General features: G+C 69.4%; 53 protein-coding genes (2 of these 53 running past the window's edge). 30 read left to right on the top strand and 23 right to left on the bottom strand.

Annotated features, from left to right (window positions below; all coding sequences use genetic code 11):
• A protein-coding gene (locus ACRWNM_RS21755; RefSeq protein WP_431969893.1) for an HAD-IIIC family phosphatase crosses the window boundary here: on the bottom strand, positions 1-687 show its 5' end (the start). The gene continues 9,444 nt to the left of window position 1, outside the view; only the first 687 of its 10,131 coding nucleotides appear in the window; its start codon is at positions 685-687; the stop codon falls past the left edge of the window.
• Positions 688-945: 258 nt separating this feature from the next.
• On the opposite strand from ACRWNM_RS21755, the gene ACRWNM_RS21760 reads away from it, so the two are divergent.
• Both ACRWNM_RS21760 and ACRWNM_RS21765 read left to right on the top strand, forming a co-directional pair.
• Entirely contained in the window at positions 946-2,274 is a 1,329-nt protein-coding gene (locus ACRWNM_RS21760; RefSeq protein WP_431969894.1) for a cytochrome P450, read from the top strand.
• A gap of 57 nt (positions 2,275-2,331) precedes the next feature.
• On the top strand, positions 2,332-3,000 hold the full coding sequence (locus ACRWNM_RS21765; RefSeq protein WP_431969895.1) for a hypothetical protein: 669 nt from the start codon (positions 2,332-2,334) through the stop codon (positions 2,998-3,000).
• Here the strand turns inward: ACRWNM_RS21765 and ACRWNM_RS21770 are convergent.
• Entirely contained in the window at positions 2,916-3,965 is a 1,050-nt protein-coding gene (locus tag ACRWNM_RS21770) for an SMP-30/gluconolactonase/LRE family protein (RefSeq protein WP_431969896.1), read from the bottom strand. The two genes, ACRWNM_RS21765 and ACRWNM_RS21770, sit on opposite strands and share 85 nt — an antisense overlap.
• Positions 3,966-4,147: 182 nt before the next feature.
• On the opposite strand from ACRWNM_RS21770, the gene ACRWNM_RS21775 reads away from it, so the two are divergent.
• Positions 4,148-5,062: a LysR family transcriptional regulator gene (locus ACRWNM_RS21775; RefSeq protein WP_431969897.1), complete on the top strand. Its 915-nt coding sequence runs from the start codon at positions 4,148-4,150 to the stop codon at positions 5,060-5,062.
• Here ACRWNM_RS21775 and ACRWNM_RS21780 read toward each other — a convergent pair.
• On the bottom strand, positions 5,056-7,308 hold the full coding sequence (locus tag ACRWNM_RS21780) for a serine/threonine-protein kinase (protein ID WP_431969898.1): 2,253 nt from the start codon (positions 7,306-7,308) through the stop codon (positions 5,056-5,058). The genes ACRWNM_RS21775 and ACRWNM_RS21780 overlap by 7 nt on opposite strands.
• A 178-nt stretch (positions 7,309-7,486) precedes the next feature.
• A complete protein-coding gene (locus tag ACRWNM_RS21785) occupies positions 7,487-8,404 on the bottom strand; it encodes an NAD-dependent epimerase/dehydratase family protein (protein WP_431969899.1) in 918 nt (305 codons plus the stop codon).
• A gap of 131 nt (positions 8,405-8,535) precedes the next feature.
• On the opposite strand from ACRWNM_RS21785, the gene ACRWNM_RS21790 reads away from it, so the two are divergent.
• A complete protein-coding gene (locus tag ACRWNM_RS21790; protein ID WP_431969900.1) occupies positions 8,536-9,510 on the top strand; it encodes a GlxA family transcriptional regulator in 975 nt (324 codons plus the stop codon).
• A 96-nt stretch (positions 9,511-9,606) separates the two neighbouring features.
• Here ACRWNM_RS21790 and ACRWNM_RS21795 read toward each other — a convergent pair whose 3' ends face one another.
• The 6 genes from ACRWNM_RS21795 to ACRWNM_RS21820 all read right to left on the bottom strand — a co-directional run bounded on the left by ACRWNM_RS21795 (position 9,607) and on the right by ACRWNM_RS21820 (position 17,816).
• Complete coding sequence (locus ACRWNM_RS21795; protein WP_431969901.1) at positions 9,607-11,817, bottom strand: MMPL family transporter; 2,211 nt, start codon at positions 11,815-11,817, stop codon at positions 9,607-9,609.
• 117 nt (positions 11,818-11,934) lie between these two features.
• Positions 11,935-13,473 (bottom strand): bifunctional 3-(3-hydroxy-phenyl)propionate/3-hydroxycinnamic acid hydroxylase, encoded by a 1,539-nt coding sequence (locus tag ACRWNM_RS21800; RefSeq protein WP_431969902.1) that lies wholly within the window; start codon positions 13,471-13,473, stop codon positions 11,935-11,937.
• Positions 13,470-13,826, bottom strand: coding sequence for a DoxX family protein (locus tag ACRWNM_RS21805; protein WP_431969903.1), 357 nt, complete (start codon positions 13,824-13,826; stop codon positions 13,470-13,472). The genes ACRWNM_RS21800 and ACRWNM_RS21805 overlap by 4 nt, the downstream gene beginning before the upstream one ends.
• Positions 13,823-15,733 (bottom strand): acyl-CoA synthetase, encoded by a 1,911-nt coding sequence (locus tag ACRWNM_RS21810; protein ID WP_431969904.1) that lies wholly within the window; start codon positions 15,731-15,733, stop codon positions 13,823-13,825. Before ACRWNM_RS21810 ends, ACRWNM_RS21805 begins: the two co-directional genes overlap by 4 nt.
• The gene (locus tag ACRWNM_RS21815) at positions 15,730-16,686 is read right to left on the bottom strand and encodes a fumarylacetoacetate hydrolase family protein (protein WP_431969905.1); all 957 of its coding nucleotides are present in this window, start codon (positions 16,684-16,686) and stop codon (positions 15,730-15,732) included. The genes ACRWNM_RS21810 and ACRWNM_RS21815 overlap by 4 nt, the downstream gene beginning before the upstream one ends.
• Positions 16,683-17,816, bottom strand: a complete 1,134-nt coding sequence (locus ACRWNM_RS21820; protein ID WP_431969906.1) for a VOC family protein — start codon at positions 17,814-17,816, stop codon at positions 16,683-16,685. The genes ACRWNM_RS21815 and ACRWNM_RS21820 overlap by 4 nt, the downstream gene beginning before the upstream one ends.
• 131 nt (positions 17,817-17,947) lie before the next feature.
• Here ACRWNM_RS21820 and ACRWNM_RS21825 point away from each other — a divergent pair, with 131 nt between their 5' ends.
• The gene (locus ACRWNM_RS21825) at positions 17,948-18,610 is read left to right on the top strand and encodes a TetR/AcrR family transcriptional regulator (protein WP_431969907.1); all 663 of its coding nucleotides are present in this window, start codon (positions 17,948-17,950) and stop codon (positions 18,608-18,610) included.
• 89 nt (positions 18,611-18,699) lie between these two features.
• A complete protein-coding gene (locus tag ACRWNM_RS21830) occupies positions 18,700-19,434 on the top strand; it encodes a GTP pyrophosphokinase (RefSeq protein ID WP_431969908.1) in 735 nt (244 codons plus the stop codon).
• Between the two features lie 51 nt (positions 19,435-19,485).
• On the opposite strand, the gene ACRWNM_RS21835 is transcribed toward ACRWNM_RS21830, so the two are convergent.
• Positions 19,486-19,869, bottom strand: a complete 384-nt coding sequence (locus ACRWNM_RS21835; protein WP_431970017.1) for a winged helix-turn-helix transcriptional regulator — start codon at positions 19,867-19,869, stop codon at positions 19,486-19,488.
• Positions 19,870-19,947: 78 nt separating this feature from the next.
• Here ACRWNM_RS21835 and ACRWNM_RS21840 point away from each other — a divergent pair, with 78 nt between their 5' ends.
• Positions 19,948-20,595 (top strand): nitroreductase family protein, encoded by a 648-nt coding sequence (locus ACRWNM_RS21840; RefSeq protein WP_431969909.1) that lies wholly within the window; start codon positions 19,948-19,950, stop codon positions 20,593-20,595.
• 24 nt (positions 20,596-20,619) lie between these two features.
• Here the strand turns inward: ACRWNM_RS21840 and ilvD are convergent, their stop codons facing one another.
• The gene (gene ilvD, locus ACRWNM_RS21845) at positions 20,620-22,326 is read right to left on the bottom strand and encodes a dihydroxy-acid dehydratase (RefSeq protein WP_431969910.1); all 1,707 of its coding nucleotides are present in this window, start codon (positions 22,324-22,326) and stop codon (positions 20,620-20,622) included.
• 105 nt (positions 22,327-22,431) lie between these two features.
• Positions 22,432-24,303, bottom strand: coding sequence for a hypothetical protein (locus ACRWNM_RS21850; protein ID WP_431969911.1), 1,872 nt, complete (start codon positions 24,301-24,303; stop codon positions 22,432-22,434).
• A 373-nt stretch (positions 24,304-24,676) separates the two neighbouring features.
• Between ACRWNM_RS21850 and ACRWNM_RS21855 the strand changes: the two genes are divergently transcribed.
• Positions 24,677-25,588: a cutinase family protein gene (locus ACRWNM_RS21855; protein ID WP_431969912.1), complete on the top strand. Its 912-nt coding sequence runs from the start codon at positions 24,677-24,679 to the stop codon at positions 25,586-25,588.
• Between the two features lie 209 nt (positions 25,589-25,797).
• Positions 25,798-26,652 (top strand): class II glutamine amidotransferase, encoded by an 855-nt coding sequence (locus tag ACRWNM_RS21860; protein ID WP_431969913.1) that lies wholly within the window; start codon positions 25,798-25,800, stop codon positions 26,650-26,652.
• 117 nt (positions 26,653-26,769) lie between these two features.
• On the opposite strand, the gene ACRWNM_RS21865 is transcribed toward ACRWNM_RS21860, so the two are convergent.
• From ACRWNM_RS21865 to ACRWNM_RS21880, 4 genes are all read right to left on the bottom strand, one after another.
• Positions 26,770-27,660 (bottom strand): PASTA domain-containing protein, encoded by an 891-nt coding sequence (locus ACRWNM_RS21865; RefSeq protein ID WP_431969914.1) that lies wholly within the window; start codon positions 27,658-27,660, stop codon positions 26,770-26,772.
• 201 nt (positions 27,661-27,861) lie between these two features.
• Positions 27,862-28,815 (bottom strand): pyridoxal-phosphate dependent enzyme, encoded by a 954-nt coding sequence (locus ACRWNM_RS21870; protein WP_431969915.1) that lies wholly within the window; start codon positions 28,813-28,815, stop codon positions 27,862-27,864.
• Positions 28,816-28,912: 97 nt separating this feature from the next.
• The gene (locus ACRWNM_RS21875) at positions 28,913-30,223 is read right to left on the bottom strand and encodes an FAD-binding oxidoreductase (protein WP_431969916.1); all 1,311 of its coding nucleotides are present in this window, start codon (positions 30,221-30,223) and stop codon (positions 28,913-28,915) included.
• Between the two features lie 71 nt (positions 30,224-30,294).
• Positions 30,295-30,798 (bottom strand): DoxX family protein, encoded by a 504-nt coding sequence (locus ACRWNM_RS21880; protein WP_431969917.1) that lies wholly within the window; start codon positions 30,796-30,798, stop codon positions 30,295-30,297.
• Positions 30,799-31,231: 433 nt separating this feature from the next.
• Between ACRWNM_RS21880 and ACRWNM_RS21885 the strand changes: the two genes are divergently transcribed.
• The 7 genes from ACRWNM_RS21885 (at position 31,232) to ACRWNM_RS21915 (ending at position 36,345) form a co-directional block, all read left to right on the top strand.
• Complete coding sequence (locus tag ACRWNM_RS21885; protein ID WP_431970018.1) at positions 31,232-31,954, top strand: tetratricopeptide repeat protein; 723 nt, start codon at positions 31,232-31,234, stop codon at positions 31,952-31,954.
• Between the two features lie 17 nt (positions 31,955-31,971).
• Positions 31,972-32,523: a hypothetical protein gene (locus ACRWNM_RS21890; protein ID WP_431969918.1), complete on the top strand. Its 552-nt coding sequence runs from the start codon at positions 31,972-31,974 to the stop codon at positions 32,521-32,523.
• Positions 32,524-32,899: 376 nt separating this feature from the next.
• Positions 32,900-33,643 (top strand): peptide ABC transporter substrate-binding protein, encoded by a 744-nt coding sequence (locus ACRWNM_RS21895; RefSeq protein ID WP_431969919.1) that lies wholly within the window; start codon positions 32,900-32,902, stop codon positions 33,641-33,643.
• Positions 33,644-33,738: 95 nt separating this feature from the next.
• On the top strand, positions 33,739-34,245 hold the full coding sequence (locus ACRWNM_RS21900) for a VOC family protein (protein ID WP_431969920.1): 507 nt from the start codon (positions 33,739-33,741) through the stop codon (positions 34,243-34,245).
• A 52-nt stretch (positions 34,246-34,297) separates the two neighbouring features.
• Positions 34,298-35,116 (top strand): MerR family transcriptional regulator, encoded by an 819-nt coding sequence (locus tag ACRWNM_RS21905; protein WP_431969921.1) that lies wholly within the window; start codon positions 34,298-34,300, stop codon positions 35,114-35,116.
• A gap of 57 nt (positions 35,117-35,173) precedes the next feature.
• On the top strand, positions 35,174-35,875 hold the full coding sequence (locus ACRWNM_RS21910) for a helix-turn-helix transcriptional regulator (protein WP_431969922.1): 702 nt from the start codon (positions 35,174-35,176) through the stop codon (positions 35,873-35,875).
• Positions 35,876-35,964: 89 nt separating this feature from the next.
• The gene (locus tag ACRWNM_RS21915) at positions 35,965-36,345 is read left to right on the top strand and encodes a VOC family protein (RefSeq protein ID WP_431969923.1); all 381 of its coding nucleotides are present in this window, start codon (positions 35,965-35,967) and stop codon (positions 36,343-36,345) included.
• Between the two features lie 116 nt (positions 36,346-36,461).
• Here ACRWNM_RS21915 and ACRWNM_RS21920 read toward each other — a convergent pair whose 3' ends face one another.
• Entirely contained in the window at positions 36,462-37,334 is an 873-nt protein-coding gene (locus ACRWNM_RS21920; RefSeq protein ID WP_431969924.1) for an LLM class F420-dependent oxidoreductase, read from the bottom strand.
• 51 nt (positions 37,335-37,385) lie between these two features.
• Entirely contained in the window at positions 37,386-38,708 is a 1,323-nt protein-coding gene (locus tag ACRWNM_RS21925; protein WP_431969925.1) for a flavin monoamine oxidase family protein, read from the bottom strand.
• A gap of 64 nt (positions 38,709-38,772) precedes the next feature.
• On the opposite strand from ACRWNM_RS21925, the gene ACRWNM_RS21930 reads away from it, so the two are divergent.
• A complete protein-coding gene (locus ACRWNM_RS21930; RefSeq protein ID WP_431969926.1) occupies positions 38,773-39,342 on the top strand; it encodes a TetR/AcrR family transcriptional regulator in 570 nt (189 codons plus the stop codon).
• On the opposite strand, the gene ACRWNM_RS21935 is transcribed toward ACRWNM_RS21930, so the two are convergent.
• From ACRWNM_RS21935 to ACRWNM_RS21945, 3 genes are all read right to left on the bottom strand, one after another.
• A complete protein-coding gene (locus tag ACRWNM_RS21935) occupies positions 39,332-39,895 on the bottom strand; it encodes a hypothetical protein (RefSeq protein WP_431969927.1) in 564 nt (187 codons plus the stop codon). The two genes, ACRWNM_RS21930 and ACRWNM_RS21935, sit on opposite strands and share 11 nt — an antisense overlap.
• A gap of 158 nt (positions 39,896-40,053) precedes the next feature.
• Positions 40,054-40,260 (bottom strand): EF-hand domain-containing protein, encoded by a 207-nt coding sequence (locus tag ACRWNM_RS21940; RefSeq protein WP_431969928.1) that lies wholly within the window; start codon positions 40,258-40,260, stop codon positions 40,054-40,056.
• Positions 40,261-40,398: 138 nt separating this feature from the next.
• Positions 40,399-40,734, bottom strand: a complete 336-nt coding sequence (locus tag ACRWNM_RS21945; RefSeq protein ID WP_431969929.1) for a hypothetical protein — start codon at positions 40,732-40,734, stop codon at positions 40,399-40,401.
• Between the two features lie 177 nt (positions 40,735-40,911).
• Between ACRWNM_RS21945 and ACRWNM_RS21950 the strand changes: the two genes are divergently transcribed.
• From ACRWNM_RS21950 to fadD8, 8 genes are all read left to right on the top strand, one after another.
• Positions 40,912-41,760, top strand: a complete 849-nt coding sequence (locus ACRWNM_RS21950) for a hypothetical protein (protein WP_431969930.1) — start codon at positions 40,912-40,914, stop codon at positions 41,758-41,760.
• A gap of 182 nt (positions 41,761-41,942) precedes the next feature.
• Positions 41,943-42,869, top strand: coding sequence for an NAD(P)H-dependent flavin oxidoreductase (locus ACRWNM_RS21955; RefSeq protein WP_431969931.1), 927 nt, complete (start codon positions 41,943-41,945; stop codon positions 42,867-42,869).
• A gap of 85 nt (positions 42,870-42,954) precedes the next feature.
• Complete coding sequence (locus tag ACRWNM_RS21960; RefSeq protein ID WP_431969932.1) at positions 42,955-43,413, top strand: Zn-ribbon domain-containing OB-fold protein; 459 nt, start codon at positions 42,955-42,957, stop codon at positions 43,411-43,413.
• Positions 43,406-43,891: a Zn-ribbon domain-containing OB-fold protein gene (locus ACRWNM_RS21965; protein WP_431969933.1), complete on the top strand. Its 486-nt coding sequence runs from the start codon at positions 43,406-43,408 to the stop codon at positions 43,889-43,891. Before ACRWNM_RS21960 ends, ACRWNM_RS21965 begins: the two co-directional genes overlap by 8 nt.
• Positions 43,884-44,960 carry a lipid-transfer protein gene (locus tag ACRWNM_RS21970; protein WP_431969934.1) on the top strand — a complete coding sequence of 359 codons (1,077 nt, stop codon included), beginning with the start codon at positions 43,884-43,886 and terminating at the stop codon, positions 44,958-44,960. The genes ACRWNM_RS21965 and ACRWNM_RS21970 overlap by 8 nt, the downstream gene beginning before the upstream one ends.
• Positions 44,957-46,117, top strand: coding sequence for a thiolase domain-containing protein (locus ACRWNM_RS21975; protein WP_431969935.1), 1,161 nt, complete (start codon positions 44,957-44,959; stop codon positions 46,115-46,117). Before ACRWNM_RS21970 ends, ACRWNM_RS21975 begins: the two co-directional genes overlap by 4 nt.
• Before the next feature lie 106 nt (positions 46,118-46,223).
• Positions 46,224-47,414, top strand: coding sequence for a thiolase C-terminal domain-containing protein (locus ACRWNM_RS21980; RefSeq protein WP_431969936.1), 1,191 nt, complete (start codon positions 46,224-46,226; stop codon positions 47,412-47,414).
• Positions 47,415-47,462: 48 nt separating this feature from the next.
• On the top strand, positions 47,463-49,067 hold the full coding sequence (fadD8, locus tag ACRWNM_RS21985) for a fatty-acid--CoA ligase FadD8 (RefSeq protein ID WP_431969937.1): 1,605 nt from the start codon (positions 47,463-47,465) through the stop codon (positions 49,065-49,067).
• Between the two features lie 78 nt (positions 49,068-49,145).
• Here the strand turns inward: fadD8 and ACRWNM_RS21990 are convergent, their stop codons facing one another.
• Positions 49,146-50,696: a succinic semialdehyde dehydrogenase gene (locus ACRWNM_RS21990; RefSeq protein WP_431969938.1), complete on the bottom strand. Its 1,551-nt coding sequence runs from the start codon at positions 50,694-50,696 to the stop codon at positions 49,146-49,148.
• Between the two features lie 80 nt (positions 50,697-50,776).
• Here ACRWNM_RS21990 and ACRWNM_RS21995 point away from each other — a divergent pair, with 80 nt between their 5' ends.
• From ACRWNM_RS21995 to ACRWNM_RS22015, 5 genes are all read left to right on the top strand, one after another.
• A complete protein-coding gene (locus ACRWNM_RS21995; RefSeq protein ID WP_431969939.1) occupies positions 50,777-51,439 on the top strand; it encodes a TetR/AcrR family transcriptional regulator in 663 nt (220 codons plus the stop codon).
• Positions 51,440-51,534: 95 nt separating this feature from the next.
• Entirely contained in the window at positions 51,535-52,761 is a 1,227-nt protein-coding gene (locus tag ACRWNM_RS22000) for a cytochrome P450 (protein WP_431969940.1), read from the top strand.
• On the top strand, positions 52,758-53,492 hold the full coding sequence (locus ACRWNM_RS22005) for a TetR/AcrR family transcriptional regulator (RefSeq protein ID WP_431969941.1): 735 nt from the start codon (positions 52,758-52,760) through the stop codon (positions 53,490-53,492). Before ACRWNM_RS22000 ends, ACRWNM_RS22005 begins: the two co-directional genes overlap by 4 nt.
• 122 nt (positions 53,493-53,614) lie before the next feature.
• Complete coding sequence (locus ACRWNM_RS22010) at positions 53,615-55,405, top strand: S8 family peptidase (RefSeq protein WP_431969942.1); 1,791 nt, start codon at positions 53,615-53,617, stop codon at positions 55,403-55,405.
• Between the two features lie 22 nt (positions 55,406-55,427).
• Positions 55,428-56,502, top strand: partial view of a serine-threonine protein kinase gene (locus tag ACRWNM_RS22015; RefSeq protein ID WP_431969943.1) — the 5' portion only. The gene runs 263 nt beyond the window's last position; only the first 1,075 of its 1,338 coding nucleotides appear in the window; its start codon is at positions 55,428-55,430; its stop codon lies off the right edge, out of view.

The following is a 56,502-nucleotide window of genomic DNA, read 5'->3' on the forward strand; positions in this document are numbered from 1 at the left end:
GTGCAGCAGCGGCGCGATGAGCCCCATGTCGTGGTACATCGGCAGCCAGCTGGCGAACAGCGCCCCGTCCCACGACTCGGCCAACGCCCGGTCGTGTCCGAGTCCCGTGGCGATCGCCGCCTGGTTGTGCAGCAGATTTCCGTGGGTGAGCAGTACGCCGCGCGGCGCGCTGGTCGAGCCGGAGGTGTACTGGATGAACGCGACCGAATCCGGGCCGAGATCCGGCTCCCGCCACCGCGTTGCGAGATCGCCCTCGATCTCGTCGGTTCCCAGCCATCGCACGCCCGCCAGTTCGGGAATCTCCGCGCAGAGCGCGGCCGCGTCGGCGACGACCCGCCGCGGCGCCAGCACCACATCGACCTCGGCGTGCGCCACCATCCGCCGCAGCCTGCGCAGCGACCGGTTCTCCCATTCGGGCAGCGGCGCGGGGACGGCGACAACGCCTGCCGCCAGGCACCCGAAGAACGCCTCGGCGAACTCCGGTCCCGCCGGGTACAGCAACAACGCGCGCCGCGGCGTCGAGTCCTGGAGCGCGGCGCCGATGGCCCGCGCGCGGATACCCAGCTCGGCGTACGACATTGCGCGGACGACACCGTCGACATCACCGCTGTCCAAAAATCGATACACCACATCGCCCGGCCGGTTCTCGGCCTGAGCGACGAGTGTCTCGACGAAAGTGTTTAGCACGAACTAACTTCCTCTAACGGTGATGTGACCCGAGATCCAACCGATCCCGCTACCCCTGGATGGACGAGGAGCGACGGGCGGTGCGTTGTGACCGACAGCGCCCACAATATAGCCGTCGTGGCACCCCGTGCCGGGGCTATCAAGATCGAATCCAGCGCGCCGAGCCCCCAGAAATGGGGGCACCGAATGCTCGACTCTCTTTGCGCCCGCGACTATTTCATGTTTGCATCTCGCCGGGACAGCGATCAGGATGGCTGCGTGTCGCACACTCCGGTATCGCTGCGTGATCTCCCCTTGCTACGTACCCGCCACCTCGGGCAGATCGGTGGACTGATGCGGCCCGGCACCCACCGTTCCCCCTTGCTTCAGCTCGGGGAACGGTTCGTCTTCTCGCCGCCGGGATTCCCGGACATGCTGGTCACCCACGACATGGACGATGTGCGAGAGCTTTTCGCCAACCACGACGACTTCTCGGTCGGCCAAGTGCTGAGCCGGTTCTCCAGCCACGACGCGATGTTCGGCAAGCAGACGTTGATCTTCCTCGACGGCGACGAGCACCGCCGCGAACGACGGCTGTTCGCTCCGCCGTTCCAGAGCAAGGCGCTTCGATCCTACGAAGAGCTCATGGTGGAGGTGGTCCAGCGCGAACTGCCGCGCTGGCCGGTCGGTGAGCCGTTCGAGTTCCTGAAGGCGGGCTACGACCTTGCCATCGGCGTGCTGCTCGCGGTCGTCTTCGGCGATGTGGCGCCCGCCCGCCGGGATCGGCTGAAGCAGGCCGTGAGCCAATGGTTCGGGGAGATCGAAAGTCGCGGTTTCCTCGCCGTCACCTTGCTCACGCCGCTGATCGGCGGCTACACGCTGCCCTACCCGCCGCTGCGTCGCCGCCAAGCCGAGGTCGACGCCGTGATCATCGAGGAGATCGCCGCGCGCCGCGCCGAACCCGGCGATCGGAGCGACCGGAAAGACGTGCTGTCCCGGTACGTCGGCACCGAACTCGATCAGCACGACGACGCCGCGCTGGCCCGCAACATGCGCGGCGTCCTGCTGGGCGCCTACGAGACCACCGCCATCACCCTCGGCTGGATCGCCGCCATGCTGGCGGGCCACCCGCAGGCCATGGCCGAACTGGACGCGGCGGCCGACGCGGGCGACGGGGAGCGGCTCGACGCATACCTCGACGCCGTGGTCGCCGAGACGATGCGGTTGCGCCCGGTCTCCCCGTTCACCGGGCGGCGCGCCCTCCGCGACACCGTGCTCAACGGAATCCGTATTCCCAAGGGCGCCATCGTCATCGTGCCGATCCTGCTCATTCACGAATCACCCAGGCATTACCCGGATCCGATGGTCTTCCGCCCCGAACGCTTTCTCGACGAGCGACCGAACGGCCAGACCTGGCTGACCTTCGGCGCGGGCGCGCATCGGTGCCTTGGCGCGCAGTTCGCCCTCGTGGAAGCCCGCATCCTGTTCCGCACCGTGCTCGAGCAGCGTCGCATCCAGGCCGCGTCCGGGCCCATCGAACCGCCACGCCGTTACCACACCGGTCTCAGCCCGGCCGAGAACGCCCGCATCACCCTGCTGCCGCGCTGAGCCCTCGCGCCGCCTACACTCGCCGTACTGGAACCTGTTCTACAAGGTGGTGGTGCGGTGCCGGAGGATCTGATCTTCGCGCTCTGGGGTGTCGGCGATCTGCGGGACGCGGCGCTGACGCGGCAGTTGGTCGCGGCGGGCGTCGAATCCGTGCGGCTGAACATCGCCGACGCCGACGTGGCCGGGGCGATGCTCCGGTTGACGACCTTCGACGCGCCGATCGACGCGGTCCTCGCCCTCTCGTCCTCGACCGGCTGCGACCGCGCCGCCGTGCTCGCCACGCTCGGAGGCGTCGCCGAACGGTGCGAGGGGTGGCGGGTCGAGGTCAGGACGCCGCTGCCGCCGCCTCCGGTGCCGATCGGCGAGCGCACCCCGGGGCTGGCCAATGTCGCGTTCCTGCGCAGGCCGCCGGAACTGCCGTACGGCGAATGGCTCGATCATTGGCGCAACCGCCACACCGAGGTCGCCATCGCCACCCAGGCCACCTTCGGCTACGTGCAGAATCGCGTCCTCGAGGCGGTCACCGACACCGCCCCGGACATCACCGCGGTGGTCGAGGAACTGTTCCCCCTGGAGGCGCTGCGCGACCCGCACGCCTTCTACGGCAGCGGCGGCGACGATGCCGAACTGAACCGGCGCATTCAGCGCATGATGACCAGCGTGGCCGCGTTCGGCGCCGACCGCGACATCGATGTCGTTCCCACCAGCCGGTACGTATTGCGCTGAGCCGCACGGGATCCGGACACCATCTCAGCGAGGCAGTCTACCGCGACAGCGGTGTAGGGCGTGGTCGGCTCGGGCGGGGTGTCGAAGCGAGCGTTCGGCAGGTACAACCGACCCGCGAACGCGGCGACAGTGGCCGGTACGTCGAAGCGCGGGTCGATGATTCGCCGTACCAGCGTGCCCTTCGTGCCCTCGGGATCGAGGGCGATCACGGCGATCGCATTGCGCCGGTTCTGGACGACATACAGTGTGCTGCCGTCCAGGAGCAGTCCGTCGCCGTCGGGCAGCTCCTCGCCACCGAGGTCGACGTGGCGCGCCTCGCCTGTCGCGGGGTCGACGCGGAACAGACGTCCGGTCACCGACTGCACGACGATCAGGCCGGTGCCATCGGGCGTGCGCGCGATGCCGTTGGCGTTGAACGCGTTCGGCACGTAGGTGAGGTCACCGGTCAGCGGGAGCCGAACCACCTCCTCGGGCGCGGGCAACTTACCGTCCGGCCCGATGGGCAAGTGATACAGCACGGGCGCGCGCGAGTCGGTGAACCACGCGCCCGACGGCGTGAACACCACATCGTTGACGAAAGTGTCCGGCGGGGTTGCCAGTTGGTAGTTCGCCAGCACCGCGCCCGTCCAGGCGTCCACGATTCGGACGTCACCGCCGGTGCCGCCCGCGACGAACAGGCGACTGCGGTGATCGAGCCGCAGGCCCAGCGCCTGCGTCCCCGGGCCGCGGCTCAGCAGGTCACCGTGCCCGGTCACCAAGTCGACGCGATAGATGGAACCATCGGCCATGGAACCGAAATAGGCCACCGGCAGCGCACCGATCGCGATGCCCTCCGGACGGAATCCGGCAGGCAGGGCGATCGTGGCGGGGAACACCGGGCTGTCCGCCACCGCCCGGTGCGCGGGTGCCAGCACGGTCCCTCCGAGGCAGACCAGCGCGGCCGCCGTACCGAGTGCACGCTTCATCTCATCGGCCTCTCGTCCGCGGCTCCGTCGACGGCGATCTTCATCGAGACGTCCTTTCCCGGGTGGGTGGATCGGGAACCCGCTGCGCTGCTGGACTTTTCATACTCACGATCTCAGCCGAGATCGATTGATGAATCCAACACATGTTTGTCACTCCATAGATCGTGATTCACGATTGATCCATGGAGCTTCAGCAGTTGCGCTATGTCGTCGCCGTCGCCGAGACGAACAGCTTCACCCGCGCCGCCGCACGGTGCCTGGTCGTCCAGTCCGCCCTCAGTCACCAAATCGGCCGCCTGGAAAGGGAACTCGGCGCACGACTGTTCGAGCGCACCAGCCGCCGAGTGCGGCTGACTCCGGCAGGCGCGGCTTTCCTCCCGGCCGCCCGCCAGTGCCTGGACGCCGCCGAGCGCGCGGCCGCCGAGGTCGCCGCGGCCGTCGGCGAGGTGCGCGGGCGGCTCGCCGTCGGCCTGATCCCCACCGTCGCCGCCGTCGACGTCCCCGGCGCGCTGCGCGAATTCCGCAAGCTGCACCCGCACGTGCGCATCGGCCTGCGGGTGGGCGCGAGCGAGGATCTCGTCGATCAGGTCGAGCAGGGAGCCATCGACGTGGCCTTCCTCGGGTTGCCGACCACCGCGCGACCCCGCGGTGTCGCCGCCCGCGAACTCGCCCGTGACCGGCTCGTCGCCGTGGTCGCGCCGGACCATCCGCTCGTCGGCGAACCGACGGTCGACCTGCGCAGACTGTCGTCCGAGATCTTCGTCGACCTGCCCGCCGGGACCGCCGGACGCGCCCAATCCGACCAAGCTTTCGCGGCCGCGGGCCTGCACCGTGACGTCGCCTTCGAAGTGACCACCGCCGACTACATCGCCCGGCTCGTCGGGCAGGACCTGTGCGTGGCCATGCTCCCCGCCGCCTACGTGCCGCAGCTCACCGGTGTGGTCACCGTCGAGGTCGACGACGCGCCTGCCCGCGTCGAATACGTCGTCTGGAACCGCTTCAGCCGCACGCCCGCGGCGACCGCCTTCCTCGCCGTCATCGACATCCCGAATCCGCATACTCCCGCCGACGATTCGGCGGGCGACGCGGTTCACTGACGGGCGATCGCTTCCACGGATCGGGGCTGCACGGCGATCACCCGGTCCAGCGCCCGCAGGTCGGCGTCGAGCGTCCTGAAAAGCCAGTACGCGGCGACGAAGGCGAGCCCGCCGCCCGCGCACAACCCCAGCACCGAATCGCGAACGAGCGCGAGCTCGCCCGATTCGAGGGCACCGAATCCCGCCAGCACGCCGACCACCGGCACAGATGCGGTGATCGCGAGATAGACCGTGGTTCTTCGGCGCAGCCAGTGCAGATCGGCCGAGTCGCGCTCCGTTGTGCGGCCATGGCGCAGATGGATGGGATAGACGCAGCGCACGATGTAGAAGGTGGAGAGGAAGAACGTGTAGGCGACGGAGATGGTGCCCGCCACCAGCACGGTCATCGCCGCGTGGATCTGTAGCCGCAGCGAAACGTCGGTGAACGCGCGCAGCAACATCACGCCGGTCACGGTGGCGATAACCGCGGCGAGAAGGGTGTTCAGCGCACACAGGTCGCCCCACAGCAACGTTCGCGACCGCACCCGCGCGAGCGTCGACTCGTCGTAGCGCCTGCCCTCGCGCAAGCCACGCAGAACCGCGAGCAGATCACGCGATATGTACACGTAGATGACGACGGCCAACGGCAAGACGCCGAGGATGCAAGCGATCACGCCCCTGTCCATCTGCGTGTTGACAGCGTCGGGCACTCGCTCTCTGATCAGTTTCTGAACGTGTGTCGCCAGATAGATCGTCGCCAGGCCGATACCGATCAGCGAAGACAACCAGAGGATCGGGGTCGGCCACCGAGAAAGCCGCGCCCGCCAACTGTTCGGTGGCGGATAGACGAGGTCGCGAGCCCTCGCCTCGAGGCACAGGTCGAGCTGCTGGGCCAATTCCGAACCGCACGAGTAGCGATCCGCGGGGTCGGGCGACAGGCACTTCAGCAGCACCTGGCAGAGCGCCGGGGGGCAGTCCGGCGGTAGATCGGACAGGAACTTCGAGTCGATGGGCCTGCGCCGCAGTTCGAGCATGCGGGCCAGCGACGTCTCCGACTCGCCCGCGGATGTTTCGTCCGCGAAAGGCCGCCGTCCGGTCAGCAGTTCCCACAGCATGACGGCCAGCGCGAAGATGTCGCTTCGCGTGTCGAGATCGGCGGCGGACGCGGGCAGCTCGGGATGACAGGCCTCGAGCTGTTCGGGCGACATGTACGCCAGCGATCCGCCGAAGTACGCCAGCGGGCTCGCGCCCTTGACGCGTTTGCTGAAGCTGACGTTGAAATCGGCCAGTTTCGGGATGCCTTCGGCGCTGAGCAGCACGTTCGCGGGTTTGATGTCGCGATGCAACACCCCGCGTTCGGACGCGTGCTGCAACGCGTCCGCGAGGCGGCGGCCCAGCCAGGCGACGGTCTCGGGCCAGGTCAGCGCGGCGGTCCGTTCGCGAACAGCCGAATCGGCGGGCCGCACCTCGCCCTTGTCGGCGAGCACGGCGTCGACCGCGTCGAGCAGCAGCTGCCCGCTGTGCTGCCCCTCGGGCGTCGCGCGCCGCAAGCGCAGCACGTCGAGCAGCGTTCCGCCCGGGAGATACTGCATGTAGAGCAGCTTCAGCTCGCCGTCGCCGATCAGTCGCTGGTCGAAGATGCGCACGATGTATTCGTGGTCGAGCTGGGCGAGGGTCTGCGGCTCGATGCCGTGGTTGTGGGAGATCTTCACCGCGACCAGTCGCTGCATGGATTGCTGCCTGGCCAGATACACCTGGGCGAAGGCGCCCGCGCCGATCCGCATCAGGAGGTCGAAATCGTCGACCCGGTCGCCGACGTCGATGGAGTCGAGCAACACCTGGGCGCCGGGGCGGGCGATCATCGTGCTGTGGTAGTCGTCGGCGATCTGCGCGAGCTCGGAATCGGCCGCGGCGGCTGTGGCAGCGGTGACGGCGGCCGCCGTCTCGGGCGCCTCCCCGCCGCGGCGCCGGGCGTGGAATTCCTCGTAGACGAGCTCGGCCGGGAGCGGCCCCTCGCGCAGCTCGGTGAATTCCGTGCGGTAATCGGCCAGTCGTTTGGGATAGTGATGACGCAGCCAGCGGTATTCGAGATCGATCTTGATCAGTTCGATCAGTACCGTCCGCCGCGCGGCCGGCTCACGCGGTAGATACGCCGACAGGTCGGGCGGTGCCCCTGACGCCCAGGCTTCGGAGAACCGTGCCACGGCGGTGGCGAGCACGGTGCGGGTCCGTTCGGCTGAATCGACCAGGTCGATCGGCTCGTACATCGGTAGCTCGGGATCAGCCCAGGGCGATCACACGGCGGGCTACGTGTGGTGCGGCCGCTCCTCGCGATTGCCCCACATCAGCTCCTTTCCGCCAACCTCCCCGCTCCAGCGTATCGCTCACCCACCGGCGAATGGATGGCAAATGGCGTGCGGCGAGCAGCGGCCGCCCGAGCTCACCTCATCGCTCCGGGACCGCCATCTCGGCCAGGACCACGTCGATCGGGGTCGGTGTGACATTCAATGTCGTCGCTGTCGATGACGCGTCGAGGATGTTGGGCCGGTCGTACAGGTACAGCATCTCCGGGAACTCCGCCATGATCGAGTCCGTCCTGCCGATTTCCTCGAGCTCGGCCCTCGTCATGCGATTCAGGCGCGGCTCGGGCGCGCCTGCCGCCGCGGCCAGGTGTGTCGCCAGTTCGCGCACCGACTCCTCAGCGCTGGACGGCACGAGCCAGGCGCGGCCCCAGGATTGTTCGTGGCTCGCTGCGGCGACGAGCGTGCGCGCCGCGTCACCGGTGTAGGTCCAACTGTGCGGGGCATCGAGGTCCCCGGGGTAGAAGGCGGGCGAACCTGCCAGCACGTGCGCACCCACCATGAGAGTGAACGGCGAGTAGGCGCGTGCGCCCAGGAAGTCGCTGGCCCTGATCTCGGTCACCCGCACCCGGCCTGCCTCGTAGGCCGCGCGCGCGTCGTGCCAAATCCGAGCCCGGACACGGCCTTTCGCGCTGGTTGCCGCCAAGGCGAGATCCTCTGTCACGGGGCCGTCCACCGGGCCATAGCCGTAGGTGTTGCCGAGCATGACGTAGTCGGCGCCGGTGCGCTCGGCCGTTGCCAGCAGGGCGGCGGCCAAGGGAGGAAAGTCGGTCGGCCAGCGATCGTAGGGCGGCATGGCGCAGTTGAACAGGGTGGCCGCGCCGCGCGTCAGCTCGGTGAGCCGCGCGGTGTCGGTGGCATCGGCGGCAACTCGCTCGATCCGCTCGTGCACCGGCCCGCTACCGCTGCGGGTGACGAGCCGGACCCGCTCGCCGGTGTCGGCCAGCAAACGGGCAGTGGCCGAGCCGGTGGCTCCGGCTCCGATGACGACGTGCAAGGACATCCCAGCTCTCCTGATTCGCGGTGGTGTGAACGGCCGCAGGCGCAACAGCCGCGCCGACGCGCCATTCAGCTTCCGCCGCAGGAGATCCGTACGATAGTGGCCCACATGCCAAACATCCGGAGGTTCGGGCCATGCACCGGGTAGCTGTTGTCGCCGTCCCGCCAGCCACGACGTTCGACCTGTCCATCCCCGAGTTGGTGCTGGGCGAGACGCTGGTCGACGGCGTCCCCGGCTATCAGGTGCGCGTCTGCGCCGCCCGTCCCGGGCCGGTCGCCACCAACGGCAGCCTGGAGATCACCGTCGCCCACGGCCTGGACGCGGTCGACGACGCCGACACCGTCATCGTCACCGGCACCGGCGCCCGCGACGACATCGACCCGCGCATCCTCGCGGTGTTGCGCCGCTCCGCCGCCGAGGGCAAGCGGATCGCCTCGATCTGCACCGGAGCTTTCGTACTCGCCGAGGCCGGGCTGCTCGACGGACGCCGGGCCACCACCTATTGGGCGAAGTCCGACGAGTTCTCCAGCCGCTTCCCCGCGGTGGACCTGCGCCCCGACGTGCTGTACGTCGAAGACGGCAACATCCTGACCTCCGCCGGACTGTCCGCGGGCATCGATCTGTGCCTGCATCTGGTGCGCAGCGACTACGGCGCCGCGACAGCCAACTCGGCGGCCCGGCTCATGGTGGCGGCGCCGGTGCGGCCGGGCGGACAAGCTCAGTTCATTCGGACACCCCTCCCGCCCGAGACCGGCATCTCCCTGGCGGCAACCCGTAGCTGGGCGCTCGCCCGCCTGCACGAGCCACTCACCCGCGCCGCCCTCGCGAACCATGCCCGCACCAGTGTTCGCACCTTGACCCGCAAGTTCCATGCGGAAACCGGCCTGAGCCCGCTCCAATGGCTGCTCCATCAGCGCGTCATCCGGGCCCAGGAGCTCCTGGAAACGACCGACTTACCGATGGACCAGGTTGCCCGCCTCAGTGGCCTCGCCACGACAGACTCTCTGCGCCAACATCTTTCGCGACGGACTGGGCTGACCCCCAGCGCGTATCGCGCCGCGTTCACCCAGAACCCGGACCGAACGTCGGAGACGAACGCGACGGTGTGAACGTTCGCGCCTTCGAAGAATCACCGTCGGCCCGTCCGCATTTCGTGCTCGAGTGCAGCCCGGCCGATACAGCGAGGAATGGGCGATCGCTCTCCCCTATCGCCGCGCGGGCGACGCCTCGGATTCGGGCCGGGAAGCCATTCGATGTTCGAGTTCGGCGCCTTCGATGTCGAGATCGGGGACGTAGCGGGCGAACCAGCGCGGGTGGTACCACATGCGGTTGCCGACGAGGGCCATGACGGCGGGCACCAGGGTCAGCCGGACGACGAAGGCGTCGAGCAGGACGCCGACGGCGAGGGTGAACGCCAGCGGTTTGACGATGGGGTTGTCGACGGTGGCGAAGGCGACGAACACAGCGAACATGATCAGCGCGGCGGCGGTGACGACGCGGGCGGAGTGCGCGACGCCGTTCTGCACCGAGGTGACCGCGTCGGCGGTGCGGGTGTGTTCCTCCTTGATCCTGGAGACGACGAAGATCTGGTAGTCGCTGGACAGGCCGAAGATGATGGCGAGGGTGATGATCGGGAGGAAGCTCAGCGTCTGCGCCTTGGTGACGCCGAAAAGTTCCGCGCCCCAGCCCCATTGGAATACGGCGACCTGTGCTCCGAGGGCGGCGAAGACCGAGAGGATGAAGCCCGCGATCGAGGACAGCGGGACCAGGATCGTGCGGAACGCGATCGTCAGCAGCACCAGCGCCAGGCCGACCACGACCGCGAGGAAGATCGGCAGCGCTTCGGCGAGCCGGTTCGAGGTGTCGATATTCGCGGCGGTGGTGCCGCCGACCAGATACGTTGCCCCGGTGCCGCTTTCGATCGCGGCGCGGTCGTCGCGCAGCCGGTTCACCAGATCGGCGGTGGCCGGGTCGTCGGGGCCGGTCTTGGGGACGACCTGGATCAGCATCAGACCGTCCCCGGTGCCCGCGGGCTGCACCGCGGCCACGCCGGGTTCCTGTCGCAGCCTGCCCATGAGCGTTTGCGCCGCGTCCGGGCCGGTGGCTCGCGACAGGTCGGTCACCACCAGCAGCGGCCCGTTGAAGCCGGGGCCGAACGACTTCTCGACCAGGTCGTAGGCCTTGTGGGCGGTGCTCGAGTCCGGTTGCGTCGCGCCACTGGGCAACCCGAGTTCCATGCGGGAGACGGGGATCGCCAGGGCGACGAGCAGCGCGACGCCGAGAATCAGCAGCGGGATACGGAATCTCGTGACGAATCGTCCCCACGAGTGCCCGAATGTGCGCTCGGGCTCGTAGGCGGCGATGCGCGCGATCTCCTCCGGCCGTCCCGGGTGCAGCGGCGGCGAGATGAACCGGGCGACGGTGTCCCCGGCGAACATGAGCAGGGCGGGCAGCAGCGTCAGCGCGACGAGCATGGCCACCAGCACCGCGCCCGCCGCGGTCAGACCCATGACGGTGAGGAACGGGATGTTCGCCACCGTCAGCCCGCACAGCGCGATGATCACGGTGACCGCCGCGAACACCACCGAACTGCCCGCGGTCCCGACGGCGAGTGGAACCGATTCCGCCGCGGCCATTCCCAGCACGATATGGTGCCGGTGCCGCGACAGAACGAACAGCGCGTAGTCGATGCCGCAGGAGAGGCCGAGCATCAAAGCCAGCGACGTCGCCGCCGAGGGCACGTCGACGAACGCGGCGACCCCGAGAATTCCGGTGAGTCCGATACCGACGCCGACCAGCGCGGTGACGATGGGCAGGCCCGCCGCGACCGCCGCGCCGAAGGTGATCAGCAGAATGATCAACGCCGCGATGACGCCGAGAAGCTCTGGCGTATGCGGTATTTCGGCGGTTAAGCCCGGATAGACCGCACCGGAGAACTCCACGTCGAGTCCCGCTTCCCGCGCGGGATCGGCGACGCGGTCCACCCCTTCGAGTGTGTCCTCGGCGACCTCCCCCGCCGACACCGAGAACTGCACGCTGCCCAGCGCGACGCGCTGATCCGGCGACACCGCCTTGGCCTGGAACGGGTCGACGACCGCCGCGACCTGCGGCAGCCCGCGCAACCCCGCCATCACCTGCTCGATCTGACCGGCGACCTGCTGGTCGGTCACCTTGGCCAGACCGGGCGTGGCGAAGACCACCTGCATATGCGCGCCACTGAACGCCGGCATCCGCTGGTGCAGCAACGACACGGCATCCTGCGATTCGGTGCCGGGGACGGCGAAGTTGTCGTTCGTCTTGCCGCCGGTCCCGGCGGCGAAGCAGACCGCACCGACCAGCAGCACGATCCAGATCACCAGCACCCACCAGCGGCGATGGACTACGACCCGCCCGAGCGCGAACAGATACCGAGACATGCGGATCCTCTCACCGAGCCAGCGAGCGACGGAGCGACTGACGCACTACTGGCACGATAACACGAGAAGTGATGATTTCCTCAAAAACGTAGTAATAGTCAGCTACCCTTCGCGCGCTCAGGCTCGATCGTCGGGCGCGAATCGCGGCGCCGCCGCGCACAGGGCGGACGCGTTCGCTCCCCAGCTCTGCACGGCTCCGTCCGGCCGGACCAGGGCCGCCGACGCGCGGCCGTGCCGAAGCCGGCGGTGCCGAAGCCAGCGGTGCAGAGCCGTCCCCGGCACCGCGCGAAGCACGACACCGCCGCGGCGCTCGATCCGGTTCTTGTCGGCCTGCGGCAGGTCGGCCGTCGTGAGGATCGCGAAGCGTCCCGCGATGAGGTCGTCGACCCGGCGCCCGTCGGGGAGGCGATCGTTCGGCGGCAGCCGACCGGCGAGGCCGCGCCGCAGCAGCGGCGCGACCACCAGATCGGAACGGCGCAGCGGCGGGGATTCGCCGCTGGTGACCGTGCGGGCGAGGCCGGGCACGCGAGGTAGCCGCGGTGCGATCAGGCCGCGCAGCCGGTTGCCGAGCTCGCCGCCTGCGGTCATGGCCATGCCCGTGAGCTGGGCCAGCCGGATCATCGCGCGCGCGTGCGGTTTTCGCTCGGTCTCGTAGGTGTCGAGCACGCCTTCCGGGAGCTCACCGCGCAGCACCCCGGCCAGTTTCCAGGTGAGATTCGCGGCGTCGCGCAGACCGGCGCCCATGCCTTGGCCGATGAACGGCGGTGTCAGGTGAGCGGCGTCGCCGAGCAGGAACACCCGTCCCGCGCGCCAGTGATCGGCGAGCTGGGCGCGGAAGGTGTATTCGGCGACCCGCACCAGCTCGAGGCGCTCGAACGCGGCGGTGTCGACCCACGGCGCGATGAGCGGTCGCAGCGGGGACAGATCGCGGAAATCGGCGGCGGTCTCGCCGGGGCGAAGGCGAAATTCCCACCGGTAGCGGGTCTTTCCGATGCGCATGTAGGTGGCTGCGCGCGTCGGGTCGCAGACCTGGTGGACGCCTTCCCAGTGGCCGAGGTCCGCCGTCGTGGCGATGTCGACGACGAGCCAACGCTGCGCGAATCGCAGATCCCGCATCCGCGCGCCGATCGCGCCGCGGACGAGACTGTTGGCCCCGTCGCAGCCGAGCAGGTATCCGGCGCGCACCGATTCGGTTCGCCCCGTCGCCCGGTCGGTGAAATCGACTCGGACGCCGCCGCTTTCCTCGGTCACGGCGGCGACTTCGGCGTTGCTCCGCAGGGTCGCCTCCGGGTAGCGGCGCAGGTTGGCGCGCAGGATCGCTTCCAGTTCCGGCTGGTCGAACAGGTTCGCCTCCGGGTGCCCGTTGCGACCACCGGCCGGGTCGCGATCGAATTGCGCCAGCACCCGCCGATCGGGATCGAGCAGCCGCAAACCCAGCGCGGGCCGGGAGATCGCGTCGAATTCCTCGCCGACGCCGAGCCGGCCGACGATCCGGCGGATCTCGCCGTCGAGGTGGACCCCGCGCGGCTGTGGATACACGCCCTCCCACCGTTCCAGGATCAGCGACTCGATCCCGTACTGCGCCAGCAAGGTGGCCGCGGTGAGCCCGGTCGGGCCCGCGCCGACGAGCACGACCGGAATCGTGCGCGCGGTCACGGGGAAACCCCGGCGAGAGTGACCACGTAGCCGACGGCGACGAGCGCGGTCGCGGCCGCGGGCGCGATCTCGGGTACGCCGTCGCCGTTGCGGAGATGGGTGACGACTGCGCCCGCCATCAGCAGCGTCAGCCCCGTGCCCGCCGCGATACCGGTCCACGGCAGAACGAAACCGAGCAGCACGCCACCGGCGGCGGCGATTTCGAGTGCGCCGATTCCCCGGTAGGCGGTCGTCGTGAAGCCGAGATGCTCGGCGCGTTCGCGCATCGGGGCGAGCGCGAGCAGCTTGGCAGCCCCGAAGAACAGGAACTCTGCCGCCAGCAGGCCCGCGAGTACCGTGGAGACGATTGTCATTGCACCACCACTTTCCAGCTGATCGCGTAGCGGCCGAGGACGGTCTCGACGTCCTGCTCGTCCGCGGCGGATTCGAGTTCGACCGTCGCGACGACCGCGCCGTCCGCGACCTCGGCCGTGACGCCGCGCAGTCCGGCGATCCCTGCGAGGGCCTCGAGCAGTTCGCGGCGGGTCGCGTCGGCGCGCAGACCGAGCTTGTAGGGCTTGCCGACGTCGGTGACCGGCAGCGCGTCGAGGACGGTGACCGTCTTGGGTGCGGCGGCCCGCTCGTGTACCCGGTCGGCGGTCCACTCCACCAACTCCGATCCGGTGACGTCCGCACCTGCGGTGATGACGACATACGCGACCGGGACTTCACCGGCGTGTACATCCGGGCGGCCGACCGCACCGGCCGCCGCGACCTGCGGGTGAGCCAGCAGGGCGTCCTCGATGGTCGAGGGGTCGATGTTGTGGCCGCCGCGGATGATCAGGTCCTTGGCGCGACCGTGCAGGTGGATGAAGCCGTCCTGGTCGATGTGGGCCAGATCGCCGGTGTCCAGCCAGCCGTCGACCAGCGTGCCCAGCCCGTCGGTGACGTGGCCGTGCTGGTCCCGGCCGGTCACGTACCCGGCGAAAACCGTTGGGCCGCTGATCACCAGCACACCGGCCGCTCCCGCGGGCAGCCTCACCCACGACCCGTCCCCGGTGATGCGCACGATCTCGACGCGTTGATAAGGCATCCGCTGTCCCACCGCGCCCGGTCGCGGCGCATCCGGGAAGCTGCGCGCCGACGCGCAGGTCGCTTCGGTGAGGCCGTAGCCCTCTACGAGGGTCACGCCGGTGTGTGCCTGGAAGTTCTCGCGCACCGCGGTCGGCAGCGGCGACGCGCCGACCATCGCGTAGCGCAGGCTGGAGATGTCCGCGCCGATCGGGCACTGCGCGAGCACGGCGTACACGGTCGGCACCGCGCTCATGGCGGCGATCTCGTAGTGCGCCACGATGTTCCAGAACTCCGCGTAGAGGGTGAAGTCGCGGTAGCCGAGCGGTCCGGCCCACACCACCGACTGACCGCGGAACATCGGCGCGAGCAGCGTGACGACCAGGGCGTTGACGTGGAACAGCGGCAGCGCGGCGAAGACGACCGCGTCCTCGTCCAGCAGGGAGTTGGCGGCGATCATCCACGCGTTGGCGACCTCACCGGAGTGCCGGTGCGCGGCCAGCTTCGGCACGCCCGTGGTGCCACCGGTGTGGAACAGCGCGGCCAGATCCGAGGGCACGGGCGGGATACCGACGAATCGGGACGAATCTTGTTCTCCGGCAAGGAGATCGAGGTAGCCGACCCGGATACCGGCGATCGCGGGCAGCTCGGGCGCCTCGTGCGCCGCAGCGGTGGGGCGCAGCACCAGCAGCGCGTCCACGAGGCCTCGCGCGGCCAGGTGACGGGCGGATGCCCAACTGTCGGCGGCGAGTTCGGGCCCGGCGACGATCAGGATCCGTGCACCGGAGCGGCCGAGCAACTTGGCGATGTGATCACGCGAGAGGCCACCATTGATCGGCGCGGCGATGCCCGCCAGCTGCGCGGCGAGGGTGGCGGGAATCAGCTCGGCGCAATTGGGCGCGATGAGCGCGACCGCGCCGCCGCGGCGCACGCCGAGTTCGTGCAGCAGGTTCGCGTACCGGTGCACGTCGGCGAGCAGTTCGGCGTAGCTGCGCCGCAACGGTTCCCGCCAGCGCGCGGCCTCGGGCAGCACCGTCAGCGCGTTGCGCTCCGGCCACCGGGTCGCGGCGCGGACGAGCAGAGCGTAGGTCGATTCGGGCAGACCGCGCTGCTCCAAGGGAACGGATTCGATGGCGGCCAAGTCCTCCGGCCCGGCGTAGCGGGGCCAGAGCAGGTCTTCGGCCGCGGCCTCGAGCGTTGTCTCGGTCACCGGGCGTACCTCACGACAGTGCGCTGGCGGCCGAGATCGATGGCGCCGTCGTCGGTGCCGATCGCGGCCTCGACCACATCGCCGTCCTTCAGGTACTTCGGATTCTTGGCCTGGCCTTGGAAGAACAGCTTCCACTTGACCGCGGACGGCAGCAGGTTCGCGACGAACTGCACCGCCTTGGGCGGGGCGCTGATGGCCGTGCCGATCGGCGTTCCGGTCAGCAGCAGATCACCGGAGTCCATCCGCTGGAAGCGCGTCAGTTCGCGCAGCGTCTCGACCGGCCGGTAGATCATGTCGGCGACCGTCATATCTTGACGGACTTCACCGTTGACCCACAGCCGCAGCCGCAGGTCGGTGAACCGCTTCAGTTCGTCGGCGTCGAGCAGCACCAGCGCCGGTCCGACCGGAGTGAACGTCGGATACGACTTCGCCTCGTAGAACTGGGTTTTCGGCAGCTGGACATCACGGGCGGAGATATCGTTGGTGACCACGAGGCCCGCGATATAGTCGGCGAGGCGCTCCGCGTCGATCGGCGAGCCGACCGGCATTTCGCGGCCGAAGACGAGGCCGATCTCCACTTCGTAGTCGAGCAGGCGCACGTGGGCGGGCCGGACGACGTCGTCGTGGGGGCCGCTGATCGATCCGGAGGTCTTGCGGAAGAACGTCAGCGGCACGGTCTCCGGGTCCAGGCCGGAGTCCTTCACGTGCGAGGCGAAGTTCGTCATCTGCGCCACCACCCGGCACGGTGCGGTCACCGGTGAGATCAGCGAAAGGCTCTCCACCGCAACGACATCTGTACTGGCGGCGGCCGCGGCGATGGCGTCACGGTCGGCGAGCAGCTCCCGCGTGGTCGTCGCGGCGGTCTCGATGCGGGCCGCACCCCGCTCCAGCACATCGTCTCGGCGCGTCCGCACCCACCAGGCGTCGGCGGTGCGAAGGACGGAAAGGGTCATGACTTGGCTCCCTTCAACAGGCCGCGCAGGCGGCGGAGATCGAATTCGTTGTCCTCACACAGCGCGTCGGCGATCGCGCGCAGTTCCCGCAGCGATTCGGCTCCGGGCGCGAGGCCGAGGAAGTCCTTGGTGGCGGGCGGACCCCACTGCGCGAGACCGGAGGCGCTCATCGGCGCCCAACCCGGCTCCAGGGTGGAGTCGAACATGTCGCCGTCGCTGAAGTGCTCGACCATGAAGCCGTCCGGATCGCGCCAGTAGTCGAAGATCTGGCTGCCCTGGATGTGGCGGCCGATCCCCCACGACCGGTGGTAGCCGCGTTCGCGCAGGTATTCGCCGCCCGCGGCGAGCGCGTCCAGATCGGCGACCTGGTACGCCGAGTGCACGTACCGGTTGGACGGTCCCAGCGTGAGCGCGAGCGTGTGGTGATCGGCCGGAGTGGCGCCACGGTCGCAGCGGATGAAGCTCATCACCGGCCCACGCTCCCGCTGGCCCGGGTAGTAGAGGAAGTCGCTGACGATCATGCCGAGGTTGCGCAGGTACCAGTCCAGCGTTTCCCGGTACTTGGTCGTCTGCACGACGACGTGCCCGAGCCGCTGCACTCGCGCGGGGATTCGCGGCGGACGCTGCGTGCCGTTGATGCGCACCACCTCGTGGCCGAGATTGAACGCGTGCGGCCGCTGCGGCGACAGCGCGGGCAGCTCGTGCGTCTCGGCGACGACCCGGACGCGCAACCCGCTCGGGTCGACCAGCTCGACCCCGAGCCCGCCCAGCGACTCCGGCAGCGGAGTCACCCGCGCGTCCATGGCCTGCGCAAGCCGCAGCAGGTCAGCGGAGTCGGCGGCCAGAAATGCTGGACCGATGAAGCGCGACCGGGGACCGCGGCGGACGAGCACGCAGGGCGAGCCGGGGTCGGTGCCGCGCAACCGCACCTCGTCGGCCGTCCGGCCCGCGGTCGTGAAACCGAATGCGTGCGCGAAGGTTTCGGCGCGCTCCAGGTCCGGCTTCGCGAATTCCAGCCACGCCAGATCGAGCACCTTCACCACCGGGTTGCCCGCGCGGCCCGGATGCTCGCCCGCCAACGCGCCGCGCGCGCTGTGCAGCCCTCTGTGCACATCGTGATGGCCGCTCATCGACCACTCCCTTCCACTTACTGACGATATCGTCACTCACGAACGAGTAGTCAGTCAAGAGGTTCTGACAAATTCGTCAATACTGACCGGACCGCTACGATGGCGTGCGAAGACGTCAGGGAGGAACAGCGATGACCGCGCAGACCGGCTCGGAACCCAACCGCCTCGAGCGGCGCAAGGCGCGAACCCGCGCGGCGCTCGTGAGCGCGGCGCAGGCATTGCTGGCGGAGGGGAAGCTCAACGTGCCGATCCTCGAGATCACGCAGGCGGCCGACGTCGGCATGGGGTCGTTCTACAACCACTTCCACAGCAGGGAGGAGCTGTACCAGGCTGCCATCGAGGAGGCGCTGGACCAGCACGGCGCACTGCTCGACGTGCTGTGCGAGGACATGGACGACCCGGCCCAGGTGTTCGCGCAGAGCTTCCGGCTCACCGGCCGCCTGCACCGGCTCAACCCCACCCTCAGCAAGGTCCTGCTCAACGACGGACTCAATCTCGCGAGGTCGAGCAGGGGGCTCGCACCGCGAGCCCGTCGCGACATCGAGGCGGCGGTCCGCGCGGGCCGCTTCCACGTCGGCGACCCGGAACTGGCCATGACCATCGTGACCGGCGCCGCCCTGTGCCTCGGCCAGCTGCTTCACGACCGCCCCGAACGCGACGACGCCGAGGCCGCCGACCAGGTGACCGAGGACCTGCTCCGGATGTTCGGCCTGCCCGCCGACGAAGCCCGCGAGATCTGCGCGCGACCGCTGCCGATCTTCGCCGCGGCACCCCGGGACGATTCCGCCGCCTGAGGCGCGGTGGCCGCTCAGCTACGTCTCAGCCCTCGGTGGCAGACTGTCGGAGAGAGACGACAGCTTCGAATCAGCGGGATGCGGATGTGATGGATTCACCGAACATTGTGCGTGACGACGACCTGGCTCATTTTCGCACCGAATTCTCCCGCTTCATGATGTCGTACCAATTCGTCATATCCGAGTTGATGACCAAGATCAATATCTTGAAAGACGAATTCACCTACATCCACAAGTACAGCCCGATCGAGCACGTCCGGTCGCGGCTGAAGTCCCCGGAGAGCATTCTGCACAAGCTGCAGCGCAAGGACATACCGGTCACGCTGCCCGACATCAGGAAGAACATCGTCGACATCGCCGGTGTGCGCATCACCTGCAGCTTCATCCAAGACACCTATCGGATCGCGGACATGCTCACCAGCCAGTCCGACGTCACCGTCACCGAGGTGCGCGACTACATCGCCAACCCGAAGCCCAACGGCTACAAGAGCCTGCACATTCTGCTCGAGCTGCCGGTGTTCATGAGCGACCGCGTCGAGTACGTGCCCGCGGAACTCCAGATCCGGACCATCGCCATGGATTTCTGGGCCAGTCTCGAACACAAGATCTACTACAAATACGGCGGCGACATTCCGGAGGAATTGCTCGCCGAACTCACCGACGCCGCGGACGCCGCGAACCGGCTCGACATGCGGATGGAACACCTCCACGAGCGGGTCGCCGCCTCACGCCTCAGCGCGCCCGGCGAGGAAGGCGTGATCCCGCTACCCACCCCACTCGAACTGATCGAGTCCCTCGCGCGGCAACACCACCTGAGCAGCTAGCGCGCCACCCACGGCCGGAGTTGGGCCGATGCGGCGTGGCCGCGCCTGGCCTCACTGCGCTGCGGACTGCCGCGTGACCATCCGGCGGGCCCGTTCGATGTCGTTGATGTTCCGCTCGGCCCACTGGCGCAGGGCGGTGACCGGCTCGGCCAGGCTGCGGCCGAGGTCGGTGAGCTCGTATTCGACACGCGGGGGAATCGTGGGATGCACTGTGCGGGTGAGGAATCCGTCGCTCTCCAGGCTGCGCAAGGTTTGGGTCAGCATCTTCTGAGAGACGCCGCCGATGCGGCGCGACAGGTCGGTGTAGCGCATGGCGCCCTGCTGGAGGAGGGCGTCGATCACCAGCACCGTCCACTTGCCCGCGATGTGGTCGAGGACCTGGCGGGTGGGGCACTTGGCGGAGTACACATCGGCGGGCAGACCCGATGATTCCACGATCGTCACACCCAGGAGAGTAGCGCACCAATTAGTGCCCTCTTCCCAATGGAGAGTCACTCTTCAATAGTTAGTGTCATGATCAAGACGCTTTCGGTCGCCGACGCGATCCGCACCCGCCGCACCGTCCGCCATTACCTGCCCGATCCAGTGCCCGCCGCCCACCTCGACACCCTTCTCGACTTGGCGATGCAAGCGCCGTCGAGCTGGAACCTGCAGGACCGGTCCATCGTGGTGGTCGCCGATACCGCGGGGCGGGAGGGCCTGACCTGGGCCACCGGCGGTCAGCCGCAGCCGCAGGAAGCGCCGGTCGTGCTCGTGTTCGTCGCCGAGCCGCACGCGTGGCGGGCGGACAGATCCGATGTCTACGAACAGGCGCGCCGCAACGGGGCGTGGAGCGACGAGTTCATCACCGGATTCTCCGCCGCCGCCACCGAGTTCCAGCAGGGCCTGACCGAACGCGGTCTCGACCGCGAATACGCGGTGAAGGACGCCATGATCGCCGCGACGTACGTCATGCTGGCCGCCACCGAACTCGGGCTGGCCACCTCGCCGATGAACGGCTGGGACGAGGACAGGGTGAAGAAGACGATCGGCATCGAGGACCGCGCCGACCTCGCCATCGCCCTGCTCATGTCCATCGGCTACGCCGCCGAGGAACGGATCCACCCGGGACGCAGGTCCCTGGACCGCACCGTCTTCCGCGGCCGCTATCGGGCCGCGTGAGCCGCGGCCCCGCGGGCTGACCCGTCAGTCGCAGACCGCGCCGCCCGAGGCCGAGCCGACCAGCTTCGTGTACTTCGCCAGCACACCGCGGGTATAGCGGGGCGGCAACGGTTTCCAGCCGTCGCGGCGGCGCGCGAGTTCGCTGTCGTCGACCTGGACGTCGAGGGTGCCCGCGGCGACGTCGAGGCGGATGCGGTCACCGTCGCGCACGAACGCGATGGGCCCGCCGTCGACGGCTTCCGGGGCGACGTGCCCGACGCACAGACCCGTGGTGCCGCCCGAGAACCGTCCGTCGGTCAGCAGCAGTACGTCCTTGCCGAGGCCCGCGCCCTTGATGGCGGCGGTGATGGCCAGCATCTCGCGCATTCCCGGACCGCCCTTGGGGCCCTCGTACCGGATGACGACCACGTCCCCCGCCGTGATCGTGCCGTCCTCCAGTGCGTCCATCGCGGACCGTTCGCGGTCGAAAACCCTTGCTGTGCCGGTGAATACATCGGAATCGAAGCCCGCCGACTTGACCACGGCGCCCTCGGGCGCGAGTGTTCCCCTGAGGATGGTGATGCCGCCGGTGGGATGGATCGGCGCGGCCATCGCGCGGATCACCTTGCCGTCGGGATCCGGCGGCGTGATCTCGGCCAGGTTCTCCGCCACCGTCCGCCCCGTCACCGTCAAGCAGTCGCCGTGCAGCAATCCGGCGTCGAGCAGCGCCTTCATCATCACCGGCACGCCGCCGATCCGGTCCACGTCGGTCATCACGTGCCTGCCGAAAGGCTTGACGTCGGCCAAGTGCGGCACCCGGCGGCCGATGCGGGCGAAATCGTCCAGCGTCAGGTCGACGTTCGCCTCGTGCGCGATGGCCAGCAGGTGCAGCACGGCATTGGTGGAGCCGCCGAAGGCCATGACGACCGCGATCGCGTTCTCGAACGCGGGTTTGGTGAGGATGTCGGCGGGAGTGATCCCCTGCCGGATCAACTCCACCACCGCCTCGCCGCTGCGCCGGGCGTAACCGTCACGGCGGCGGTCGGTCGCGGGCGGGGCCGCGCTGCCCGGCAGCGACATACCGAGTGCCTCGGCCGCGCTGGCCATGGTGTTGGCGGTGTACATGCCGCCGCAGGCGCCCTCGCCGGGACAGATCGCGCGCTCGATGGCGTCCACGTCCTCGCGGCTCATCAGCCCGCGGGCACACGCGCCGACCGCTTCGAACGCGTCGATGATCGTCACCTCGCGCTCGCTGCCGTCGGAGAGTTTCGCGATCCCCGGCAGGATCGACCCCGCGTACAGGAACACGCTCGCCAGGTTCAGCCGGGCCGCCGCCATCAGCATCCCGGGCAGCGACTTGTCGCAGCCGGCCAGCAGCACCGAACCGTCGAGCCGCTCGGCCTGCATCACGGTCTCGACACTGTCGGCGATCACCTCCCGCGACACCAGGGAGAAATGCATCCCCTCGTGTCCCATGGAGATGCCGTCGGACACCGAGATGGTGCCGAACTGCATCGGAAAGCCGCCACCGGCGAACACGCCGTCCTTGCACCCCCTGGCGAGCCGTTCCAGCGACAGATTGCACGGGGTGATCTCGTTCCACGAGGACGCCACCCCCACCTGGGGCTTCTCCCAGTCCGCATCACCCATGCCGACCGCTCGCAGCATCCCGCGCGCGGCGGACCTCTCCAAGCCGTCGGTGACGTCACGACTACGCGGCTTGAGATCGGAGACCTTCGGATTCTCGGGCACGATTCCCCATCATTCCCGTTCTCTCCCGATTCCGGCGGCGACCACGCCGAACCGCCGTCGATCCCGTGAGAACGCGGCGGCCGCAATCGACAGCCGTCATCGATTTCAGTAGTCGTACGACGCCACACCGACCGGGCCCACGCCGACGCACAGTGCGAGACCCGTTGTGTAGGAACCTATTCGGAGGCTCGATCCGCCGCCGACGACGCGCACGTACACGGTGTGCACCCCGGCTTCGACCGGGACGACGACCGGTCGGCCGTGCTCGAGGCCGACCGTGATGCGGCCGTCTCGATCGGCGAGATAGTTCAGCTGCGCGGTCCAGTTGTTGTCGAGCATGGGGCCGTCCAGCGGGAGTTCGGCCGGCGTCGAGCCCGCGATGCGGTAGTCGCAGGCGGGGTCGGGACCGGGACGGATGTGCCGGTTCCACCAGACGACCGCGTCCACGATCTCGCCCGTATCGGTGATCATGCGCAGCCGGGGAGTCGAGTCGGCGAACGCGCCGGGCCGCGCGACGGGCGCGAGCACCCGATCGGCGAGATTCCGCGGATAGGCGTAGGGGGCCAGGACTTCCCATGGCACCTCCTGCTCCAGCATCGGTGTGTCCTGCGCGCCGAGCGCGGCGGTGACATTGGTGAGGTAGGTCCGGGTCGGGCTCACGGCCCACGACCGCGCGAACGTCGCCGAGGACCACAGGCTGCTCACCACGAACACCACCGTGAGCCCCACCAGCGCGGGCGCGGCCACCCGCCGCCGTCCCGCCCACGCCGACGAACAACGCGGGTTCGATTCGCGAGGACGCGCACGGAGCACCAGCGCCCCGGCCAGGGCCATCACCACCGCGACGTCGGCCAGATACCGCAGGGATTGCATGATCTCGGTGGCGGTGTGCGGACCGCTGCGGATCAGCGCCAGCGGCAACTGCGCCACCACCACGTAGACCGCGACCGTCACCAGGACCGCCGCCACCCGCCGACGCGCCGACAGCGCGATCACCGCCAGCGCGCCGAGGACGACCCACGCCGCGGCGACCGCCCAGCCCGGCGGCGCCGCCCAGGGAGTGGCGGGCAGCCACCGTTCCCACACCCACGGCCCGCCCGACAACGCGGGCACGACACCCAGCGATGTGGCGCTGCGCAAAAGCTCCCCCACATCGTGCCCGCCGCCGTGGGCCCCGACGTCCACGACGCTGAGGTAGACGCCGAGCCAGGCCGCCAGCACCACACCGGAACCGATCCACAGCGGGGCGCCGCGCCTGGCGACCGCGCCGACGACACCGCGGTGACCGTCCACGTGATGCGTCAAGGCCGCGGCGGCGAACGCCACGAACGGAACCACCACGGACTTCTCGAAGAACAGCAGCGCCACGACCAGGACGACGATCCCGGACACCGCGTACCGGCGACGCCCGGTCCGCACCAGCAGCACCGCGTCGCCTGCCACCCAGGCGAGGGCGAACTGCAACGGCACCGCGTTCAGCGCCGCCGACCACCACGCGAACGCGGGCAGCGTCAGCGGACATGCCAGATAGAGCACGAACGGCGCCAGGATCGCGCGACGCGGGCCCGCCACGGCGATCAGCATCCGCAACACCGCGAGCGAGGCCGCGAGTTGCAGGACGATCAGCGTGATCACCGGACCCGCCCACGCCAGGGGCGCCGCTCTGGTCACGACCCACGCCGTCACGAACGCCAGCGGCATGAAATGACCGTCGTGGTCGTAGAGCAGCAGATCCGCGGACAGCAGCTCGTAACGGCCCGCGCGCCCGACCAGGACGAGATCGTCCCAATAGAAGTAGCCGCGACCCGCGATCCACCCCCGCAGCGCCAGCTGGGCCACGACTAGGCAACAGGCCACCAAGATCACGGCGCGAGGACCGGCGGCGATCGGCACCGAACGCCCCCGCAGCGGGAAACTCCGCTGCGACACAGGCTCGACCGGCCTCGCACGCTCGATCGTGCGGACGCCGTCGGTCATCGCCTGCGCTCCTGTTCACGGTCATGCTTCGGGTCGGTCCGGAAATCGCTCACCGCAGTGATCGATTCCCGCGCCCAGTCTGCCCCAAACCCGGCCGCCCTCGCTCGGCCTCAGCCGTGCGCCACCACGGGACGGAGGGCGAGCTCGCACGGCGTGTCGCGTGGTGGGGCCTGCCGCCGAGCCACGGGCGTTCGCATCGACACGGTCCGGCAATCGTGAAGCATCGCCGTGCACAACCGAAATTTTCCGCCACAATATGTCTGTCCGCCCCGGACGTTTTCCGACGAACTCGTGCCTACCTGAAAGACAACGACACCCGGCGCTCGCACCGAGCGCCATCGTCCTCGCCCGCAGCGAACACACGGAGTACGCCATGTTTCCACGATGGACGAACACTGCAGCCTGCGCGGCGGCGACAGTCGCCGCCGTTCTGTCCTACGGCGCCGCCACCACCGCACAGGCGGAGCCACCGAACTGCCCGGACGTTTACGTCGTAGCGATTCCGGGCACCTGGGAGACCTCGAAATCCGAACCGGGCAAGGGGATGTTGGCCGCCGTCGCCGACGATCTGCCCGGCGATGCCTGGACCGACTACGTCGCCTACACCGCGACCGCTTTCCCCTGGGAAGGCGAGGTGTACGGCCGGTCCAAGCGCGAAGCCGTCGACGGCGCCCGCGCGCTCATCGCGGACACGGCCCAGCGCTGCGCGACGACGCGATTCGCACTGCTCGGCTACAGCCAAGGCGCGGACGCCGCCGGCGATCTCGCCGCCGAGATCGGTACCGGACTCGGCGTGGTGACGCCCGACCGGGTCGATCTCGTCGGGCTGATCGCCGATCCCCGGCGCTCCCCCACCGACACCCTCATCGGCCCCCCGGTGCCGGGCGCGGGAGCGGGCGGGCCGCGCCTGGGCGGGTTCGGCTGGCTCACCCCGCATACCTACACCTTCTGCGCCCCCGGCGACCTGTACTGCGCGACGCCGGACGGTGACTTCGCCGCCCGGATCGCCGGATTCTTCGCCCAGGTCTCCAATCCGGACCCCGCCCTGTTCGGCAACTACCAGCAGCAGGCAGGCCAGCTCATCGATGACGCCCTCGCCGCGGGCGGCTTCGGACTCCTGCACGACCAGCTCAACAACTCGGCCTACGAGGAACGCAAGCGACAGATCGACGACTTCCTCGCCTCCGGCGCCCACCAGAGCTATCCGTCCTACCGGATCGCCCCCGGAGGCGCCACTCCGCTGACCTGGTTGCGCCAGCGTCTGGTCGGACTGGCCCAGCGCTAGGCCCTTCGGTCCTGGGACGCCGGGCGGAGCATCGGCTCTGCCCGGCGTTCGTCGTTCCTGCGGCAGTCACTCGATATAGCGGCCGAGGAACAGTGACCGATCTGACCGGCCAACGCTGCCTTCTCGAATTCCAGCTCGCGTCCGCGCGCTAGGCTCGACTCGTCACGGGCACGATCATTCGATGCGACCGGCGCAGGGATGAGGCCAGCATGTGTCGACTTTTCGGGATGACAGCAGCACCACGGCGGGTCATGGCGACGTTCTGGCTGCTCGACGCGTCGGACAGCCTCGATCACCAGAGCGAGACGAATCCGGACGGCACCGGGCTCGGCACCTTCGACATCGCGGGGCGACCGCGGATCGAGAAACAGCCGCTGGCCGCGTACGAGGACCGCCAGTTCGCGGTGGAGGCCAAGCACCGCGAGTCGGCGACCTTCTTGGCTCATGTCCGGCACGCGTCCACCGGCGCGCTCACTCCGAACAACACCCACCCGTTCACCGAGCAGGGGCGGATCTTCGCGCACAACGGCGTCATCGAGGAGCTTTCCCGGCTCGACGAGGAACTGGGCCGGTATCGCGAGCTGGTGAAAGGCGACACCGATTCGGAACGCTTCTTCGCGCTGATCACCGAACATATCGACGCGCACAGCGGAGACATCACCGCCGGAATCACCGACGCCGCGCGCTGGGTCGCCGACCAGCTGCCGATCTTCGCGATCAACCTGCTGCTGACCACCGCCACCGAACTGTGGGCGCTGCGCTACCCCGCCACGCACGACCTCTACGTGCTGGAACGCGAACCCGGCGAACACCTTGCGCACCGGGGCACCAAGGGAACCGTTCGAGTCCATTCGACAGATCCGGCGCAGACCCCGACCGTGGTGGTAGCCAGCGAGCCGATGGACGACGATCCCGGCTGGCAGCTCGTGCCGACCGGCGAACTCCTCCACGTCGACGGGGACCTGCGCGTCCACCGCACGACGATCCTCGATCGTCCCCCGGCCCATCCGCTCTCGCTGTCCGACCTCAGCGCCGAGGCCGCCGCATCCCAGATGCATCGCTGACGCCCGCTCGCGGTCCCCCCTGACCCGCTGCGTTCCGGTTGGCCCGCAACGCTTCCCGGTGTTCGAGACGACCGCCGCGCTCGCCGGAGCTGTCGCAGTGACACGCCGACGAAGAATTCAGCAGATCCCGTACTCGTAGCCGATCTCACGGGTCGTCAGCATGATCAGTGCCCCGGTCGCGACCTTCGTGCCCGCCGCGGGCTCCTGTTCGGCGACAACGCACTGGCCGCCGCGCGGTCCACGGCCGGTGCCGCCCATGACCTTCGCCGTCAGACCGGCATTCGTCAGCAGATTCTCCGCCGCGGCGGGCCGCTCACCGCGCACATCGGGCACCGTGACCGACGCGCTCTGCCGCTGTGCGCCGTCGAGGGTGAGAGCGCTCGATTCGCGTGAGACTCGGAATCCCTTGCCGTTCAGGTTCTCGGAGCAGCTCACGCCATTCTGGGCGGAATGGCAGGTGTAGCCGTTGGCGGTCAGCGACGAGCCGTAGGGCAGCACCGTGCTGGTGGTCGTGAACAGCGGTGAACCCGCGATGCAGAAGAAGTTCGTCCCCGACGGACCCACTCCCAACCCCGGGACGGGAGCTTGCAGCCCTTCGGGTTGCGCGCAGTCCTGCGCTCCGGCGGGCGTGGCGGCACGGCCCTGACAGGCCGCTCCGACGGGCACGCCGTAGGCGCTCACCGATGCGTCGAAGATGGCGCAGGAGAACGCGCCGCTGGGCGAGGTGAAGAAATAGCCTGCCCGTCCGAATCCGTCATCGTCTTGACGATATTCGGCGGTATCGGCCGGTTTCGCACTGGTGGTGGGGGTCGCCGCGGCAGCGGGCGCTGCGGGCACCTGGGTGGTCGTCGTGGGAGCTGTTGCCGTATCGGAGTTTCCGCTGGAGCAGCCGGACAACAGCACGGTGAGTGTCGCCGCGAACGCAGCGGCAGCACGCATCACACTCTTCCGATCGAAGCGCGGCTGCCCAGCTCCCACTCCCAGTCCCCGGTCCTGCTCGATGCTCACGTCTATTCCTCCCGGTGGGGTGCCCAGCCATCCTGTCGACTTCGGCATGAACCGACGAAGAGCGTAATGGATTCTTGCCCAATGCCTTTCTGTGACGTGGGACTACCCCGGCAAGATGCCCTGCTCCACTCGGCGTGCCGGCCGCAGCGGTACTGGCGCTGGTGGTGCTGTGGCCGCACCGGCCCGCACAGGCTGAGGCCATCACATCGCCGACATGAGGTCGGCGGGGTCGGTGTTGGCGCCGCAGAGGACGAAGGCGATGCGTTCGCCGGGGTGCGGGCGGTAGCCGCCCGCGCGCACGGCCGCCAGGCCGGTGGCCGCGCCGTGTTCGACGGCGATGCGGTGGCGGTCCCAGAGCAGGCGGCGGGTGGCGATGATGGCGGGGTCGTCGACGACTATGGAGTGCACGTCGGCGGCTCGGGCCCACGCCAACGCCGCACCGCAGATCCGGAGCGCGCCGAGGGAATCGGCTGCGACGGAATCGATGTCGACCTCGAGCACCGCGCCCGCGGCGAGCGCGGCGTGCAGCGCCCTGCTGCCGTCGGGTTCGGCTCCGACGACGCGGATGCCGAGGCGGTCGGCGGCGGCGGTGATGCCGGAGAACATGCCGCCCACGCCCACCGCGACCACCACGGTGTCCAGATCGGGGACGGCGGCGGCGAGTTCGAGCAGGATCGTGCCTGCGCCCGCGGAGGTGAGCAGGTCGTCGTGGGTGTAGGCGTCGATCGCGCCGGTCCGCGCCATGAAGGTGCGCGCCGCCCGCTGCGCGTCGGCCTGGCCTGCTCCGCCGACACGGACCTCCGCGCCGTAGCCGCGCAGCCGGGCCACCTTCGCCTCCGGCGCGTCAGCCGCCAGGAACACGGTGGCTGGAACGCCGAATTGCTGTGCGGCCCAGGCGAACCCGAGATCAGCGTTGCGGCCGGTCGCGGCCACTATGCCTGCCGAGGGCACGGCACGCGAATGCACGAGCGCGGCAACCAGATTGACCGCGGCGCGCGCCTTGAACGAGCCGGTGTGCTGGAGAAATTCGAGGGCGAGGTAGGCCTGCGCTCCCGGCACCAGGTCCCGGTCGGCGGCGATGACAGTGAGCGGCCGGACGGCCCCGGTGACGCGATCCGCGGCGTCTTGGACGTCGCCGAAGGTCGGGTTGAGCATGCGATTCACCTTAAGACCGAACGGCCGGGCGAACGCAGGGCGCGGGACCCGAGGGTCCGCGGCCTGTCTGCGCCCGGCTCGGCGGTGCGGCCGATTCCTATCCCAGCACCGGGTAGTTCGACCGGATCACTCCCTGCGGATCTCGCGCCCGCTTGATCTCCCCGAGCCGCGCCAGCGTGCCCGCGTCGAACGCGCTCGCCGCGGTCTCCTCCGGCGTGAGGAAGGTGTAGGGCTTGCGGCCGCTGATGCTGCCGCCGAGCGCGTCGACGATCTCGCCGCGGCGGCCCTTGACCGCGTCGGCCAGGTGCGGGAGGCCGAGGCCGAGCAGATACAGCAGGTAAGGCTCGGCGACGGGACCGCGCGCGCCGCCGCCGGGACGGGTTGCGGCCAAAGCGCCGCCGAGGTGGCGGATCTGGATGTCGACCAGCGGGGCGACCGGGCCTTCCAGCACGGTCTTGACGACCGCGTCGTCGAGGGCGGTCAGCAGTTCGCCGCGGGACAGCGAGGGACTCGGGTCGGTGGGTTCGGCGGTGATGGCGCCGAGATCGGCCATCGCCAGCGCACCCCGCGTGTCCGTGATGGCGCCGACGATCGTGTCCAGCGCGGCGAGCAATTCCCGGCCCGCCTCCGGATCGCCGAGGTAGGCGGCATCCAGCGCGACCATCGGCGGCGCGTCCGGGAACTGGAAACGGTGGAACCACAGTGTCAATTCGGCGGGCGCGTCCGAGGTCAGCCGCTGGAACAGCTCGAACACCTCGGCGGTGCGGGCGGCCGGCCACATCACCCGGCCGCCGTAGAGTCCGGGCGCCGGGAACAGGTCGAACTCCATGCCGGTCACCACGGCGAAATCACCGCCGCCGCCGCGCAGCGCCCAGAACAGCTCCGGATCGTCCTCGGCCGTCACCCGTGCCACGGCGCCGGTCGCGTCGACGATGTCGAAGGCGCGCACCGCATCCGACGCCCAGCCGTGCTTGCGCCCGAACCAGCTCAGACCGCCGCCGAGCGTGTAGCCGGTCACCCCGACCACTGGGTTGCTGCCCGCGAGTCCGGTGAGCCCGTGCGTACCGGCCGCGGCCTGCACCGCACCCCATTGCGCGCCCGCGCCGACCTTCGCGATCCGCTGTCCTGCGTCGATCTCGATGCCGTCGAGCCGCCCGGTGCGCAGCAGGATCGCCTCCGGAATCCCGCCTGCCGCACCGTGTCCGGTCGGCTGCGCCACCACCGGGAGGGCCGCTCGCGCCGCATGGGTGACGACGGCGGCCACGTCGGCGGCGTCGGCGGCCTCCACCACCGCGGCCACCGGCTGGGTGACCGTCACATTCCACGGCCGGGCGGCTGCGTCGAATCCCTCGTCACCGGGCAGCAGCACCCGGCCACGCACCGCGTCTCGGAGAACTTCGAAAGACATGGTCTTTTCCTAACTTTCAGTCGTATACAAAGAGGTGGGGGCGCGGTCGCCTTTGCCCGCGCCCACCGGAATTACGCGCGGCGGAACTTCAACGCGAGGGGCAACGGCTTCGGGTCGCGCTGGGCCGGGGCGCGCAATGCCCACGAGACCAGCGTGAGTCCCGCGAAGACCAGCGGGGACACCACTTTGGCGGTCGGATCGCCGACCGCGAGATGCGAGGCGGCCGCACCGGCGTAGACGAAGAACAGTCCGGCGTAGGCCCATTCCTTCAGTCGCGGGAATCCCGGCGTCACGACGGCGGCGACCGCGGCCACCTTGGCCGCGCCAAGGATCGTCGCGAAGTACATGGGGTAGCGCAGCCCGGCGAAGGTCTCCTCGACGTACGGGATGCGGGCCAGATCCCAGTACGCGCCCACGACCGACTCGGTCAGCACCAGGCCGGTGGTCGCGGCGAAGACGGCGAACTTGGTTCGCGATGCCGCGGTGCGGCCCGCCACGGAGTCGATCAGGCTCCGCACGTGGTGTGCCGGGGTCGCGCCGGGCAGCGCGGTCGGGGTCGCGACGTGTGTGTTCATGGTCGGTGTTCCTTTCGGATCTGCTTTCGATGGGTGGCCGCCCGGTACCTCTCTGACGACGCCGGGCGGAAAACTGTGACAGGGCGGGAAAGCCGCGGTTCAGGCCTCGTCCGTCCGGATGTCGTGGCGGACGAGCGGCCAGTCGTTGGCGACCCGCCCGACCAGCGCCACGTAATCGCCCGAAGACGCCCAGCGCGACCTGCGCGACCACCTCGACGATCTGGGCGACGAGCACCGCGATCCTGGCCCTCGTGCTCTCGGTGACAGCGCTGTCGCGCAACGCTTTCGCCAGTTCGACGTAACCGCGCAGCGCGGCCGGGCTGTTGCCGATCGTCTTGATCAGATTGGGCGTGAGGCCGCACAGCTGCTGAGCCGCGTCGAACAACGCCGCGGTCGGGCCCGGCAGGCCGCTGAGCTGTGCCGGTCGACCGGCATCGCCTACGAGGAGGCCCGCGCCTACAACACCCTGGGCAACGTCTCCTCCCGTCGCCGCGACTTCGCCGCGGCCAGAGAACTTTTCGGCCGCGCGCTCGAACTCACCCACGCGGCGGGCAACCGGGTCGGCGAGGCACATGTGCTCGGCAACCTCGGCGTCGTCCTCGATCACTGCGGCGAGCCCGAGCCGGCCGCCGACCACCTGAGCCGCGCCCTCGCCATGCACCGCGAGCTGGGCAACCGGCGCGGGGAAGCCCTGGTGCTCAACCACATCGGCCTGCTGCACCGCCGCGACGGCCGAACCGGCCCTGCCTTCGACCACCACCTCCGGGCCGCGGAACTGTACGCCGAGCTCGGCGACCACCACGATCGCGCGGCCGCGATCAACGGCCTCGGCGAAACCGCCAGGGCGGCAGGCGATCCGCGCCGCACACTGGCCGACCACACCGCCGCGCTGCGGCTGGCCGAGGACCACGGCAACCGACCCGAGCAGGCGCAGAGCGGAAGAGGGCTTGGCACGCACCCACCACGATCTCGGCGACACCGGCCGCGCCCGTCACCATGCTCGACGGGCCTTGGCGGGTTGGCGGGCGCTGCACGTCCCCGACGCCGAGGATGTTCGCGAATTCCTCGACGGCTTGGGTTGATTGACGGACGGTTGACTGAACGAGCGAGGTCAAACGCGACGCCTGGTCCACTGGCTGACATGTGGTCTGCCTGAAGAGAGGACGGGGCGTCATGTCCACCGACGTCGGGAAAGCGGCCGCGGCGACTCGCAGCGGCGGCGCGGTGGCGCTCGCGCTCGCGGCGCTGTCGGCGGGCGGATTTCTTTCGGTCGCGATCTGGGTGTCGACCCGCGTGCAGGTGAGTCCGGAACTGCATCGCCTCGCGCTGTTCGTCCACCTGGCGGCACTGGTCGTCGGGCTCGGCGCGGTGCTGGTCGGCGACTATTCGGCCCTGCTGTGGCTGACCGGGCGAGTGAGTACGGTGCAGATGCTGCGCGACATCGGCCGGTTGCATCTGCCGATCTGGGTCGGCCTCGCGGGGTTGGTCGGCAGCGGGATGCTGCTCGAGCCCCAATTCGAGGTCTTCGCGACCAGGGTGAAACTGGCTCTGGTCGCGATTCTTCTGGTCAACGGGATACAGGCGATGGCGCTCGAACGGCGCATGGTCGCGGCGGGCCCGCGGCTCGGCGTCGCGCTCGTCCTGCGCGGCGCGGTGACCGCCCTCGTCTCCCAGTCATGTTGGTGGTGCGCGATGTGGATCGGCTTCACCGCGACGCAGTCTTGAACAATTGACCGGATTTGATTGTCCTGCCGCACAGCGTATTACGGTCAATGCACGGCGCTGCTGCACTGAACACGGGCGTCATCGACGACACGCATCGATCGCGCGCCCGGCTTCACGCAGGAAAGGCAGTACCCGATGCGAAAATCCCGACTAGTGCTCAGCGTTCTCACCGCTTGTCTCACGGCTCTCGGCGCGGTGGGTTGCGGCGCGGACACGAACTCCCCCGGCCGAGACGCCGGTCTCCTCAGACTCAACACGACCGAGCCGGAGAACCCGCTGGTTCCCGGCGACACCACCGACGCCGGTGGATCGAAGATCCTTCGGACGATGTTCAAGGGCTTGGTCGACTACGACCCGCGCACCGCGGCGCCCCGCAATGCCGTCGCCGAATCCATCCAGACCGACGACGTTCCCGCTGTACGACCCGCGTTTCGCCGATCCGCGCGTACGCCAGGCGATTTCGATGTCGATCGACCGGCAGCACGTCATCGACACGGTGTTCACCGGCGATCGCGCCCCGGCCGACGGACTCGTGCCGCCCACCGTGCGCGGCGGGACCACCGGCCAGTGCGGAACACTGTGCCAGCACCGGCCGCAGCAGGCGCGGGAGTTGTTCGACAGCACGGGATTCCAGGGTCCGATCGAGATCGCGTCCAATGTCGACTCGGCCAACGAGAAGTGGCTCACCGCGGTGTGCTCGTCGATCACCGCCGCCCTCGGCCGCGAATGCCGGTTCCGGCCGGTGCCGACGCTCGGCGAGTTCCGGCGGCAGATCAATGCGCACCAGATGCAGACGATCTACCGCACCGGCTGGGTCGCCGACTATCCCTCGATCGAGAACTTCCTGAATCCCCTGTACCGGACCAGCGGCTCGTCCAACACCGGCCGCTACAGCAACCAGCAGGTCGACGCGCTGCTCGCCCGCGCGGACGCCACCGCGAACGAGCAGGACTCGTGGGCTCTCTACCAGGAAGCCGAACGCCTTGTCCTGCAGGACATGCCCGCCGTTCCGCTGGTGATCCCCGGCGTGCAGACCGGCTGGTCGGAGCGCCTGCGGAACGTGACCGTCACGCCCTTCCGTGACCTCGACCTGGAAACGGTGACGATCGCCGAGCAGTGATACGCCGATCCGTCGTGCCTCGATGGCGACCCCCATCGAGGCACGACACCGCGGCGACTTGACCCTGACGTTGCGTAAGGCTCGACGATGACGTCATGACCGACACATTCCCCGCCTTCGATATCGGCCCCGTCCCGATCCCCGCCCTGGACGCCGCGCCACCGGAGCTCTTCCGCGGCATCTACGGAATGCCGATGTTCGTCACCGTGCCGACGCCGGATCTGGCCGCGTCGGTCGACTTCTGGACCAGAGGACTCGGGTTCTTCGATCTGTTCTCGGTTCCCGGCCGTGTCACCCACCTGCGGCGCTGGGCGTTCCAGGACGTCCTGCTCGTCCCGAACGAGGACACCCCGGTGAATTCGGCACTGAGCGTGAGCTTCTCGTGCGTGCTGAGCCAGCTCGACGAGATCGCGTCCGCCTGTGCGGAATTGCTGCCAGGCTGCACGACCGGACCGCAATCGATGCCGTGGAACTCGGTGGAGCTGGAGATCCGCACCCTGGAGCACACCAGGGTGATCATGACGGCGGCCCGGCCCTACGATCCGAACAGCCCGGAGGCCGACATGCTGCGGTCCATCGGAATCGAAGCGCCGGAAGCGTGACCCGGCCGTGGCCGACGAGGGCTGACACCGCGTGACTGCCAGACTGGCCGGTGTGACGCACCGACCTCGCGACGACGCCGACCCGGCCGACGGGCTCACGGTCGGCGCCGTCGCCGCGCTGGCGGGCGTCACGGTCCGTGCCCTGCACCACTGGGATTCCATCGGGCTGGTCCAGCCGTCCGAGCGCACCGACGCCGGTTACCGGCGCTACTCCGCGGCGGACCTGGCCCGTATTCGCCGGGTGCTCGTCTACCGCGAGCTCGGTGTGCCGCTGACCGACATCGCGGAGCTGCTGGACGCGCCGTCGGCCGAGGCGATGGCCTCGCTGCGCAGGCAGCGCGCCCAGCTGCGTGAGCGCGTCGCCCAGCTGCACCGGATGGGCGACGCGCTGGATCGGGTGATCGAAGCCAGGACGTCCGGCATCCTGCTGTCGGATGAGGAACAGGTGGCGTTGTTCGGCCCGCACTGGCAGCCGTCGTGGCCCGGACAGGCACGCGACCGGTGGGGCGACACTACGCAGTGGGCGCAGTACGCCGAACGCGCGGCGGGCCGCACCGCCGCGCAGTGGCAGCAGATCGCCGACAACGTCGCGGCCCTCGACGCGGAGCTCGCCGCGGCACACCGCGCCGGGGTGGTTCCAGGAAGCGACTGGGCCAACGCGCTGGCGGAGCGGCATCGGGCCTCGATCGGCGCGTACTTCGACTGCACCCACGCGATGCACGTCTGCCTGGGGCGCACGTTCGCCACCGATCCGGGGTTCGCCGCCCACTACGACCGCATGGCGACCGGCCTGAGCGCCTGGCTGCGCGACGTCATCGACGCCAATGCGCGCGCCAACGGCATCGATCCCGCATCGGCGCGGTGGGCCTGACGAGGCGCGCTCGGCCTGCGGCCGGAATGTGTCGGTGGGCGGCGCTACGGTGACGGCGTGAACCGCACGGATCGGTTGTACGCGATAGTCGAGGAACTGCGGGCGATCTCGCCGCGTCTGCGCAGCGCGCGCGAGCTGGCCGAGCGATACGAGGTGAGCGTACGGACGATCGAACGCGACATCTGCGCGCTACAGCAGGCCGGTATCCCCATCTACGCCGATGTCGGCAGGCGCGGCGGGTACGCACTGGACAAGAGCATGTCCCTGCCGCCGTTGAATTTCACGCCCGCGGAGACCGTCGCGCTCGCGGTCGCGCTGGCCCGCCATCGCGGTGGCCCGTTCGAGCGGGCGGGTCACAGCGCATTGCGCAAGATCGTCGCGGTGCTGCCGGAACGCAACGCGGTCGCCGCCCGAGATCTCGCCGCCCGCATCCGATTGCTGGATTCCGTTGACGCGGAACAGGATCACCGGATTCCGGCGGTGATCGAACGGGCCATCGAGGTCGGCAGGGTGGTGCGGATCGGCTATCTCGACCGGTTCGGCGCGCGCACCGAACGCGACGTCGAGCCGTTCGCATTGGTGAGCGGGATCAATGGCTGGTATCTGGCGGCCTGGTGCCGGATGCGCGACCGTCCGCGCTGTTTCCGGCTGGACCGGATCGCGTCGGCGGCGGCGACCGAACTGCCCGCACCGCACCGGCCGTTCGACGGCTCGGCCTGGGACATTCCGGACGACGGGCTTCGGGTCGTCGCGCTCTGAAACCGTTTCGAAAACACCGACAGGGGGTTGTCGCTGCGGCGGGAGATCGTGATCGGGCAAGGCAACGACCCGAGATTCGGAGACGATAGATGAGCACTCCCCCGTACAACACGGTGACCTGGTTCCAGGTCGGCAGCGACAAGCCCGAGCAGATCAAGAAGTTCTACGGCGAGCTGTTCGGCTGGTCCTTCGCCCCCTACGGGAGCGACGACGAGGGCTACGAACTGATCCACTACCCCGGCAACGACGCGCCGAGCGGCGGCGTCGCGCACACCCCGGACAGCGCGGCCAATCACGCTACTTTCCTGGTCATGGTCGAGGACGTCGCGGCCACCGTGGCCGCCGCCGAGGCACTGGGCGCCAAGGTGCTGACCCCGCCCGCCACCACCTCGGACGGTCTGGTGTCGGCCGATCTGCTGGACACCTCCGGCAACCATTTCGGCGTCTTCAGCCCCGCGCCGTCGGCGTGATCGAACGGTGAGCACGGCTCCCGGCGCATCGAGGACGATGCGCCGGGAGGCGCGACGAACCACTGATCGAGGCGGCCCCGGAACGCGCGTGGCCGGAACGAAGGCGAAGGTACGTCCTAGCCGAGGTCGGCCAGTTGCGAAACGGCCGGCGCGAAATCGTCGATCCACGCGGCAGGCGATCCGGTCGTCGGGATGACCATGACGGCCTGCACGCCGAGCTTGGCGTAATCGGCCATCGCCCGGACGAATTCGTCGCGGGTGTCGAGGGTCGGCCGCGGACTGTTCGCCATGATCGTCTTGCGGATCTCGTCGTAGTCGCGACCGACCTCGTCGCAGTGCCTGCGCAAGACGTCGAGCTTGTGTTCGACATCCTGGGGCGTGCCGAACAGGTTGCACGCATCGGCGTACTGCGCGACCAGTCGCAGCGTCTTGCGTTCCCCGCCGCCGCCGATCATCACCTTGGGACGGTTGATCGGCTGCGGCGAACACAGTGTCTCGGCCAGCTGGTAGTGCTTGCCCTCGAACGGTCCGTTGTTCGCCGGATCCCACATCTGTCCGCAGATGCGCAGAGCCTCCTCGAGTCGCTCGAACCGTTCGGCGACCGAGGGGAACGCCACGCCGAGCCCGCGGTGCTCGCGCTCGAACCAGGCGGCCCCGATCCCGAGCACGGCCCGCCCGCCCGACAGCACATCGAGCGTGGTGACGATCTTCGCGAGCAGACCGGGATGCCGGTACGTCACGCCCGTGACGAGCAGGGCGAGGTCGATCGTCGAGGTGTGCGCGGCAAGGAAACCGAGCGTGGTGTAGCCCTCCAGCATGTTCGCTTCCGCGGGACGGCCGGTCGGCTCGATCTGGAAATAGTGATCCATGAAAGACAACCAGGTCGCGCCCGACGCTTCGGCCGCCGCGCCCACCCTGGCCAATTCACCGGCGATGGCGGTGGTCCCACCGTCGATGTCGAAGATCGGTATGTGAAAGCCGAGCTCCATCTTGTGATCTCCTCGTGTGTCGGCAAGCTTCGGCAAGCCTGCGCCCTCACGCTACGACTTGGAGTGCACTCCAAGGCAAGTCGAGCCCAATGCCGCGAGGACCTCGTCGGCGGCGCGTTCACCGGAGACGACCGCGCCTTCCAGGTAACCGCTCCACCGCGACGCGGTTTCGCTGCCCGCCCAATGGATCGGCCCGGTCGGCAGCGCCGAGTCGGCGAGCGCGTCGAGCGCGCCGGGGCGCGGAATCGCCGTGTAACCGCCGCCGACATGGGGATCGAGGTGCCAGGACTTCTCGTGCCAGCTCAGCGGATTCATCGTCGCGTACCCGAGCTGACCCGCCACCGCGGCCAGCACCGTGTCGCGCCGCTCGGCGGCGGTGAGCCGGTCGAGCGCTTCGGCGGCACGGCCGGGAATCAGCACGCACAGATGGCCGGGGCCGCCGGGCGGTGAAACGTCGAAGGCCGCAGGCACCGGCCCGTCGAGGGCGACGATCGCGCCGCTGAGCCCGCGTTCGCGCCAGAACGGCCTGTCGTAGACGGCGATCGCCTTGTAGATCGTGCCCATCCTGAGGTTGTCCTGGACGTATGCGCGCTCGCGTGGCAGCGGTGGATGGTGTCGTATTCCGGCGGCGACCGGCGCGGGCACGGCGACGATCGCCCGCGCCGCGCGCACCGAACCCGCCGGGGTGGCGATGGTCACGCCGTCGGCCGACCGGGTGATCGCGGTCGCGGGCCTGCCGAGATGGACGGCGGAGCCCAGCTCGGCGGCCAGCTTTTCGGCCAGCCCGCCCGCCCCGCCCGAGAGCAGCGATTCCTGTGCGCCACCCGCCGTGCCGAGCAAGGTCCGCAGCCCGCCCGCCGAGCGAATACCGACGGCGAGCGCGCCGACGGAGATGCGGTCGAGGTCGCAGGCCGTCGCCTCGGGCAGGACCGCCTCGACCAGGCGACGCGCGCGACCGCCGAGAATCCCGGCCACCCAGTCCGCCACCGTGACGTCGTCCCACCTGGGGCCTGCACCCGTGCGCGCCAGCAACTCCAGCAGCAGCAGCGCCGCCGCGGCCGCGGCCATGGTGAGCGGGCCGATCCGTATCCGTCGCCCGCCTTCGAGGACGACAGCTTCGCCGATCTCCGGAGTCGGGAACAGAGTCATGCCGAATCCCTCTGCCAGCGAGATCATTCGGGCGTGGTGGTGGCCGATCCAATGGCCGCCGAGATCCACCGGCGTACCCGCCGCCGAACGCTCGGTCTGCGCCCGTCCGCCGACTCGATCGGCCGCTTCCAGGACGCGTACGTCGATGCCGTGCGCGTGCAAAGCGCGTGCCGCGGTCAGCCCCGCGAATCCGGCGCCGATGACCGCGACGGTCGCCTGCTCCATCGCCAACTCCTTATATGAAACGCTTGTTGCAAAACAAGTGTTGCACAAATGCTAGACTGCGGCCATGCCCCGCACGGTCGATCGCACCGCCCGCCTGTCCGCGATCGGCGACGCCGTCGTCGCCCTCGCCGTCGACTCGGGATTCGCGGCGGTGACCATCCGCTCGGTGGCCGAACGCGTCGGCGCGTCCACCTCGGTGGTGACGCACTACGTCGGCGGCCGGGACGAGATGCTGCGCGTCGCGGTGCGGCGCGAGATCGAAGCGCGTCGCGAGCAGGCCGAGAACGCCATGGCGGGCCACCGCGGCGCGACGGCCGCGCGCGCCCTCATCGAGTGGGCGGTGCTCACCGCCGACGAAGCGACGCACCGGTTCTGGCTCGCGCTGATCGTCGCCGCCCCCACCGAACCGGTCCTGCGCGCGGAACTGGACGCGTTCAACGCCTGGTGGGACGCCCGGCTCCGAAACATGTTGCGCGAGGCGGGAGTCGCGGAGCTCGAGCACGCGGCCGATCTGCTCAACGTCGTCGTGGACGGCCTCGTCGTCGGCGCGTTCGACGAGGGCGCGCCGTGGCCGCAGGACCGCCGTCGGCAGGTTCTCGCCACGACGTGGGGCGCCTTGGGCCTTACCGGGTAGCCGCAGCGCCCGCGCCCGCGGGCCGCACACCGACGACGTAGGTGTCGAAATGCTGAATGCAGTCCGCCGATACCGGGGCGCCGCAGCGGGATATCTCGGCCTGATTCGCCGGGTGCGACTCCAGTCGATCGAAGATGGACTCGACGGCGGTGGGCACGCGGAATCCGGGCCGGTCCGCCATCGTCAGCGTCGCGCCATCGGCCGAATGATTCGCGCCCGCGTCGTACCACGGCCTGATGGCCGCCGCATTGCTTCCGGTTCCCTGGGGCGGCAAAGTGTCGACGTGCCAGGACAATCGACCGGAATCGACCGACCACACCGGGTCGCCATAGGCGGAGGAATCACCGTTCGCGCCGTGCACACGTAATTCGTGCGCGGCGAATTGCAGGAAATGCACCTGAAAGTCGGGCGGCAGAGCCGCGTTCGACTCGAACTCGAGAACGATCGCGTCGTCGAAGACCTCCCCCGGCGCGTCGATCGAGCGGACCTCCGCGTCGTCGCGAACGGTCAACCGACCATATCCGGGGACCTCGAGACTCTGCCACACGCCCATGGGAATCCTCTGTCCAGCAGGGGGTTTCACCATAGATCGGCAGAGTCGCGATGACCGTTACCGCGATGGCGGCATGCCGCGAGGACCCCTCGGCCAGAGGGGCCCTCGCGGGTTGCGATCGCGGCGCGCAGCGGGCGCTCCGTCGACGCCGGGTCTGCTCAGAGCGGCGCGCGAGCGGCGGTCAGGAATTCATCCCTGCTGATCCTGCCGTCGCCGTCGATGTCGACCTCGTCGAACCGGGACATCAGGATGTCGATGTCCCGAACCTGGTCGCCGTAGTGCTGAATGAACTCCTCGCGGTCGATGTAACCATCGCCGTCGATGTCCATCGCATCGAATTTCCGGTGAATGTCCTGAATATCCATGCGGTTCTCTCCCTAGCTTCTAGGGGGCGGCTGCTGCCACCCCGAGAGGACAGGTATCGAGCCGTGTTGGAGAAACTGACCCGTCAAGGATAGTCGGGCGCGGTATTGCGTGTGCGAAAATCGCGCGACCGCGAAAATCTACCCGCCGACCTCTTTGGTGGCCGACCCCGCGATCGCCGATACCCGCCACAATTCGACGGCGAGCAAGAACGCCTGCACGCGCCCCTCGACTTCGTCGAGCACGACTCCGTCGGGCCAGGACACCCGGCAGTGATACCAGCAGCGCCGCGCGCGATCGCAACGCCGCGGCTCCGGCGAGAGGAGATCCCGGCAGACCCGCCTGGCGAGTTCGGCGAGCGCCGCCGACGTCTGCGCCGGTGTGCCCACGTTGCCGACGCGCCACCACAGCTCCTGCGTCCGGCCGGGGCGGGAGATCTCTACGAGGTAGATCAGTTCGGTGTCCTGATCGCTCATACCCATGCACTTTGCCAGAAACCGACCGGTCTTCCCGGGTCTCGGTGTGCGCGTGTTGTTCCCCGGCGAAACGCGAGCCGTGTTGATTACCGGTTCACCCCGAGAATGCGGTTACTTTTCAGGACGGCGCCGGACACCGAGGTTCGGCGCGAGTGATTGGACCCTGAACGGAACGCGATGAGCACACCTGTTGTTCCCGGTACTGCCGGTTCACCGCCCGGGTACCTCTGGCGGTGGGTTTGGCCCGAATCCCGGGCCGTCGCATGGTTGTTGGCGTCCTCGGCCGCGCTCGTCGGCGCGGCGGCGGCCTCGGTCGCGGGAATGGTGGCCGACAACGACTTCGTCGTGCGCGTCGCCGCGCTCCTGCTGCTGCTGGCCGCGATGACCGGGGCGATCTATCGCGTCACCAGCATCGAGGATCGCCCTTGGGTGCACCAGGGCGACGGGGCGTCCACCTTCGTGCTGCGATACCTGCCGACCCGTGTCGCGCCGGTGCTCGCCGCGCTCACCGCGCTGGCGGTCGCGGCGCTGTGGATCGGCGTCCTCGAACGAGCGCTCGAACCGATGTTCTTCGGGATCGCGCTGCTCGTCTCGGTCCTCGTCCTCGCCTGCCTCGGAATCCGGTATCGGCGGGCCGCGCGGCTCTGCCTGTCCCCGCACACCATTCGCGTCACCACCCGCAACTTCGATTGGGAATTTCCCTGGGAGGCGATCGATTTCGAGGCCGGGTTCGACGCGAAGGGCACCGAGACCATCGCGATCCGCTGCCCGCGCGCCGCGGTGACCACCCGGCCGACGCCGGGAAGGACCCCGACCCACCTGCGGCCCCCGAAGGACAGCCCGAACGGCCCGTGGAAGGTCGCGCCGATCATGTGGGGCGTCAGCCCGAACTCGCTGTTCTCCGCCCTCGACCATCTGCGGACCGACCCCGGACTCCGCGCCGAACTGACCCACGCCCAACTCACCGCCATGCTCACCCCGCCACCGTGGCAGACCCGGCGGCCGCTCGACATCGATCCGCTGTGAGATAGCTCCGACGTCCTCGACCGCCGCCCGCGCGTGCGCTCCCACTCGGAGAGACCCGGCTGCGCGAGCCGACCGGGCGGACGGATCGGCGCTGACATCATGGACGGATGTCGTCGCAACGGGAACCGTTTTCTTCGGATGATCGAGCAGCGTCACGCCTGAGCACCGAGTGGTCGCGAGCGATGGGCTTGCGCGTGCCGGTGGTCAACGCGCCGATGGGCGGCGTCGCGGGCGGGCGGTTGGCCGCCGCGGTGACCTCGGCGGGCGGGCTGGGGATGATCGGCATGGGGAGTGCCGGATCGGCGGCGGCCCTGCGCGAGGAACTCCGGCACACGACGGCGCTCGCCGGGCGATTCGGCATCGGCCTCGTCGAGTGGGTCGTGACCGCCGATCCCGAATTGCTGGACGTGGCCATCGCGGCGGCTCCCGCCCTGATCTCGGTGAGTTTCGGGACCGATCCGTCCTGGATCGCCCGCGTGCGCGACAGCGGAATCCGCACGGCCACACAGGTTTACAACGCGACCGAGGCGCGCCGGGCCGAAGACTCCGGTATCGACGTGGTGGTCGCGCGTGGCGCCGAGGGCGGCGGCCACGGCGCGGTGGAAATGGCGACGCTGCCACTGCTTGACGCGGTGCTCGACGCCGTCTCGGCGCCGGTCCTGGCCGCGGGCGGCATCGGATCGCCCGCGAGTCTCGCCGCCGTGCTCGCCACGGGGGCCGGCGGCGTATGGCTCGGCACGCGCTTGGCCGCCTGCGCGGAGTCGTCGCTGTCGGAGGCGGGCCGCCGCGCGCTGCTCGCGGCCGACGGCACGGACACCGTCGTCACCACGGCGTTCGACGTGGCGATGGGACTGCCCTGGCCCGCCCGATTCCCGGCGCGGGTGTTGCGCAACGACTTCACCGCGCGGTGGGCCGGTCGCGAGGACGCGCTGCGCACGGACGAGCAGGCGCGAGCCGCGCTGGCGGCCGCTGTCGCCGCCGACGATCCGCGGACCGCACCGATCGATGCGGGTCAAGGGGTCGGCGCGATCACCGCGGTCACCCCGGCGGCCCAGGTGATCGACGAGCTCTGCTCGGGCGCGGCGGAGCTGCTCGCTCGCACACCGTGAGTCCGCGACGCTCGCGGACCGCGCCCTCAAGCACTTGATTCAATCAAGTGATTGAGGCAGACTCCAGCCGTGAAAGGAGCTGCCGATGTCCGCTGATGTCGACGAGGGCCTGCGCGCCCCGTATGAGATCGAGTTCCCGTTCGAGCGAACGGTGGGACCGGTCGTCGGAACCTTCCTCGCCGGTCTGCGCGAGCGGCGGTTGTTCGGCGCGCGGACCGAGCGCGGCACGGTGGTCTGCCCGCCGCCCGAGTTCGATCCGGTGACCGGCGGGGAGCTCAGCGAGCTCGTCGAGGTCGCCCCGGTCGGCTCCGTCGAGTCGTGGACCTGGGTGCGTGGCCGCCCCGGCGATCCGGTCGACGGCGACTTCGCCTGGGCGTTGATCGCCGTCGACGGCACGGAGGGCACGTTCTTCCACGCCCTCGACGTCGGCGGCGATCCGGCGCGAATCCGGCGCGGCCTGCGAGTACGGGCGCGGTGGGCGGACGAACGCCACGGCGTGCTGTCCGACCTGCGCTGTTTCGAGCCGGAGGAAGGCGATGAATAGCCCACTGCCGGAACCGGTTTCGCTGATGCCGACCCCGCTGCGGATGGAATACACGTTCGTCGCGGGCGTCGGGCGCTCGCGGTTCCTGCGCGGCCTGTCCCAGCGCAAGCTGCTGGCGGCCACCTGCCCGTCGTGCCGCCACGTCTACCTGCCCGCGCCGGAATTCTGCGCACGCTGCCTCGTCGAGCTCGGCGAACCCACCCCACTCGACGGGCGCGGAGTCGTCTCCACCTTCTGCGTCGTCAGCTTCCCCTTCCCCGGGCAGGAGATCGATCCGCCCTACGTGGTGGCCTACATCCAGCCGCACGGCGCCGACACCCGGCTGATGCACCTGATTCGCGAGGTCGAGATCGCCGAGGTCCACATCGGCATGGAGGTCGAACCGGTCTGGCGCGAGGGCGCCGATCTCGAGCCGTCCTGGATGAGCATTCGCCACTACCGCCCCGTGTCGCCCAGCCAGGAGGTTCCGCATGCGTGAGGTCGCCATCGTGGGCTCGGCACAGTCCGCGTGCCTCGCCGCGAACCGGCGCGACGACATGGCGGGCATTCTGCTTCCGGTGATCCGCGAGGCGCTCGCCGGAATCCCGCTCGACCGCGACCGGGTCGATTTCGTGTGTTCCGGCAGCCACGACTTCCACGAGGGACGCACCTTCGCCTACATCGACTCGCTCGACGCCGTCGGCGCGTGGCCGCCGATCGTGGAGTCCCACGTGGAGATGGACGCGGCGTGGGCGTTCTACGAGGCGTGGTCGTGGCTTCAGCTCGGGCACGGCGATATCGCCCTGGTGTACGGGATCGGCCGCGGGTCCCTGCCACGCGACCTCGACCAAGTCGTGCCCGCCCAGCTGGATCCGTATTACCTCACGCCGCTGCGACCGCACCGCGACGCGATCGCGGGCATCCAGGCCTGCGCGCTGCTCCAGTCCGAGCTGACGACCGAACGCGAGATGGCACGGATCGTCGCGCGCAGCCTGGCGGATGCCACGAAGAATCCGCACGCGCAGGTCTCGGGCGACTACGAGATCGACGAGTTGCTCGCCGAACCGTATGTGGCAGCGCCTCTGCGCCGCCACGACGTGTCACCGGTCGGCGACGCGGCGGCCGTGGTCGTACTCGCCGCGGGCGACGTGGCGAGATCGCTGTGCGAGCGTCCGGCCTGGGTGCGCGGCATCGACCACCGGATGGACGGGCACTATCCGGGGTCGCGGGATCTGACCAGGGCTCCCTCCGCCGGACTCGCGGCCGTCCGCGCGGCGAAGGCCGCGGGCTTCGACGCGGGCCGGGTCGAGATCGCCGAGCTGCACGTCGAATACTCCGCGCAGGAACCCCTCTTGGTTCGCGAGCTCGGCCTCGGCGCGGCGACGGCGATCAATCCGTCGGGTGGGCCGCTGGCGGGCAGGCCGACCACCGCGACGGGCCTGATCCGAATCGCCGAGGCCGCCAAGGGGATTCGCTCGGGGCTGGCGCGACGCGCTCTCGCACATGCCACGAACGGTCAAGCGCTGCAACAGAATCTGGTCTGCCTGCTGGAAGGAGACCCGGCATGAGTGAACCCGTCGCCGTCATCGGCATCGGTCAGGGCAAGCAGGCCAAGCGCCGCGAGGTGACCATCGGCGCGCTGGTGCGCGAAGCGGTCGCGGCCGCGATGGCCGACGCGGAGCTCGAACTGGGCGATGTCGACGCCGTCGTGCTGTCCAAGACACCGGATCTGTTCGACGGGGTGATGAATCCGGAGCTCTATCTCGCCGACGCGCTCGGCGCCCGCGGGCTCCCGGTGACCAGGGTCTTCACCGGCGGCAGCGTCGGCGGGCACGCGGCCATCTACGGCGCGCACCTGATCGAGGCTGGGTTGGCGAGGCGCGTGCTGGTCGCGGCGTATTCCAAAGAGTCCGAAGGCAATTTCACCTGGGCCCTCTCGCGCGGTCTGCCGTTCAGCGCCAAACTGGGCGCGGGCGCGGGCGGTCATTTCGCGCCCGTCATCCGCGAGTACATCCGCCGGTCCGGTGCGCCCGAGCACATCGGCTGGCAGGTGGCGGTCAACCACCGGCGCAACGCGATCCGCAACCCGTACGCGCACGTGCACATGCCCGACATCACCGTGGAGAAGGTCAAGGAGTCCCGCATGCTGTGGGACCCGATCCGCTATCTGGAGTCCTGCCCCTCCTCCGACGGCGCCGCGGCGATCGTGCTGTCCGCGGAATCGGAGGTCGGGAGTCCGGCCCGCCCGCCCGCGTGGATCCACGGCATGGCGTTCCGCACCGAGACCGGGCACTTCGCCGGGCGCGACGAGGTCAACCCGCGTGCGGGCGCCGAATGCGCTGCCGACGCCTACCGGCAAGCCGGAATCGCCGACCCCGCAAGGGAAGTCGACGTCGCCGAGCTGTACATCCCGTACAGCTGGTACGAACCGATGTGGCTGGAGAACATCGGCCTCGCCCCGCTGCACCAGGGCTGGAAGCTCGTCGACGACGGCACCACCCGTTTCGGCGGGGCGCTGCCGATCAACCCGTCCGGCGGCGTACTGTCCGGCAACCCCACCGGGGCGACCGGGCTGATCCGCTTCCTCGAGGCCGCCCTTCAGGTCCGCGGCCTGGCGGGCGAGCATCAGGTCCCCGACGCCCGGCTGGCCATCGGCCACGCCATGGGCGGCGCCTCCCAGTTCCACGCGCTCTGGGTCGTCGGCGCCGAACGGCCCACCACGTGAACCGGATTCCGTGCAGACCTTCCACACGCCTCGCAGCGGCCACAACCCGTGCGAGGCGTGCGAAACCGCTGCGAGAGCGGCGATGAACCGAGACAGGAGTGCGAGGATGCGACGGGTGTTCGTCGTCGGCGTCGGCATGACGCCGTTCGTCAAGATCGGGTCCATGGCGTGGACCTATCCGGAGATGGTCGGCGCGGCGGTGCGCGACGCGCTCGGCGATGCCGGGCTCGGTTACGACCGGGTCCAGCGCGCCGCGGTCGGCTATGTGTTCCAGCCCTCCGCGGCGGGACAGCGCGCCCTCTACGACGCCGGCATGACCGGCATTCCGGTGGTCAACGTCAACAACAACTGCGCCACCGGCTCCACCGCGCTCATGCTGGCGCGCGAATGGGTCGGCGCGGGGCTCGCGGACGCGGCGCTCGCCGTCGGATTCGAGCAGATGACCAAGGAAGCCATGGCCGGGCCCGCGACACCACCGAAGACCACCACCGTCGACGCGCACCTGCGAGTCATGGCCGCCCAGTACGACTTCGGCCGCGCGCCGATGACCACGCAGTTCTTCGGCAACGCCGCGCTCGAGCACGGCAAGCGCTACGGCACGACGCCCGAACAGCTGGCCGCCGTCGCGGTGAAGAATCACGCGCACTCGACGCGTAATCCCTTGGCGCAGTTCCAGAATGCCTACACCCTGGAGCAGGTGCTCGGCGACGCGCCGGTGCACGGCCCGCTCACCCGTTCGCAGTGCTCGCCGATGTCGGACGGCGCCGCGGCGGCCGTGCTGGTGAGCGAGGACGTGGTGCGCGAGCACGGGCTGGAGGCGCAGGCCGTGGAGATCCTCGCGCAGGAACTGGTCACCGACGACGAGACCGCGTTCTCCACCGCGTCGATGATCGATGTCGTCGGAGCTCCGATGACCCGCATCGCGTCCCGGCGCGCCCTCGACACCGCGGGGATCGCCATCGACGAGGTCGACGTGATCGAACTGCACGACTGCTTCTCGATCAACGAACTCATCACCTACGAGGCGCTCGGCCTGTGCGGGGAGGGCGAATCGGGCGCGCTGGTGGAATCCGGCGCCACCACCTACGGCGGCGACTGGGTGGTCAATCCGTCCGGCGGGCTCATTTCCAAGGGACACCCGCTCGGCGCGACCGGACTGGCGCAGACGGCCGAACTCTCCTGGCAGTTGCGCGGACTCGCCGCCGAGCGGCAGGTACCGGACGCGCGGATCGCTTTGGCGCACAACCTCGGTCTCGGCGGCGCGTGCGTCGTCACCCTCTACGCCGCGCCGGCCTGAGCCGGGCCGAACAATGGTCAACGACGAGCCTTCGGAGCTGAAACATCCATGACGACAATCGATCACGACACTCACCTGCGACTGCCGGTGCACAACGGTCACAGCCTGCTGGCCGGTCTTCGCAGGCACCGGCACGATCCGGTGCTCACCCTCGGCGACACCGTCCTCACCGGCGCCGACGTGCTCGATGCGATCAGCCGCTACGCCGCCGCGTTCGCGGCCAACGGCGTCGGCACCGGCACGCCTGTCGGTGTTCTGGCCATGAACCGGCCCGAGGTGTTGTTCACCATCGCCGCGGGACAAGTCCGCGGCTATCGGCGCACCGCGCTGCATCCGATGGGCGGACTGGACGACCACGCCTACGTCTTGGACGACGCGGAGATCACCACCCTGGTACTCGATCCGGTACCCGCTTTCGTCCAGCGCGCCCGCGAACTCGTCGACCGGGTGCCGCGGCTGAATCGCGTCCTCGTGCTCGGCGCGGTGCCGCCGGAGCTGGCCGACGTCGGCATCGATCTGACGGCGGCCGCCGCGGCGGTCGATTTGGAGCCGATCGAGGCCACCGACCTGTCGCCGGACGACGTGGTCTCGATCAGCTACACCGGCGGCACCACCGGAAAACCCAAGGGCGTCATCGGATCCGCGCTCACCATGGCGACGATGACCCAGATCCAGCTGTCGGAATGGGAATGGCCGCAACGACCGAAGTTCCTGATCTGCACGCCGCTGTCGCACGCGGGCGCCGCCTTCTTCCTCCCCGTGGTCCTGCTCGGCGGGCAGTGCGTGGTGCTCCCCCGCTTCGAGCCGGGCGAGGTGCTGCGCGCCATCGAGGAGCACCGGATCACCGCGACCATGCTGGTGCCGTCGATGCTCTACGCGCTGCTCGACCATCCGGATCTCGCGACCCGCGACCTGTCCTCGCTGGAGACGGTGTACTACGGCGCCTCGGCCATCGACCCGACCCGGTTGACGCAGGCGATCGAGCGTTTCGGGCCGATCTTCGCGCAGTACTTCGGGCAGTCCGAGGCGCCGATGGCCATCAGCTATCTCGGGAAGCGCGAACACGATTCGCAGCGCCTCACCTCCTGCGGACGTCCCTCGGCCGCGCTGCGCGTCGCGCTGCTCGATGGCGACGACAAGGTGGTCGCGCCCGACGAGGTCGGCGAGATCTGCGTCTCCGGGCCGCTGGTCGCCGCCGGCTACCTGAACAAGCCCGAGGCGACCGCGGAGACCTTCCGCGACGGCTGGCTGCGCACTGGTGATCTCGCCCGCCAGGACGCGGACGGCTTCCTGCACATCGTCGGGCGCAGCAAGGACATGGTGGTCACCGGCGGATTCAACGTCTTTCCCCGCGAAGTCGAAGACGTCGTCGCCGAACACCCCTTGGTCTCGCACGTCGCGGTCGTCGGCGTGCCCGACCCGCGCTGGGGCGAGGCGGTCACCGCGGTCGTCGTGCTCGACCCTGCCGCGCACAGCGATTCGACCGCCGTCGAGACGATGATCGCCGAGATCCAGGAGACCGTCCGGCAGCGCAAGGGTTCGGTCCAGGTGCCCAAGCACGTCCTCGTCATCGACGAACTGCCGCTCACCGGACTCGGCAAACCCGACAAGAAGGCCGTGCGTGCCTTGGCGGCCGACCGGCTCGGCAACTGAACAACCAACTGGCGAAACCGGCTGACACTCAGCCGGTTTCGTTTCGTTATTGCGACTGCTCCCGCCACGGATTCGCGATCACCGGATGCGGAAGCGGCGCAGCAGCGACAGCGTGGTGAGGGTGCGGTCGAGGTATTCGTCGTACGGCTGACCCGGCTTCGGTCCGAGTACCTGGCGCTTCAAGGTGGCCACGTTGGTCGATTCGGTGAACTTCAACAGGCCCTCGTCCCCGTTGCGCACGCCCATCCCCGACGCCTTGAAACCGCCGGAGGGCGCGCTCTTTCCGGCGTAGGCGAGCGCGGCGCAGTCGTTGACGTTCACGTGTCCCGCGGCGAGGCGAGCACCGACCGCGCGCGCCGCGGGCAGGTCGCGCCCCCACACGCTCGCGCTCAGCCCATAGCGCGTGTCGTTTGCGAGCTCGACCGCCTCGTCGACCGTCGCGAAGGGGTACAGCGCGACGACGGGACCGAACGTCTCCGCGCCGAAGACGTCCATCTCACCGGTGACACCCTCCAGCACCGTCGGCGCGTAGAAGGTCGGGCCCAGTTCCGGAAGCGCTCGGCCGCCGGTGAGCACGCGCGCCCCTGCGGCCTCGGCTTGCTCGACCTGCGCCGCCACGCGGGCGCACTGATCGGCCGAGATCACCGCGCCCATGTCGGCAGCGAAGTCGTAACCCGGCCCGACCCGCAGCGCCGAGACGCGCGCGGTGAACTCGTCACGGAAAGCGGCATATACCGATTCGTGAATGTAGATCCGCTCGATGTGCAGGCACAGCTGACCGGTGTTGGCGAAGACGCCGTTGATCGCGCTGTGCACCGCCGCGGGCAGGTCGGCATCGGCCAGCACGATCATCGGATTCTTGCCGCCCAGCTCCAGGCACGATTCGACGAGGCGCTCCCCCGCCTGTCTCGCCACCAGCCGCCCGGTCGCCTCGGAGCCGGTGAACATCACGAAATCGGCGCCGTCCACCACCGCGGGCCCCACCACCGGACCCTCGCCGCACACGAGCTGGACCAGCCCCTCGGGAAGCCCGGCCTCGAGCAGCAGCCGCAGCCCGAACGCCGGGCTGAGCGGGGTTCGGTTGTCGGGTTTGAGCACGATTCCGTTCCCGGCCATCAGCGCGGGGATGGCATCGCAGTAGCCGATGGCGAACGGAAAGTTCCACGGCGCGATGACGCCGACCACGCCGCGCGGCTTGCGGACCTCGGTCGACGAGCTGACCAGCGGGATGGCGCCGGGATGCCACACCGGTCGCAGCAGTCGCGGCGCGCGCTTCAGATAGTGGCTGATGACCATCGGAATATCGCACAGCTCTTCGAAAGCCATCCGGCGCGCCTTGCCCGTCTCGATCTGGATCAAGTCGGTGATCGTCCGGTGATTCTCCAGGACCAGGCGGTGGAAGCGTTCGAACACGGCGAGGCGACGCCGCACCGGCAGGCGCGCCCATTCGGCCTGGGCGGCGCGGGCGCGGACGAACGCCGCGGCGACGTGGGCGGGCGAGGACTGCGGCAGGTCCGCCACCACGGTTCCGGTGAAGACCTCCGCCACCGGAACGGTGTCGGAGGGATCGCCGGTCACCAGGCTGGTCAGTGCCGCGAAGTCGTGGGCGGGGACGGTCGGCGTGCTCACGCACCGCACTCTATCAAGTGATTGCATCGGTTGATAGAGATTGCGTTTACGCTGGGCGAACGGTGATTACAATGCAGCAGGTGACCAGCGCAGCGGACCGTGCCGAGCTTCGGATCAGCGAAGCGGAACTAGCCATGCCGACCGACCAGCGCCTGATACTGGCCGCCGAGCGACTGTTCGCCGAACGCGGCATCGACGCGGTGTCCTTGCGTGCGGTGATGTCCGCCGCGGGCGCGAATGTCGCTGCGGTGCACTATCACTTCGGCTCCAAGGAAGCCCTGATCGAGGCGTTGATCCGGCAGCGAAGCGATGCGGTCGCGGCCCGGCGCGCCGCCCTGCTCGACGACGTGGAGCACTCGGGCGCGGTCACCGCCCGCGGCTTGGCCGAGGCGTTCGTGCTGCCCGTGTGGGAGATGGCGACCGGCGAGGGCGGATCCTGGGTCAAGTTCATCGCGGGCATCCTCGGCAGCGGCCATCCGGCACTGTCGACCGTCGCCGAGGGATTCGCCGATCAGGCCGTCCGCTTCATGACCTTGCTCGGCCGCGCCTTCCCCGACCTCCCCCGCCACACCATCCGCTTCCGGCTCGCCCAAGCCATGACATTGACCTTCCAGGTCCTCGGCGACGTGCACCAAACCCAGGACCTGCTCGCGATCTCGGGAGTCCAGCTCAGCCCCGAGCAGGTGATGACCGAACTCGTGGACGTCGTCACGGCGATCCTGGCCGGACCACCGTCGGACTGACGCGCACAACTCGGTGAACCCGATTTACTAAATGGTGTTCACAAAATAGGTGTGGTGTGGTTCACTCCTGTGGAACGTGTTCCAAAGGAGGTACCGTGTCCGCGCCGTCCATCTCACACGATTTCGACTTCACCGATCCCGACCTGCTCGCCACCCGCCTCCCCGTCGAGGAGTGGGCCGAACTCCGCCGGACCGCTCCGGTCTGGTGGGTCGACCAGCCCACGGGCGTCAGCGGCTTCGACGACGGCGGGTACTGGGTGGTCAGCAAGCTCGACCACATCAAGGAGATCTCCAAGAACTCCGAGGTCTTCTCCACCAACGCCAACACCGCGGTGATCCGCTTCAACGGCGACATCACCCGCGACGAGATCGACATCCAGCGCGCCATGCTGGTCAACACCGATCCGCCCATCCACGACAAGCTGCGCCGGATCATCTCGCGCGGCTTCACGCCACGCGCGGTGCAGAGCCTGCGCGACGCGTTGCACGAACGCGCGGAGCGAATCGTCCACGAGGCCAAGAAGACCGGCGGCGGTGACTTCGTCCAGCAGGTGGCCTGCGAGCTGCCGTTGCAGGCCATCGCCGAGCTGCTCGGCGTGCCACAGTCCGACCGCGGCAAGCTGTTCGACTGGTCCAATCAGATGATGGGCTACGACGATCCCGATTTCGACGGCAACCACAAGCTGGCCACCGCGGAGATCATGGGCTACTCCTGGAATCTCGCCGAGGAGCGCCGCAAGTGCCCGGCCGACGACATCGTCAGCCAGCTGGTCACCGCCGACCTCGACGGGGAGGCGCTCGGATCGGACGAATTCGCCTGGTTCGTCATCCTTTTGGCGGTCGCTGGCAACGAGACGACCCGCAACGCCACCACCCACGGCATGAAGGCGTTCATCGACTTCCCCGAGCAGTGGGAACTGTACAAGGCCGAGCGGCCGCGCACCGCGCCCGACGAGATCGTCCGGTGGGCGACGCCGGTGATCGCCTTCCAGCGCACGGCGTTGCAGGACACCGAGATCGGCGGCCAAGCCGTGCGCCAGGGCCAGCGCGTCGGCCTCTTCTACGCCTCGGCCAATTTCGACGAGGAGCGCTTCACCAAGCCGTTCGAATTCGACGTCACCCGAAACCCCAACCCACACGTGGGTTTCGGCGGCACCGGCACGCACTTCTGCGTCGGCGCGAACCTGGCGCGGCTGCAACTCGACCTGATCTTCAACGCCATCGCCGACGTGATGCCGAACCTGCGAGAGATTTCCGAGCCGGTGCGGCTACGCTCGGGCTGGTTGAACGGCATCAAGAGCTGGCAGGTCGCATACGAATGACACAACCCGCACGACGGGGCCGGATGCCCGCGGTGAACGACGCGGACATCCGGCGAGTGGCCAGGACGGTGCTGGCCGAACACGGTCCCGAGGCGCTGACCCTGCGCGCCATCGCGCGCGATCTCGGCATCACCGCGCCCGCGCTGTATCGCTATTACGCCTCCCGCGAGGACCTGGTCGCGGCGCTGCGCCGGGACATCTGCGTGGACCTGGCGGACGATCTCGCCGGGCAGGTGGCCGAACTCCCCGACGACGGCGTGGTGCAGTTGTTCGCCATCTGCAAGGGTTTTCGGCGCTGGGCCCTCACCCACCCGCACGAGTTCACCCTGGTGTTCGCCTCGCCGACCGGCGAAAACCCCGGCGGGATGCGGCAATTCGACGAACCATTCGGCCGCGTCTTCCTCGGCGCGGCGGGCAGGCTGCTCACCACCTACGACCTGGTGACCCCCTCGACCGACACGATCCCCGGCGCGCTGCGCGAGGATCTGATCGAGTTCCAGACCGAACTGCTCGCCATGCTCGCCGAATCGGGTCAGAAGTTCCCCGCCGAGAAACTCGACCTGGGGGTGGCCTACCTGATGATGACACTGTGGGCACGGTTGTACGGCCACGTCACCCTCGAGGTGTTCGGCAACTACCCGATGCCCGTCACCGATCCCGACGCCCTCTTCGACGCCACTCTCGCCGACCTCGCGGGCAGCATCGGCCTGACCGGCCCCCAGCTGCCCTAGGCGCCCGGTACGCGGCCACACCGCCCGGCCGCCGGGGAAGAGAAGTAGTGCACTACTCGTGACAGACGCGGCCGCTTGGCGGATAAAGAAGACATGCGTTCCCCAGGCGACCGCGGCGCGTCATGAGCGACGACTCGCTCTGGACCGACCGTGTGCTCTGCGCCCTCGGCGAGCTCTCCTCGCTGTACGTCAAGATCAGCGAGCAGGCGGTGCTGACGATGGTCGCCGCCCGGTTCGCGTCGCGATTCGATGCGCAGGCGCGGCTGTACGAGGCGGACAAGCCCGCCTGGCATCACCGGGTCACCGAGGCGCTGGCCGAGCTCACCGCACGGGGGCTCGTCGACGCCATGCGCCTGACCGCGGCGGGCGAGGAGGCGTTCCCCGCCGCCTGCACACGGTCGCGCGAGGTGCCCGAACGCGAGCTCGGCGTCGCCGAGCCGAGCTCCGACCTGCTTCTCGCGGGAGTGCTCACGCCACCGTTGCGGGAACAGTTCGCCAAGCGCGACGGACGCCCCGAACGTTCGCGCGAGCCGATTCCCGTGATGATCGAGTTGAACCTGCGTTTCCGCGGCGGGGCGCGGTCGGCGATCGCCCGTGTCGAGCAGCTGTGGCAGTACGTCGACGCCGACGGCGTACCGCGTGGGCTCGCCGACGAGTACGCGGTCGGCGAGCTCACCACGACCCAGATCGAAGGACTTGTCGCGGCCGACGCCGTCGGTATCGACTGGCCCGACCGCGCGATCTACCGCATCTGGCCCGACTTCGAGATCCGCGCGCAGATCGATACCTCCGCCAGGACGATCAAGGCCACGGCCGCGCAGCGATCGTTCAACAGCTACGGCGACGGAATCGTCTGGGCCGTCATCGATTCCGGCATCCAAGGCGACCATCCACACTTTCAGGGCTACCACACGCTCGACGACCCGGCGCTGCTCGGCCTGCACAAGGATTTCACCGATCCGCACGGCGACCCGCTGCACGACGAGAGCGGGCACGGCACCCACGTCGCAGGCATCATCGCGGGCGGACTCCAGCTCTGGGACGGTAACCCCGACCAGATCCTCGTCACCGAGCGCCGGTTCAACGTGGCCGAACCGGGCCTGCCGATCGTGAAACCCCGACCGGTCGGCAGCCCGGCGACCCTCGCAGGCGTCGCTCCGCGTGCGAAGCTGGTGAGCCTCAAGGTACTCGGCGGCGGCGGCAATCTCGTCGCACGCACCACGCGGGTGATCGAGGCGCTCGCCCACGTCCGTGAGGTCAACGCCGCAGGCGGGAAGCTGTCCCGCATCCACGGCGTGAACCTCAGTCTCGGTTACGAATTCGATCCCGAGTGGTTCGGCTGCGGACGCAGCCCGCTGTGCCTCGAGGTGGACAAGCTCGTGCGCTCCGGCGTCGTCGTGGTGGTCGCCGCGGGCAACTCCGCCTACATCACGCTCGATCCGAAGATGTCGGACGTGAAGAAATTCAGCGCGGCGATGACCATCAACGACCCCGGCAACGCCGAGCGCGCCATCACCGTCGGTTCCACGCACAAGGACGCGCCGCATTCGTATGGCATCTCGTACTTCTCGTCGCGCGGACCGACCGCGGACGGGCGGTGCAAACCCGATCTCGTCGCGCCCGGCGAGCGGATCGCCTCGGCCGCCGCGGGCGAGATGCTGTTGCCGGTCGAGCGCACGCTCGAGCACGGCGTCGACGGCATGGCGATCTATGTCGAGAACACCGGCACCAGCATGGCCGCCCCGCACGTCTCCGGCGCGGTCGCGGCGTTCCTCTCGGTGCAGCGCGAGTTCATCGGCGATCCCGAAGCCGTCAAGCGTATCTTCGTCGAGTCGGCGACCTCGCTCAACCGCGATCGCGCGTTCCAGGGCGGCGGACTCGTCGATCTCATGCGCGCCCTGCAGTCAGTGTGAAACTCCCGGAAGGACTGCGACAATGACCGATATCATCGCGGGCCGCCCGTTCTGGCGGCTGATCTTCGACAAGGACGGCGACCCCGACCAGCAGCTGGTCGCCACGCTGGCCCAGGAGCGCGCGGCGCTCGGCATCACCGACCTGGTGATGTTCTCGCACGGCTGGAACAACGGTCAAGACACCGCGATTCGGCTCTACCAGCGCTGGTTCGACCTGCTCTCCGCCCACCTCGGCACCGAGCACAAGGTGGGTTTCGTCGGAATACTCTGGCCCTCCCAGCTGTGGCGCGACGAGCCGATTCCCGACCTGGAGCCGACCCCGCGGCCGACCGAGGGCGGTGGCGCCGCGGCGCTCGGGACGACGGCGTCCGTGCCCGCGGGTGCGCCCACCCTCGAACCCGAGATCCTCGCCGACCTGAAGAGCGTCTTCCCCGACGGTGCGGCCCAACTCGACACGATCGCCGAGCTGCTCGCCGGGCCGCCGACGCACGAGACGGCCACACAGCTGTTCACCCAGCTGCGCTCCTTGTACTCGGTCACTTCGGAGGGATTCGACGACGGCGAGAACCCGGTGGACGAGCCGGGCATGCTCGACACCGACCGCGATCCGGAGGACCTGTTCACCGAGTTCGCCGACAAGCTCGCCGACACCGGCGTGCAATTCGAGTCCGGCGGGGGTGCGGCAAATGCATTCAGCGACTTCGTGTCCCGCGGCCTCCACGGCGCGAAGGAGGCACTGCGGCAGCTGAGCTACTGGCAGATGAAGAACCGCGCGGGCGTGGTCGGTCGCACCGGGCTCGGCCCGGTCGTCACGAAACTCGCGGCGGGCGACAGCGGTGTGCGGGTGCACCTCGTCGGCCACAGCTTCGGCGGCCGCGTCGTCGCCTACGCGCTCGACGGACTCGGCGACGCCGACGGGTCACCGGTCAAGTCGGTCACCCTGTTGCAGGGCGCGTTCTCCCGGTTTGCCTTCACCGACGCCCTGCCGTTCCGCGACGGTGGCGGCGCGCTCGCGGGCCGCCTCGCCAGGCTGGACGGCCCACTGTCGGTGTGCTTTTCGAGTCACGACTCGGCGCTCGGCGTCATGTACCCGCTCG

The organism is Nocardia sp. bgisy134 (genome assembly GCF_965341865.1).
Classification (GTDB): domain Bacteria; phylum Actinomycetota; class Actinomycetes; order Mycobacteriales; family Mycobacteriaceae; genus Nocardia.

What these genes read in the sequence shown, in the direction of transcription:
- ACRWNM_RS21770 (WP_431969896.1), bottom strand. Translation starts at nt 3,965, where the DNA reads ATGAAGCGTGCACTCGGTACGGCGGCCGCGCTGGTCTGCCTCGGAGGG.
- ACRWNM_RS21775 (WP_431969897.1), top strand. Translation starts at nt 4,148, where the DNA reads ATGGAGCTTCAGCAGTTGCGCTATGTCGTCGCCGTCGCCGAGACGAAC.
- ACRWNM_RS21780 (WP_431969898.1), bottom strand. Translation starts at nt 7,308, where the DNA reads ATGTACGAGCCGATCGACCTGGTCGATTCAGCCGAACGGACCCGCACC.
- ACRWNM_RS21785 (WP_431969899.1), bottom strand. Translation starts at nt 8,404, where the DNA reads ATGTCCTTGCACGTCGTCATCGGAGCCGGAGCCACCGGCTCGGCCACT.
- ACRWNM_RS21790 (WP_431969900.1), top strand. Translation starts at nt 8,536, where the DNA reads ATGCACCGGGTAGCTGTTGTCGCCGTCCCGCCAGCCACGACGTTCGAC.
- ACRWNM_RS21795 (WP_431969901.1), bottom strand. Translation starts at nt 11,817, where the DNA reads ATGTCTCGGTATCTGTTCGCGCTCGGGCGGGTCGTAGTCCATCGCCGC.
- ACRWNM_RS21805 (WP_431969903.1), bottom strand. Translation starts at nt 13,826, where the DNA reads ATGACAATCGTCTCCACGGTACTCGCGGGCCTGCTGGCGGCAGAGTTC.
- ACRWNM_RS21815 (WP_431969905.1), bottom strand. Translation starts at nt 16,686, where the DNA reads ATGACCCTTTCCGTCCTTCGCACCGCCGACGCCTGGTGGGTGCGGACG.
- ACRWNM_RS21820 (WP_431969906.1), bottom strand. Translation starts at nt 17,816, where the DNA reads ATGAGCGGCCATCACGATGTGCACAGAGGGCTGCACAGCGCGCGCGGC.
- ACRWNM_RS21825 (WP_431969907.1), top strand. Translation starts at nt 17,948, where the DNA reads ATGACCGCGCAGACCGGCTCGGAACCCAACCGCCTCGAGCGGCGCAAG.
- ACRWNM_RS21830 (WP_431969908.1), top strand. Translation starts at nt 18,700, where the DNA reads ATGGATTCACCGAACATTGTGCGTGACGACGACCTGGCTCATTTTCGC.
- ACRWNM_RS21840 (WP_431969909.1), top strand. Translation starts at nt 19,948, where the DNA reads ATGATCAAGACGCTTTCGGTCGCCGACGCGATCCGCACCCGCCGCACC.
- ACRWNM_RS21850 (WP_431969911.1), bottom strand. Translation starts at nt 24,303, where the DNA reads ATGACCGACGGCGTCCGCACGATCGAGCGTGCGAGGCCGGTCGAGCCT.
- ACRWNM_RS21855 (WP_431969912.1), top strand. Translation starts at nt 24,677, where the DNA reads ATGTTTCCACGATGGACGAACACTGCAGCCTGCGCGGCGGCGACAGTC.
- ACRWNM_RS21860 (WP_431969913.1), top strand. Translation starts at nt 25,798, where the DNA reads ATGTGTCGACTTTTCGGGATGACAGCAGCACCACGGCGGGTCATGGCG.
- ACRWNM_RS21870 (WP_431969915.1), bottom strand. Translation starts at nt 28,815, where the DNA reads ATGCTCAACCCGACCTTCGGCGACGTCCAAGACGCCGCGGATCGCGTC.
- ACRWNM_RS21875 (WP_431969916.1), bottom strand. Translation starts at nt 30,223, where the DNA reads ATGTCTTTCGAAGTTCTCCGAGACGCGGTGCGTGGCCGGGTGCTGCTG.
- ACRWNM_RS21880 (WP_431969917.1), bottom strand. Translation starts at nt 30,798, where the DNA reads ATGAACACACACGTCGCGACCCCGACCGCGCTGCCCGGCGCGACCCCG.
- ACRWNM_RS21890 (WP_431969918.1), top strand. Translation starts at nt 31,972, where the DNA reads ATGTCCACCGACGTCGGGAAAGCGGCCGCGGCGACTCGCAGCGGCGGC.
- ACRWNM_RS21895 (WP_431969919.1), top strand. Translation starts at nt 32,900, where the DNA reads ATGCCGTCGCCGAATCCATCCAGACCGACGACGTTCCCGCTGTACGAC.
- ACRWNM_RS21900 (WP_431969920.1), top strand. Translation starts at nt 33,739, where the DNA reads ATGACCGACACATTCCCCGCCTTCGATATCGGCCCCGTCCCGATCCCC.
- ACRWNM_RS21915 (WP_431969923.1), top strand. Translation starts at nt 35,965, where the DNA reads ATGAGCACTCCCCCGTACAACACGGTGACCTGGTTCCAGGTCGGCAGC.
- ACRWNM_RS21920 (WP_431969924.1), bottom strand. Translation starts at nt 37,334, where the DNA reads ATGGAGCTCGGCTTTCACATACCGATCTTCGACATCGACGGTGGGACC.
- ACRWNM_RS21925 (WP_431969925.1), bottom strand. Translation starts at nt 38,708, where the DNA reads ATGGAGCAGGCGACCGTCGCGGTCATCGGCGCCGGATTCGCGGGGCTG.
- ACRWNM_RS21930 (WP_431969926.1), top strand. Translation starts at nt 38,773, where the DNA reads ATGCCCCGCACGGTCGATCGCACCGCCCGCCTGTCCGCGATCGGCGAC.
- ACRWNM_RS21935 (WP_431969927.1), bottom strand. Translation starts at nt 39,895, where the DNA reads ATGGGCGTGTGGCAGAGTCTCGAGGTCCCCGGATATGGTCGGTTGACC.
- ACRWNM_RS21940 (WP_431969928.1), bottom strand. Translation starts at nt 40,260, where the DNA reads ATGGATATTCAGGACATTCACCGGAAATTCGATGCGATGGACATCGAC.
- ACRWNM_RS21945 (WP_431969929.1), bottom strand. Translation starts at nt 40,734, where the DNA reads ATGAGCGATCAGGACACCGAACTGATCTACCTCGTAGAGATCTCCCGC.
- ACRWNM_RS21950 (WP_431969930.1), top strand. Translation starts at nt 40,912, where the DNA reads ATGAGCACACCTGTTGTTCCCGGTACTGCCGGTTCACCGCCCGGGTAC.
- ACRWNM_RS21955 (WP_431969931.1), top strand. Translation starts at nt 41,943, where the DNA reads ATGGGCTTGCGCGTGCCGGTGGTCAACGCGCCGATGGGCGGCGTCGCG.
- ACRWNM_RS21960 (WP_431969932.1), top strand. Translation starts at nt 42,955, where the DNA reads ATGTCCGCTGATGTCGACGAGGGCCTGCGCGCCCCGTATGAGATCGAG.
- ACRWNM_RS21965 (WP_431969933.1), top strand. Translation starts at nt 43,406, where the DNA reads ATGAATAGCCCACTGCCGGAACCGGTTTCGCTGATGCCGACCCCGCTG.
- ACRWNM_RS21970 (WP_431969934.1), top strand. Translation starts at nt 43,884, where the DNA reads ATGCGTGAGGTCGCCATCGTGGGCTCGGCACAGTCCGCGTGCCTCGCC.
- ACRWNM_RS21975 (WP_431969935.1), top strand. Translation starts at nt 44,957, where the DNA reads ATGAGTGAACCCGTCGCCGTCATCGGCATCGGTCAGGGCAAGCAGGCC.
- ACRWNM_RS21980 (WP_431969936.1), top strand. Translation starts at nt 46,224, where the DNA reads ATGCGACGGGTGTTCGTCGTCGGCGTCGGCATGACGCCGTTCGTCAAG.
- fadD8 (WP_431969937.1), top strand. Translation starts at nt 47,463, where the DNA reads ATGACGACAATCGATCACGACACTCACCTGCGACTGCCGGTGCACAAC.
- ACRWNM_RS22005 (WP_431969941.1), top strand. Translation starts at nt 52,758, where the DNA reads ATGACACAACCCGCACGACGGGGCCGGATGCCCGCGGTGAACGACGCG.
- ACRWNM_RS22010 (WP_431969942.1), top strand. Translation starts at nt 53,615, where the DNA reads ATGAGCGACGACTCGCTCTGGACCGACCGTGTGCTCTGCGCCCTCGGC.